This window comes from Propionigenium maris DSM 9537 (assembly GCF_027925155.1).
GTDB classification, from domain to species: domain Bacteria; phylum Fusobacteriota; class Fusobacteriia; order Fusobacteriales; family Fusobacteriaceae; genus Propionigenium; species Propionigenium maris.
The window spans coordinates 286,880-343,970 of the sequence record NZ_BSDY01000001.1 but is presented as its reverse complement, the minus strand read 5'-3'; the positions used below and the strand labels follow the sequence as shown (position 1 = coordinate 343,970).

Genomic DNA, 57,091 nt, shown 5'->3' with positions numbered 1-57,091 from the left:
TACCTACCAGCATATCTACTACAAGTTTTTTCAGCCAGGGGGAGGGGAGTACTACCTCTACTTTAAGCTGAATAATTCATACCTGAACAGGATATTAGCCAGGTCAACCTTTAAAGCTGATATCTTAAATGATGAATTCTATGTTGTGGCATCCAACAGGGAACTAGAGAGTACTGAGTATGTAATAAATGATGTAAGCAAGAAGATGCTGGATGGAAGGGTAGGAATAGACTCCTTCAAGGGAGAACTCTACTCCTATTCATTTATTGAACTGGATGAGACATCTGTCTACCTCCAGGTCTACGAGGATGAGGCGGTCTATAAGGCCCCCCTCACAAGATATAAAACAAAGATATCCCTCCTATGGATAATTGCCATGGCTGGTACCCTTACCGTTGTTGTTTTTATAAAACTCTCTGCAGAATCTTACTCTACTGGAGCTGCAAGGATAAGTGTGGAGAGGGAGGGGGATAAAAGGTATAAGTTTTTAAAGAGGGAACTCATCGACATCTTCGATGATCTGGAAGAGATAGAGGGGTCTCTGAATAAACTGGATGAGTTTACCAAGAACCTGGATACCATCAAGGGCAGGATCCTCCATCAGAATAAGCACTTTATAGAAAGGGTCAGAGAAGATGAGAGGATTATAGAGAGGGTTAGCTCCCATGAGGAGTTGAAGGAAAAGATAAAGGATAAGCTATAACAGGTGAGGTGGTTCTATGAAGAGATATACTAAAAAAATAAATGAACTGATATATACATATAGATACGACCTTTTTTCTGGAATTTTTATGCTCTCATTTATCCTTTGGACTTTTGAGCCTATATTTTCTAAGGGTCATATAGTATTTAGTGATATTGCCTTTGGATATGAGTCGAACCGGTATCTCACAGAGATCTTTGGACTATGGAATGAAAGGTGGTCTACCTCTACCCTTCTGAATATTCCGAGGTTACTCTATATCCTCCCCTTCTGGCTCCTGTCGATGGTCTTTGGGGGAAGCGGCCCGTTTTTAATAAAGAGTTTTATTCTGGGGCTTATTACAATATCTGCCGGAAGTATGTACCTATTCAGTAAAAGGGTGGTCAGCCTCTACTTTCACAAGGAGTTTGACTTCTACAAGGTCTTTGCCCTTGTTACAGGTTCCCTCTACTATGCTCTCAATCCATGGGTAATCTTCAGGATACAGCATATCTACCTCCTCTGTGGATACAGCTTATTTCCCCTCCTTTTAAGGCTCTTTTTTGATATATTTGACCCTAAGTTTCAGGCCCAGGTAATAGATAACTATGATATATCAAGAGTAGTTCCCTACAGGAAGAATATCAGGGAGATGGCTGTCTTCGCTCTACTCTACAGCATCAGTGCAGGGGCTATCCACTACTTCTTCTATGGGGCTATATACTTTTCTGTAATTGGAGGTCTTATTCTTATTAAAAATGGCATAAGGCTCCTGCCAGACCTGAGCAAGCTTGGAGGTTTTGTAAAGAATATGGCGATGAAGTTGGGGATACTTATCCTCTTCTTCTCCCTTACCTCCTTCTACTGGCTGGGTAACTATGTCCTCAGCATCCTTACAAGATCTCAGGCATCTCAGCACAATATCAACACCGTGGATACAATGTCACTCTTTAGCAGAAACAGCACCTTTACCAATATCCTCTACTTGGACAGCTACTGGTGGCCTATGTTTGATATGACCAAGCTTCCCCTCTCCTTCTATATAGGTGGAGGGATACTGCTGTTATTTATTCTTCACGCCATGATATTCAGATCCTATAGATACCACATAATACTTTTCTTTACTGTGTTATCGGTCATATTTATTGTGGCATCTACAGGTACCAAGGTGGAGACCCTGGCTCCCATCTTTGTTTTATTCGTGACCAAGACACCAGTAATAGGGTCTATCTTCAGAGACCCCAATAAGCTGGTGGGCCTTTTGGCAGTGGGGTTTTCCCTGCTTCTGACCTTCGGGGTAGAGCAGGTACTCATACGTTTCAGGGATTCATACAGGAGCTACCTCACCAAGGGGATAATTATTCTTACTACTCTCTTCTCCCTCTGGTACTATATCGAGCCCTTTAAGCTCCAATTTATCGACGGGTTCTACTCTCCGGTAGAGATCCCCCAAGAGATGAAGGAGGTACAGGATAAGTTCTACGACGGGGGAGAGTTTAGCAGGGTACTCTTCCTGCCAGTGGCAGACAATATGATACAGCCCCATACTGGGGTGGCTACCCCTAAATGGAATAAAAATCCCAACCTGGAGGGGTTTGTGAAGGCTACTGGAGATATTCATATCTATAGCAGTAGAAAGAATACAATATTTCACCACGAGGGGAATATCGTGGGTATAACCTACTTTCTTAACTATATACAGCATCTCATGGACAGGGGCCTCTCCAGAAATATGGGGAAACTTTTAAAGGCCTTTCCAGTGGATGAAGTAGCATACCACGATGAGTATCTGGGAAAGGAAAGAAGGCAAGACTTCAACCTTAAGCTCCTCTCGGAGCAGGGAGAGATGGAGAAGCACTATGAGAATGATATCTATCATCTATATAAACTGAAGGATCCCAGAGGTTATATGGAGGCCTATGGAAATAAGATCTACACTCCCTATGGATTCTCCAAGCTTGAAACCTACCTGAGCACAGACAGGATGGAGATCAGGGATATACCGGTAATATTTACCAACCAGAGGATTGACGGTGAGATGGTCTTTGAGGGAACCCGTGATGACTACGTGGAAACTGAGACCTTTAACGATCTCCTCCTATCCACCCTCCCTGAGGAGTACTATGCATTTCCCTTTGAAGCTATAGAGGGAGCCAATGTATTTATGAACTGGGGAAAGGTCCTCATAAAAAACAGTGACTGGACCTGGTACCTGAACTCCCAGGGGATCGATAACTTCCCCTTTGATTTTGATATGGAGAGAGGGATGGCAGCTACCTTTTCCACAAGCAGGCTGGATGTTCCCCCCTATAAGTTTAAGGATCTTAGGGGAAGGATAATCGCTGATTTTGACAGCTTCCTGAGAACAAATAAGTTCTTTAAAGCTGACAACCCCCACCTCTTTTCCGTTCAGGCAAACCCTAAAAAAGCTACAAATAAGATACCTGTACTGAGGGGGGAGATCATAAAGGGGGATCCTAAATCAATATGGCAGGTAGCTAAATCGGGACTGATAAAGGCCAAGGAAAATAATCCCTACCAGTTTAATCTCCTTATCTCTGGTAGGGGAACAAATAAGCTTCACGTGAAGGTGAGGTTTTTCGATAGGGATCTCAATGAGATAGGGGTCAGCTATGTGGTAGCCCCTAAGGATGAATTCTTTTTTGATGAGATGAACTTCTACGGAGAGTATATCTCTCCCCCTAAATCTGAGTATATGAGGCTGGATCTCCTCTCCTTTCAAAACAATAAACAGAAAAACTACTGGTGGATCCACGATCTCTATATCAAGGATTTAGAGGAGTATAAGGGGGAAAACTACTTCCACTTAGAACTCCCTGGAAGGGAGGGGGAGAGGGGAAGTCTATATATAAGAACCCTTATATCCAAAGCTGGTGGCGAGATACAGCTGGAAAACGGAGATGAGCTCATAGATGTAGATACATACAGTAAAGATCTCAATAGGCTTCAGTGGATAGATCTGGGGAGCACTACCCTTGATAGCGATAAGTTAACTATCTACAACAGAAAGGGGTTTAATGCAATAAACGCCCTGGTTTTCATTCCAGAGGGAGAGAAGCGAAGGGTGGAGTTTCCAGTAAGGAGGCTCATAAAGGACTCTACTCTCTTTATGAGCTTGGAAGCTGAGGATGCTTTTGATTACGAGGGGAATATCCAGTCTGAGAGACGCTATCCTCTTCTCAGCGGAGGAAGGGGGATCAGAAGCCAGGAGGGAAGACTCTCCAAGAGAGTGGAGATTTTAAAGGATACAGACTACGAGATCCTTCTGGGAATGGAGGCTGTTCCAGAGCATGATGGGACCCTCACAGTTACCCTGAGAGATTCAGAAAAGAAAATAGTAAAGAGGGAGATATTTACCCCTGAAGCTAGTGAAACTTCTATTGCAGAGGAAAAAGATGAGGAAGAAAGTGTGGAGAGCGTCGTCATTCCCGATTACCTCTATGAGAACTTTCCCAGAAGGTATCTAAAGCTCCCAGATACACTGAACCACTACTCCAGGAGAAGAAGGAATATTAGAGAGCTAAAGGTGGGAGAGTATGAACTTGAGATCAGCTTTAACTCCAAGGCGCCCTCTATGACCACTTTGGAGGATATGCATAAATTTGATCCAGCTGAGATCATGGAGCCTGAATTTTTCGAGGATATCTTCCAGGAGGACTGCAGCGAGTGTGAATTTATAGATGAGGCTATGATGGAGGATGAGATCATAGGGGTGCCAGATGATTCCAATGGAGATAAGCTCCAGAAGATCCTCAATATAAGATATGACCCTACCTGCTCCTGCGACTGGTATGTATATGCCTCTAAGATGATGCCTATAGAACCTATAAAGGAGTATCTCATAAGCTATGATGCCAGATCAGAAACAGTGGACAAGAGGCATGGGAAGGTTCTATTTTTAGATGAGAAGAGGGATGTAGTGGATGTTCAGTATATCTACGAGGTAGAGGAGGAGTTTAAAGGTAGATGGAACTCCTATGAACAGATCCTTTCACCTCCAGAAGGGGCCTCTTTCATGCAGCTGCAGATATGGTGCAGGGGTGACAAGGAGGAGGAGGGACTGTTTCAGATGAAAAACCTGAATATCCTTCCCTATGATCAGCTGATCCTCCTAGACAACATCACTCTGAGAGAGAAGAAGATAGACCAAGAGGAAAGCTACTTTTTTCCAGCAGATACAGGAGTAGAGGTCTCCTATAGAAGGATAGATTCTATGAAGAGGGAGTTTCAGGTTGTAAATCCTCTGAATAAGAGGGTGATGATCTCCTACGGCGAGTCTCCCAACCCCCTCTGGAGGGAAACCATCGGGGGAGAGAGGGTAGATAAGGTTATGAACGGGGTAGGAGCCTACTTTATAACCGAGGAGAGCGGCAGAGGAGAGGTTAGTATCCTACTAAGAAAAGTTTACTACCTGGGAATTCTTCTTCTCATAGTGAGCCTTCTCACCTACGGAGGATACAGAGTTCTTCTCCATAGGAGATCTCAGAAAGAAAAGTTCAGAAGGGAGGAAAAAGATGGATCAGATAGTTGTGGCAACAAGTAAAAAACGTAATATTAACTACAGTGAAATCCTGGGTTTTTTCTCTTTTAAGGAATATAGTATAGAGGAAGCAGTGGATACCCAGGAGGGACAGACACTGATAATCGATACCCTATCCAAGGAGAGGGCCATAGAACTGGCCACTGAGTATAGGAGAAGGTATCAAGGCCTTCCCATCCTAATACTTACAGACTATAACCAGATCTTCACCTCTGGTGACATCTCCAGAATAGAGGGGACTGGCCAGATAAGGATACACTCTGTTACAGCAGACAATGGGGATAAGATCGTAGAGCTCTTAAATACCCTTATAAATCCCGAGTATGCCAGCGAAGTATTTAAACTTTCCATCATAGTCCCCCTCTACAACGAGGAGGAGAGATTTGAACACGTTTTAAATTTTGCTGAAAAATTGAACCTCTTTCTGGAGGAGAGTTATAGAAACTCCAAGATCTACTTCATCAACGATGGAAGTGCTGACAGTACTGGAGAGCTTGCTGAAAAACTCGTAAAAAAACTCAGTGAAAGCAGCTCCTATATCAGTGACTTTGGATTCTTGGAGGTAAGGGAACTGGAGAAAAATACCAGGAAGGCGGGAACCTATATAGAGGGATTAAAGAGCGTTCACAGCAACATTATTGTCATAGTTGACGGAGATGACTCCTTCTATGTGGAGGATATTGCCAAGATAGTAAATATCCTCAGGGAGGGTTACTATGATCTGGTGGCAGGGACCAAGGACCTTACAGCTGAGAACAGGCCTCCTGTAAGGAGGCTCCTGAGCTTTATTAAGAGAACCCTTACAAAACCCCTCCTGCCAAAGGGAATATACGATGCCCAGACGGGACTTAAGGGGATGAGGGGGGAAGCTGCCAGGTATATCCTTCCCCACCTGAGTGTAGAGAGGGAGCTGGCTATAGATCTGGAGATGCTCTATATCTGCAAGAAACTTAAATTTAGAGCCATGCAGCTTCCTGTGAGGTGCATCGACAGGGATGGTTCCCATGTGGATATAGTGAGGGATTCCCTCCGTTATTTAAAGAGCATTGCCAGTATCCTGTGTAAGCAGGATCAGGCCCTCGAGGTGAGGGAGTGATGGGAGGAAGAGGAGTATTGGTCACCCTTCTGTTAACTGGAATCCTTACAGGGTGCATTATCTATAGGGAACCAGTTACCATTGGTATAGACGACCATGAAAATGCAATGTTATTTATAGTAGCCAAGGAACTGGGGTACTTAGATGACAAGTTTAAGATAATAGAGTTTGAGAGCAAGGGGGACAGTGTAGAGGCCTTCTATCTGGGAAGACTGGATGTTGTCTACTCTACCCTCTTCGACTCCCTCTACTTCTACGGTAAGGGAGATAGGGGGAAGATATTTCTTCTTACCAGCCACACCCTTAAGAGAAAGGGCCTCCTCGTGAGGCAGGGACTTAGTACTCTGGAGGGAAGCAAAATTGCAGTGGAGGTAAGTGCCAATGAGTACCTGGAGCTGGTCAGCTTCATAAGAGAGGAGGGAATCTCCCTAGATAAGCTTGAAATTTTCTTCCTCCCAGAGGAGGAGGGACACAGTGCATTTCTAAATGGAGAAGTGGACGCTATCTACTACTATGATGAGTACACCGATAGACTAATGGAGAGGGGGGAGATCTACAGAAACTCCCGGGGTCTTAAGAAGATAAAGGAGGTCCTCATTGCCAGCGAGGAAAGCTTTAAAAGAAAGAGAGAACTAAAGAGTATTGTAGATGCGTGGTATGCTGCTCTGGCTATTAAGCTGCAGGAGCCTGAGAAGTTCCACAGCATCTTGGAGGATCTGGGCCACCACAAGAGTGAGTATGCGGGACTCTACAGAAAGATGTATTATTTCCATAGTGATAATATGTCTATGCTAGGAGAGAGGGAGATTGAAAATATCATTAAAAAGGAGCTGGAGGATATGGAGTTAAAGGCAGATATTAAGGAACTATACAGTGGGGAGATAATACAGTGAAGGGGGAAACTTCAGCTCTCTACAAGATCCCCTTTAAGATGCTTCTCTATACTATGGCTATAGGTTTTTTTGTCTATATGGCAATAACAACCTTTGTTGAGGGGCTTTTTGAAAAGAGGGTAGAGGACAGGGTTGCCGCTCTTTCATCTACTCTCGACTGGGCACTTACCCCCCTAGTGGACGCAGAAGATGCCCAGGGAATAGAGAGGCTCTTTGAAAGGCTTATCTCAACTACCCAGGTAGATCTACTGAGGATCTACGACAGTGAGTGCGCTATTAAGTACTCCACTCTTCCCCTAGAAGTAGGTGAAACAACTGAAAAAAGATTTATAGAGCCCATTATAAAGCGGGGAAGGATTATAGTAAGAAACAGAAACTACAGTAACCACTTCTATGAACTGGCCATTCCTATAAAGGGGAAGTACCTTATAAGAAGTGAGATAGCAAAAAACAGACACATCCTCTATATGAGGTATGACTTAGAGGATGAGATGGAGTTTCACCAGTATATGAAGTTTGTACTTCTCCTTATAAGCTCCTTCTTTCTGCTTCTGCTCTTCCTTCTCAATGTCACCCTTATAAAGTTTCACATCCTTTCCCCCCTTCTCATTATGAAGGATGGCCTTGCCAAGGTATCTGAGGGGGATTATACCTACAAGGTAGAAACAGGTAGGGACAAGGAGGTAAATGAGCTCATCAGGGTATTTAATAAGATGTCCTCCAAGATAAGGGAGAGTTCGGAGACCCTTGAGAAGAACAAGTTTGAGGCTGAGAGACTGAACAGCTTAAAGGATATATTTCTGGCTAACATGACCCATGAGCTGAGAACCCCCTTAAACTCAATTATGGGGTATACGGAGCTGCTTTTGGAGGATGAAAGGGACAACTTTAAAAGGGAAAGGCTCTCCTCTGTTGTGGGAGCGGGTGATCATCTACTGGGAATTATAAACAGCATCCTGGACTTTTCCAAGATGGATGCAAAAAAATTAGAGCTAGCGACCACTCCCTTTAATGTAAGAAATCTCCTAAAGAGTGTAGAGGACCTATTCAGGTTAAAGGCCAATGAAAAAGATCTGGATTTCCAGATCATAAGAGTAGGGGAACTTCCTCAATATCTAGTGGGAGATGAGGGGAGGATAAGACAGATCCTCATAAACCTTATCTCAAATGCCTTTAAGTTCACAGACAGCGGTCATATCCACGTGAGGATAGAATACAACTATAGAACTCTAAAGGGTGAGGTAGAGGATACAGGAAGAGGAATCGAAAAGGAGTACCAGGAAAAGATCTTCAACTCCTTTGAGCAGGTGGACCTCAACCACAAGGGAACGGGGCTGGGACTATCTATCACCAAGGCACTGTGTAAGCTTATGAAGGGGGATATAGAGGTTAAAAGTACTCCTGGAGAGGGAACCACCTTCTCCTTCCACCTCACCCTCCCATCTACAGAGGAGGCAAGGGAGAGTACCCCAGACTACGAGACACTGGATAGTATTATGGAGGAGAGCCCAGTCGTATCTAATGGATCAATAGTTGAAGTAGAGCATGAAGGAAAAAATAAGGATTCCGAGTTTAATATCCTGGTTGCTGAAGATGTAAGGGATAATCAGCTGGTTCTTGAGATGATGTTAAAGAAATCCCAGGTAAATATAGATTTTGCTGATAATGGTAAAGAAGCTCTGGAGTTATTCAGGAGCGGTAAAAAATACGATCTTTTCCTGCTGGATATACAGATGCCTGTAATGAACGGATTTGAGGTCCTTGCCGAGCTCAAGAAGTCAGGGGAGATCAATATAATCCATGTGGTTGCTCTTACAGCCTATGCCCTTAAAAATGAAACCGATAAGATAAGGGAAGCTGGAAGTGACGATATCCTTACTAAACCCCTAGATAAGAAGAAGCTGAGGGCACTGATTGAGGATAGAAAGAAAAGGAAGAGGAGGCGGGAATAATATGGAGGTAAAGTCACTGATATTAAAGCACCAGGCAAAGGTTTTTCCCGTATTGGATATCGCCCTAAATGGAGTAAACTACTTCTTTCATATCTTTTGCAGCTGGTATCTGAGTCAGAGAAGCTATGGTACCCTCAATGCTATTTTGAGTATACTGGCTATTCTCCTGGTTACCGGGATATCCTTTCAGACCTTTACAGCTAAGGAGGTGGCCAAAAAGGGGGTCGGGGCCAAGAGGATATATAAGACGGCCTTTGTCTATGTTGTTATTATCTGCCTATTCTTTCTGAGCTTTTCAGGAAGGATAGCTACCTTTACCAGAGGGTCCCACCTGGCCCTGGGAATTACCCTGAGTATCTTCCTTCTAAATCTCTTTTTGAGTATATTGAGGGGGATCTTCCAGGGGGAGAAGCAGTTTTTAAATCTGAACATAAACTTCTATATAGAGGTTCTCTCCAAGATCCTCTTTCTGGTAGTTTTCCTCCCAAGGTTCAACAGGATAGAGGTTGTTCTTCTAAGTGTTGCCTTTGGTATGTGTACAGCTATGCTCCACGGTATCATAAAGCTAAAGATAAAGAGGGTGATTGTCAGGGGTGAGGGAAGTATCTCCCCTGTGGCAAAGCAGACAATACTGATATTTCTCTCCAACTTTTTTATCTATTACTTTACATCCATAGATATGATAATAATAAACTACAATCTTTCATCTATTTCCGGGATATACGCTGTGGTCTTAAGATACAGCCAGATTATACTCTTTGTCTCATTTAGTCTTATTACGGTTTTTATTCCAAACCTCAGTTCCCAGGTAGGAGACAAAAAGGTCTTCAAGGAGAGAGCCAGAAAATACTTTTTCATCCTTCTGGGAGTACAGTTTTTGATGCTTATAGCCTATGAGACTATTCTGCCCCTTTCGGTAGCCTATCTCTTTGGAGCAGAGTATATAAAAGCCTCAGAGTATCTTCTAAGGGGAGCATTTATGTATATAGCTCTGGTAGACAGCTTCTATCTGGTTAACTTAAATATTATCCTGGACAGAAGGAAGTATATCCTTCCCCTTGGAGGGACTGCGCTGCTATTTAGCTTCTTCCTTCTACACTATGGAAGGAGCATCGACTACTTTTTATATGGGGGAATAGGTTTCTATACACTGCTATTTTTAACTCTTTTTACTATATTTTATTTTGAGGGGGCGGTTAAGGATGAAGAAGGAATATGCTAAGAAGAAAAGGATTCTTTTTCTCTCCTGGAGAGATATAAAGGCTCCTAAGATGGGAGGAGCTGAGATATTTACCCATGAGATGATAAAGAGGCTGGACAGGGATCGCTATGAGATAACCCACTTTTCCCCCCTCTTTGAAGGAGCTGAAGGAGAGGAGATCATAGACGGAATAAGATATATCCGAAGAGGGGGCATGCTCTCAGTTATACTGGAGGCCAGAAACTACTACAGAGAGAACAGAGAGAGTATAGACTATGTAGTTGACCAGTGTAATACCCACCGATTCTTCAGTAGGTTTTGGGTGAAAGAGAAAAAGAGGATCTTCTTCATCCATCAGCTTACCAGGGAGATCTGGGATATGAACACTGCCTTCCCCATAAACCTGATAGGAAAATATACTGAAACACCCTTCCTGAGGTTTTCCAGGAGGGATCCCACAATTACAGTTTCCAACTCCACCAAGGAGGACCTGGTGAGGATCGGCTTCAAGCCTGAGAGGGTAACTATCCTTCCAGAGGGAATCGACTTCATCCCATGGAATAGGGACAACTTCCTTCCCAAGGAGGAGAAGCCTACCTTCATCTATGTGGGGAGGTATTCCAACTACAAGGGAATAGATAAAGCTCTAGAGGCCTTTGGGCAGATAAAAGGCCTCTATCCTGAGGCCAGGCTGTGGCTCGTAGGGAAGAAGAAGGAGGTGTATATAGAGGAGGTACTGAAGCCCATAGAGGAGAAGTACTCCCTTTCAAGGGAGGGGGACAATCCAGATGTCACCTATTGGGGATTTGTGTCAGAGGAGAAGAAGCTAGAACTCATGAGCAGAGCCCACTGCCTTCTCTTTCCTTCACTGAGGGAGGGATGGGGCCTTATTATAACAGAAGCTGCTGCTGTGGGAACACCGAGTATCGGATTTGATTCTGCAGGTATTAGAGATGCCCTCAACCTCGGGGAAGCTGGCTACCTGTGCAGGGAGAATAGTGTGGGAGAGCTCATCTACCAGATGAGGCAGGTTATAGAGGAAAGGGAGAAGTATAGCCTCATGAGGGAAGCGGCCTATGAGTTCTCACTGAATTTTCACTGGGGAAATACAAAAGACCACTTCGATAGATTTATCGAGGGACTGGAGGTAGAGAGATGAAGACCTTAGTTATACTGCTGTCAGCATACAACAATGAGGAGATTATAGAGAGCTGTGTCATGAGTTCCCTTAATCAGAGGGGAGCAAATATTCATGTGGTGGTAGCTGATGACGGATCTACCGATTCTACTCCTGCTATCCTTAAAAAGATCTCCAATGGACACACTAACTTTCACCCTATATTCCTTCCTCACGGGGAGAGGGGGATAGCCAGAAAGAAGGCTCTGAAAAGAGCCAGGGAGCTAAATCCCGACTACATCTATATTATAGACTCGGATATGATATTAGAGGAAGACCTCTGTGAAAAGTGCATCTCCTACCTCATGAACAACCCTCAGATAGGTTCCCTGGTTATACCGGAAAGGGCCTTTACAGATCACGATAACTTCTTTTCCAAGGTAAAGGTATTTGAGAGGAATGTTGTAAATAGAGCTGGAAGGTTTCTGGGAAAAACATCTATTGAAGCTGCCAGATTCTGGAGAACAGAGGAGTATGAGAGATCTGGAGGGATAAACTTTAATCAGATAGCCTTTGAGGAGACTCAGCCTACAATAAGATATCTGGAACAGGGAGGGATTATTGAGAGAGCTGAGTTCACTGGAGTAGCTCACAATGAGAAGAGGGTTACCCTTAAGAATATCCTCCAAAAGAAGAGGTACTACTTTTCAGTAATGGACAGGACCATAGAAAGTGAGGATGGAGGCTTCATGAAGACAGTGAGAAGATGGTATTTCTTCAGGGGAGTGCTCTACAGAGGGGAAAATCTCATTGAGTATATAAAACACCCCGTCCTCACCCTGGGAATGATCTATATGTATCTGGCTCTTACCCTGGTATGGATCCAGGAGCTCATAAAAAATAATGCAAAAAAAGAGAAGATAAATTAAACTTTTTAGAAGTTCTCTACGACTAAAAAATGCATAAGTAAGATAAAACATTTTCTTTTTCATGATTTTACCCGCCTGTTTAAAAGCAGGCGGGTCTCCCTTTTTTGACACCTTAAATGTTTCTCAAAAAAAAGGTTTCATCGGTTTTTTTAGAATACACTTATATGGAATTGATAAAAAAAGGGGGGAGCCAGATGTTAGCTGAAAGATATCTTGAGATTATAAATGAATTAAAGAAGGTTAACGAGAGGAATAGAGAGGTATTGGAGGTAGACCCTACAGATAAGTTTGAGGATGAAAAAGCATATTCAATTGTTGAGTATCTCACCGGGGAGATAGAGGAAGCTATCCACGAACTGGAGCACCTTACCCGGGAGGTTAAGGAGGGAGTTCTTCTCCTCAATAGTCAGGGCAGGTATAACTTAGATACTATGCCTGAGTTCTACTTTACCTGTGGAAATATAATCGAGGTTTCTATAGAGGGCAAGTGGTACAGAGGAAGGGTTGAACATGACAGTAAAGACTACTACTTCTGTAACTATGAGGGTAAAAACCTTCCCCTCACCGAGGGAATGAAGGCAAGGATAAGAGTAGACAGAGCATAATAAGAAGTGAGCCTGAACTATAAAGTTCAGGCTTTTTTTATTGTTAAGGAAAGTATAGAATTATAGATTAACTCCATTATAAAGAGCCATTACATAGGGTTCGAAAGGATGCAACGTCACGTTGCTTTTTCTTTCAAATTTAATATGCTATCCCGGGATTAAAATACAAAGAAGAGGTGTGGAAGATCAAAATTTGGTACTATCAAACAGCTACCCAAAAGCTCAAATAGGGGAGGCTATATCCAAATTTTAAAAAACTAATCGAAATAAATACCGAGTATACCGTTACTGTAGAATATTTTTCTCTTTTTATTGATAATGTCAATGGAAGGTCTCCAAAAAGTTGGTAAAATCACTTGAACAATTACTAGTGGAAAGAGGAGGCAGAACAATGGCTAAAAAAATGAAGAGAGAAGATATGGGGTACAATAAGGCAAAGTTAGTTTGCAGTAATTGTGACACAGGGAGAAGAGCAGAGGGACAAAGTATCTACATTTGCCAGCTAATGGAGGAGGAGAGCAACTGGGTTCAGCCCCACGGTTTCTGTGACTTTCACAGTACCAAGACATTTGAATCCATGTTGGAAAAAGCCAGAAATGGTTTTAGGAAACATGAATAAAGGAAAGTATGAAGGTAAGTAGATTATTTGTACTAGGTATATTAACGGTAGTCATGCTGAGCTGCAGCGAGGAGAGCAATAACAATGATTTAAAATCAGGAAAGTTCTTCAGCAGAGGATCAAAGGCGATATCTATAGAGGAGAATGAGAGATACGAGAGGGAGCAGAGACAGTGGTTTATTGGTGGATACACAACAGAAAATCTATACAGATCAAAGACATTATCCAGAGCATCTTATTCTGATTCAAGAGCTATAAAAGATCATAAGATTACTATGAGGGTTTTAGTTGATAGCAATGGTTTCTTATTTCAGATATATCCAGGAAAGGGGAATATCAATAAGATGCATACAGGGGGATATAGAATAACCGCAGTAAATGAGGCTGGAGATGAGATAGGGTTCAGAAGTAGAAGATTTGGAAAGACGGTAATCTCAAGAGAAGGGAACCCCGGTAGCTATGAGAGATTCCATGAATTTTTTAGAGAGGCAGAAAGGGTTGAAATAACAATAACAGACAATTATGCATCAACATATAGGGGGATTTTAGATACAAAATATTATTAGAGCGAGGTAGATGAAGGATGATTTTCAAACTTATAGAGGAGAGAAGGACAAGAATAGTCTCTTCCTACAACAACAGTCAAGCTATTGGATGGCTAAAGTTTAAAACTGGAGAGGGGGAGATTATTCAAAGACGACTATATCAGAAGAATAATACTAAGGAGATGTATTACAGATATAAGGGGCAGCTCCTACCACACTTTGAATACTAAGGAGTGAGATGAAGAAAGTTATTCTGTTTTTAATGATCACACTGAATGTTATTACTTATAGCAGGATGTCGGTCTATGTAGGGGACAGGGAGATACTACACTCAAGGAAATTCCATGAAGGGATCAGGCTCTACTCAGATTCAGTATCAACCAGGCAACTTGCAATAATCAGAAGGGAGGGGGAGGTCTTAAGACTGTATAAAGGGGACAGTAAAAAGAGGCCTGAGGCAAACATAAGAGGGAGCCGTGGATCGGTAAGAATCTTTTCAGGAAAAACCATGAACCCCCTCCTTTACAATGCAAGGGAACACAAGGGAGTCATCAGGGTCTACAGGGGGGCAAGCAAGGAGGAACAGGTTTTAAGTATCAGAAAGCATGGTAATGAGATGAAGGTTTACAAGGGGATGAGGCAGAGCCAGCCAGTGGCAGGAATAAGGATCAGAAGCGGAGAATATAGCATGGCTGAATTAATGGGTGTGCTCATACAGGCTGGAATTTTAAGGGTCTAAAGAGGGGCTTGGAAGTTTGGCAGCGAAAATTTAATTGTATGAAATACTAAACCCTTTATGAGGATTTGTATTGGGAAAGTTCTGTATATGATTCTGAAAAGACATATCACAGAGGAAGGGAATCAAGGAATAGTTAGATTATGTTTAAAGTTAGAGAGGAATGAAGACCTATGAGAACACAAAAAGAAATGAAGTTTATTAATTATAAGGATGGAGAAGCACTGTTTATAGATCCACAAGGGGAGGAGGTAAGGTACAGGGTACCAGATGACAATGAGTGCAGCTGGGGAAGAGAGTTAACAGAGGCAATTTCTAAGATGGAGCTGGGGAAGATCTATGACTTCCAGGTTGTAGAGTTAGTGATAATCGATGTACTGGGGGAAAACCTTAAGTATGAAAAGATGAAGCGAAGAGACGACAGAAGGAAATATTTAAAGAGTAAGATGGATAAGGGTACATTAACGGACCAAGAGTTTTCTGAAGCTTTAAGACTTGGGGTAAAAACATCTAACAGAAACTATACATGGGGAATTATAGCAACAGTAGGATTGCTCGCTAACTATATGTTTGATTTTACAATGGGAATCACGGTATTGGGAGGTCTTATAATATTTAGTATGTTGTGGGGGTATTTTGAATAACGGGTAGTGGATATAAGGGAAGGATAAATTGAATAAAATAAAAAACCTGAACTTTGGAGTTCAGGTTTTTTATTACTTTTCCACAGAGTAGAAGCATCTCTTCGGGGAGATCACTGTCTCCTCCTTCTTTAATGCTTTGATTGCTTTGTCTACATCCTTTTTTTCCACTCCAAGCTTCTCAGCTATCTCTCCACCCTTTAGGGGTTCAGATTTTTTTAACAGGTCAACGATCTGATCTTTAATCTCCACAACATCCTCCTCAAATTTGAAATCGATACAATAATAACATCTAAACAAGTATAATGCAAGGGTATTATTAAATTTTAGTTAAAGGTTTTATTCAGAGACAGAGTATATCACATATAGATGAAGGGGGGAGAAAGTATGGAGGAAAGGTTTAAAAGGATAAATGATATCCAAAAAGAGGAAGGAAAGTATGTGGCCTACTGGATGCAGGGAAACCAGAGGACCAGGTACAACCACTCCCTGGAGTATGGAGTAATGGAAGCAAACAGAATGGGAGTTCCCCTGGTGGTATTTTTTAATCTCATGGATGATTATCCTGAAGCTAACTACAGGCACTACTACTTTATGATGGAGGGGCTCATAGATGTCAGGAAGGAATTGAAGGGAAGGGGGATAGAGTTTTTTCTCCTCTATGGAGATATAGTTGAAAATATCTTGGAGATCTCCCGGAATGCCTTACTTCTTATATGTGATAAGGGATATATGAAGATGGATAAAATGTGGAGAGGAGAGATCGCTGATAGGATAAATTGTCCAATGATAGAGGTGGAGTCCAACCTTGTGGTACCAGTGGAGGTGGCCTCCAATAAGGAGGAGTATGGGGCAAGAACTATAAGGCCTAAGATAAAAAGGGTTTTAGATGACTTCCTCTATGATTTTCAGCAGGAGGAGTACAGAGTAGGTAAAAAGGTAGCAAGAAAGATTGTAGATGGGTGGAAGTCTATAATTCTCCCTGAAGAAGATTCTGAAGAGCTCTGTGGAAGGCTGAAGCTGGACAGGAGTGTAGACAGGTCTAAGGTCTTTGAAGGAGGAGAGAAAGCGGCTCAGAGGAGATTGGAGGAGTTTTTAGAGGAGGGCTTGGACACCTACAGTTCCCTGGGTAGTAATCCAGGAAAGGAGAGTGTCTCTAAGCTATCTCCCTACCTCCACTTTGGACAGATCTCCCCCCTGGAGATAGCCACAAGGGTACTGAAGGAAAGAAATCCTCAAAACGCCGGTGATGTAGAGGACTTTCTAGAGGAACTCATTATAAGGAGGGAGCTTGCCTTTAACTTCATCTACTACAATGAAAACTACGATAAGTGGGATAGAATCACCTATTCCTGGGCATACGATACCATGAGGATCCACACTTCAGATGAGAGGGAATACCTCTACACCCTGAAGGAGTTGGAGGAGGGGAGCACCCATGACCTCTACTGGAATACTGCCCAGAGGGAGATGGTGGGAACAGGTTATATGCATGGGTATATGAGGATGTACTGGTGCAAAAAGATCCTGGAGTGGTCGGAAACACCTGAAGCTGCCTATGAAAGAGCCATCTACCTGAACAATAAGTACTTTATAGACGGAAGGGATCCCAACTCCTATACTGGAGTGGCCTGGTGTTTTGGCAAGCATGACAGAGCCTGGAAGGAGAGAGCTATCTATGGAAAGGTAAGGTGCATGATGGCTTCGGGCCTAGAAAGGAAATTTCATATGGAGGAGTATATAGATAGAGTAGAAAAAGTATTGAGGGAGGGAGGATAATATGGAACACACTTTAACCGATAGAATGAAGATAGGAATCTCTGCTTGTATGTATGGAGCCAAGGTGAGGTATAATGCTAAGGGTTGGGATATGCTGGGATATCTAAAGAGGGAGAGGGCTAATTTCCTCTGGACACCAGTATGTCCAGAGGTGATGTCCGGTATGGGAGTTCCAAGACCACCTATAAAGCTTGTAGGAGGAAATGGTATAGACTTCTGGGATGGGGGTGCCCAGATTAAAAACCGTCACGGGCGAAACGTCAGCTCTATGATGAGGGCAGGGGCAAAGGCCTGTATGGAAACTCTCGAGAGGGCAGATGTGGACGCCTATATCTTTATGGAGGGGAGCCCCAGCTGCGGGGTATACAGAACTACTCTGAAGAATCAGCGTCTGGGTAAGCCCCCTGGAGTATTTGGTGCCCTTCTACTGAAGAAGGAGATATTTTTAATTCCTGCAGCAGATCTCCAGAGCCCAGTTAAGTGGTGGGACTGGAGAAGAAGGCTAACTGCCTTTACATGGCTCAAGAGAAGGGATATCGATACAGTGTCCGACCTCTTTGAGATATGGCATACCCTCAAGTTTCTCTGCCAGGAGATAGATGAGAAGAGTTCAAGGGAGCTGGGACATCGAATCGCTTCCTTTTCCAAGGTCACATCTCTCCAGGAGATCAACAGGATAAGGATAGAGATACTGGAACTCCTCAGGAGACCATCCGATGCCAAGAGGGTTAAACAGTGGCTGTGGAAGAACTATACCCACCTTAAAAAGATACACGGAGTAGAGGTAGAAAAGGTATGTCCTCCGGAAACCCTTAGAAATATGACACATATCGCTGAGGAGATGCTAGCTGTAGAACTGGAAGCCAGACGGGAAGAGAAGTTATTTGGAAGCTCACCTATAGATTACAGACCTTCAAGATAGCATAAGAGGTACAGGCAATCTTAAATACGTAATTTATTTGAAGGAATTATCCTCCTCTTACAGAAAAAAGTATTGAGAAGTAAGAATAAAGATAAAGAAGGTGATTTCTATGAAAAAACTCTTGATGCTCATATTTGCCCTCATGCTCGTTGTGGGATGTGCCAAAACCGAGCCAAAGCAGGAGGATAAACCAGAGGTAGTTAAAAGTACAATTATAGTTGAGGAAGAGGTAGTAGAGGAGATAGGGGAACCTCAGGTTGAAGAGGAGGTTCTTGTAGTGGAAGAAGAAGAAGAGCCTCAGGTTGAAGACAGTGTTCAAGAGGTTGCCCCAGTAGCTAAGCCTGTATACAAGAAACCAGCTCCAAGGAAGAAATCACCTCCAAAAACTATTACACCTGTCCCTGAGCCAGCTGATGAGGAGATCGATACTGCCATAGTTAAAGAGGTAGAGGAAAAGGTGAAGGTGGATGAGGAAACCACCAAGAAGGTAGAGGAGGTTGAGCCTCCTGTAGTTCCTGAGGAGAAGGTAGAGGAAAAAGATAATTCCAAGGGAATATTTGTTGCTTTAGGTGCTGTGGCAGCAGCAGTAGCAGCCTTTGTAGTTGCCAAGATGAAAAAGCCACCTACTAAGGAAGAGGAATAAAGTATATCCACTAAAGGCTATCTGAAAAGATAGCCTTTAATTTTTTTTGTAAAAAAGAACCTGTATCTTTTGTTTTAATTTAGAGGTCAAAAATCTAATATTTTCATATTTTAAAAGATACCGACGGACGTTATATAACACCTGTGCATAAAACATAGGTGTTATTTTATGTTTTTTATATATAGTTATAACCCTTTAAAAATATTGACTTAACAAAGAAAAGAGTGTTATATTATATTGCCTATGCATAACACCTAGGAGGTTAATTAATGCCTAAGAAAGCAGTTTATTCTCGAGAAGTTATTTTAAATTATGCTTATAAAATATTAGTTGAAAGGGGACTTCAGGATATTAGCGCCAGAAATCTAGCCAGGGAGATGAACTCTTCTACTATTCCTATCTATACCTTTTTTTCCTCTATGGATGAGGTAAAGGAGGAGTTACTTAAGCTCGCCAAAAATAAGTTTATGGAGTATATAAGGGAGGATTATACCGACCTTGTTCTCCTAAATGTAGGGATGGGAGTAGTTCTCTTTGCCAGGGAGGAGAAGGAACTCTTCAGATCTATCTTCTTAAGAGCAACGCCCTACAATGACTTAATACAGGAGATATTAGAGGACTTTAAAGCCCTTATAAAGGAGCAGTTTGCAAGGGATCCCAGGTTCCAGAACCTCAGCTGTGAGAGAGCCGACTGGCTTTTAAACAAGGGATGGATCTATGCCCAGGGACTAGCTACCCTTACCTGTACTGGTTATATAGAGGATCCTTCAGATGAGTATATAAAGAAAAATCTGCTGGAAACTGGAAGGTTTTTTATAAAGGAAGCTATTAATCCTGATGAGAGAGATTATGAAAATTCTTAAAAAGTTATTACTACTAAGTTGTATTGGCCATGTTTCCTACTCTGCAAGTGTTGACTACCTTATGAACCAGTCACCTGCATATCTTGGAAACCCGGCTCAAAATGCTATTATTTCTGTAGACGGAAGTAATTATAACCCTGCAGGTATTGTGCACCTGGAGGATGGTAGATATCTACAGATTGGAAACCAATTTGGATTTATCCACGAGGGGATGAAGTCTGAGGGAAAGGACTATGACTCAGATACCTTTGAACCGGTAATTCCAAACATAAACTTTGTCAACAAAAATGGGAGCACAGCCACCTACTTCTCCATAGGAGTAATTGGTGGGGGAGCTACTCTTGAGTATGATGACGGAGTACCTGGTTCAGGAAAGATCCCAGGTATCTTGAACCAACAGGGAGCGAAACTCATACCAAAATTAGGGTTTAATCCCTTTGAAAATGTATATATGAAAGATTCCAGCTTTGAGGGAAGCAACAAGTACTTTGGAGCTACCCTTGGTAGGGCTTGGGCTCTAAACGAAAAGTGGGCGCTTTCAGCAGCAGGTAGAGTAGTCTATGCTACCAGAGAGCTCAAGGGATATGCTAAATATGATGGGGTTACTGAACCAGTTGAGGGGATGATTGTACAGAAGAAAGACTTCACCATCGACTCTGAGAGGGAGGCCTGGGGAGTTGGAGGAATCTTTGGTGTAAACTATATGCCCAATGACAGGTGGAACTTTGCTGCCAGATATGAAACAAAGGTTAAGCTGAAGTTTGAGGCAGATGCTACAGATGACCCAGCAAAAATCCTTAATAAAGAGATTGGATTCCTAGATTTCTATCCTCAGTATGCAGACGGGGATAAGAGATACAGAGATCTCCCTGCAATGCTTGCCCTTGGAGCATCCCATAAGCTTACAGACAGGCTTGTTATTATGGCAGGGGGTAACTACTACTTTGTAAAGGATGCCGACCTTGACGGACAGAATGGTTATGACAATGGATACGAGCTGAATGTAGGTATGGAGTATCTGATAAATGAAAAGTGGTCGTGGACCCTGGGTTATAACTATGCTGATACGGGAGCTAATGAAGAGACATATTCAGATGTGGAGTATGCCCTAGATTCCCACATCATTGGTACAGGTATAAAGTACAGGCCCAATCCAAATCAGGAGTGGTTACTATCGGTAGCTCAGATCTCCTATGACACAGCTACAGCCTCTGGAGAGGAGAAGGACTTTAACGGAACGGAGGCAAGCTTCCCTTCAGTGAAGTATGAGAAAAGCTTCCTTGCCTTTGGTATCAGCTGTACTATGAAGTTCTAATAAGAATATAAATATAATGAAACTTTCCAGTTTATAAAATATCACTGGAAAGTTTTTGTTATATAAAAGGATTTAGCCAACATTGCTCCTAATTATAGGTAAATAGACCTGCTTCATTAGGAGGATACAATGAAAAAAATACTCTCTTTTCTCTTCCTTTCTCTTACAGTGATAACACCTTCGATAGATCTGTCTTTAGAGGGAGGATATTTAAACAGCACCAATGAAAAAACATATGACGGTTGGTATATACAGTCTGCCCTTCCCCTATATAACTTTTCTCCTACCTTCTACATAAGCGGGGAACCCTTCATCCATGTAGCTGACGGCACTCTGGATCCTGGGGTTATGATAAATCTCAACAAGGAGTTTATCCTCGCCCCCCAGTGGAAGTTTATTATTTTTGGAGGCCTTGGATTTATGTACCTGAATACCTACAACACCAGCCAGCACGACAACTTCAACTTCAAGGAGAATATCGGAGTGGGACTCAGCTATGCTCTCTGTGAGGACACTGAACTCATCCTTAAGGGGACAATCTGGCATATATCCAATGCAGGAATAACCGACAACAATCCGGGAATAGATGGAAATACCCTGGGAATAGCTATAAAAAAATCCTTTTAAAGGATCGTGACGCTCCACCCTTCTAATTTTATGCAGTGGGGCTTTATCGGTGAGAATAATCTATAACTTTATACCTTCCTTAACTATAAAAAATAAAGTGAAGTTACATTCCAATAACCAATTGGAACACTTATTATTTCATGTAGATTTATATAATTTCTATACTTTCCTTAATAACAAAAGACAGGCTGCTTAGGCAGCCTGTCTCTTTAATTTTCTATTGAAAACTTAGTTTGTAAAAGTATGGATAGTTTGCTGATGTCTGCACATATCCCTTTACAGATTTGTTTAATCCTGCATTGGATAACTGATAGTAGAGGGGAAGTACCGGTACATCCTCATTTATAATATCCTGAGCCTCAGCATAGAGGTCCCTTCTCCTGTCTACATCAAGCTCCTCCTTGGCCATGTCTAGCACTCTGTCCAGCTCCTTGTTCTCATAGAAGCTTCTGTTTCCTCCGCTTCCCTTGTTGGCACTGTGGGTATTGGGAACAAGTCCGTAATCCCCGTCACCTGTAGATGGAGACCAACCAAGCATATAGAGTTCAGCTTTACCAGAGGATGTAGCTGAAAGGAATGTTCCCCACTCTACAATCTCTATCTTAAGATCTACTCCGATCTCCTTGAGCTGTGCCTGAATTACCTCACATATCTGCGCTCTTGTGGTATTGTTACTTGTAAGTACAGTAAGCTCGATGTTTTCATATCCAGTTTCCTCTATAAGCTTCCTAGCTTCCTCTGGATTGTATTCATAAGTAGCTGCACTCTTGGAATATCCAAAAACACCTGGAGCAAGGAAGCTGTTGGCCTCCTTCATAGCTCCCATGAGAATAGTTTCAATGATTATATCCTTATCTATAGCCATTGCAATTGCCTTTCTCACTTTGATATCGTTCAGATATGGCTTTTCCACATTCATTCCTAGGTACTGAACACTGAAGGAACTGGTCTCAGCAAGGATAAGGTTATTATTTTCAAGGATTGTATTTCTGGACATAGACTCTAAATCAGCAGCAATGTCTATCTCTCCAGTCTCAAGGCCTATCACCTTACTGTTCTCCTCAGCTATACTCCTGATCTTGATATACTCGATAGCTGGTTCCCCTCTAAAGTACTGGGCATTTCTCTTTAGAACTATATTGTCCCCAGCTGTCCACGAATCCAGCATATAGGCCCCGGTACCGTCTGCTATCTGATCTATATTCCCCTCATTCTCCTCTACAAACTCCTTATTGAGGATGGAGGCAGATTTATGGGACAGGTGGTAGAGGAGGGCTCCAAAGGGCTTCTTCGTGGTTACAGATACAGTGTACTTATCCACAACTTCTATCCTATCAAAGAGGGTATACAGACTCCCCAGCTTGGGAGATCCCATTGCCCTTTCCAGTGAAAACTTTACATCCTCAGCAGTTGCCTCCTTTCCGCTGTGAAACTTTACTCCTTCCCTTAATTTGAATACCATTGTGGTATCACCATCATTCTTCCACTCTGTGGCAAAGCTGGGAATGATATTCATATCCTCATCCACTTCCACAAGCCTGTCATAGATATTGGCTATCACCCTCTGAGAATACTGGTCGGTACTTGCATGAGGATCCAAACTCTTAGCTTCCGTCAACTGAGCGTATACAAGGGTATCCTTCTTGGGAACCTCTGTCTCCTTCTTACCACACGATACAAGCCATACGCATACCATTAGCAGCAATAAAACTCTCTTCATATAACTCCCCCTTTTTAATTTTTGTTTTTCTATGCCCACTCTAAAAGCAGTTTAAATATCCTGCCCATCTCCCTTGAACCGCTGGAATACATCATCTCTGGATGCCACTGGACCCCTACTATAAACCTACTGCTATCTCTCCACTCGATGAGCTCCACAGCCATATCGCTGGCCCTCCCTGTAACTTTTAAGCCTTCACCTACCTCCTTTACAAGCTGGTGATGGTAGGAGTTCACCCATAACTCCTCCCCAAAGATCTCTGAAAGAACCGAGTCCTCCTCTATTGCTACCTTGTGTACGTGCTCTCCTGGAGAGCTCTCCTGAATATGCTTAAGGTAAACATTCTTATTGTACTTGAGGTCCTGGTAGAGGCTTCCTCCAAAATATACATTGAGAACCTGCATCCCCCGGCATATACCTAAGATAGGAATCCCCTTCTCCACTGCATACCTTATAAGAAGCATATCAAAGGCATCCCTATCCCTAAAGGGCATATCTCCCTCGGGAAGGACTTCCTCATTGTAGTAAACCGGATCCATATCATGCCCTCCAGAGAGAATAAGTACATCTACCATATCTATATAGCTTTTAATTGTCTCCTCTCTCGTGGTAATGGGAAGAATGAGAGGAACTGCCCCTGCCATCTCTATGGAATCTGTATAGTGGGTATTTACATAATCCCTTTCAAAATCACTCCAACTTCTTCTGTTTCCGCTGACTCCTACAACCTTCTTTTTCATAGACATCCCTCTGCTTTTTACGTTAATATGGTAATGGTATACTTTTAAAATAAACTTCTGTCAAGATTTCCCACACATTTTGTTGAGGTATTCAATTTTCGATACTTCGCCCTCCTCATATAAACATCACATTTATATGAGATAATTATAAAAAATACGATATAGGTGAAGATTAAATATGAAAAGAGTTATTGAGACAATAAAGAGACAAAAAAGAAAGCTTCTCATCCTCCTTGCAGCAGGATGTATAACCATGGGAGGAGTATCCATTGCAACCTACATAAGTGTTAAGGATTCGATAAATTCCTATACCCTCACAGAACCCATTACAGTTCTTGACAGGGATGAAAATATAATCGAGTATATCTCCAGACAGAAGGGGGAGAACGCCGATATCAGTGAGATCCCAGAGGACCTGCAAAATGCCTTTATAGCTGTGGAGGACAGGAGGTTTTACTCCCACTTTGGAATAGATGTGAGGAGACTTGGTAAAGCCGTACTGGTTAATCTTTCCAAGGGAAGGGTGTCCCAGGGAGGAAGTACAATCTCCCAGCAGCTTTCAAAGAACGCCTTCCTTAGCAATGAGAGAACCATCACAAGAAAGTTTAAGGAGCTTATTATTACCCTTGAGATAGAGAGAGTCTACACCAAGAAGGAGATCCTGGAAAAGTACCTCAACGAGATCTACTTTGGCTCGGGATCCTACGGTGTAAGGGAAGCTGCGAGAGATATCTTTAACAAGGATGTGTCTGAGATAAATCTCCCAGAGGCAGCCATGCTTGCAGGTATTCCCAACAGACCAAGCACATATAATCCCAGAACTAATCTGGACAATGCCCTGAAGAGAGCCCACCTTATACTGAAGCTTATGTATAATCAGGGAATCATCGATGAAGCTCAGTACAACCTGGCTCTCCAGCATAAATTTCTAAAGGAGCAGGACCTTCCAAGGGGATATCGTAGAAGGAAGAATGTCTCTGTCATAGTGAAGGACGGGAGAAGGAAGAGGGAGAGCGCCAAGGCTCCTGATTTTACAGATATAGTAGAGGATAAACTTACCGACCTTGTGGCTGTGGATATAGTAGCAAGGGGAGGGCTAAAGGTATATACCACCCTGGATACAGAGATGCAGAAAACTGCCCGTGAGGAGTTTAACTCCTACTCCTACCTGAGAAAGGATGCTAAGCTCCAGGGAGCCATGGTGACATTAGATGCTCACACTGGTGAGGTAAGGAGTATCATCGGTGGAAAGAACTACAGTGCAGGAAACTTTAACAGAGCAGTAAATACCAAGAAGCAGATCGGGTCTACCTTCAAGCCCTTTGTTTACTATACAGCCATGGAGAAGGGATATACAATGAACCAGGTTGTAGATGCCTCTACAGTTTCCTACGGGAAGTGGACTCCCAGAAACTACGGGAGGAAGGAATACGGTAAGATAACTCTTCTGGAATCTCTGGAAAAATCTGTAAACACAGTAGCTGTAAAGCTTTTAAAGGAAGTGGGACTAGAAAGTGTTAAGGGAAACTTTCAGGCTACAGGAGCTGGTATAACAATGGAGGATAACCTCACATCGGCCCTTGGATCTATGAGTGCATCTCCCCTTGATCTGGCAACTTCCTACCTTCCCTTTGCCAATGGAGGTTATGCTCACGAGCCTGTTCTCATTACAAAAATAGAGGATGACCACGGAAATGTCCTTTACAGAAGAGAGACTGAAGAAGGAAGCTGGATCTTCGATCCGGTAAATACAGCTCTTACAACTTATATGCTCCAGGATGTGGTAAAAAACGGTTCTGGTAGGGCAGCTAAGGTAACAACGAGGTTTGGTTCTGCTCTGGAACAGGGAGGTAAAACCGGAACATCCAACGATTTCAGAGCAGCCTGGTATGCTGGCTTCACTCCAGACTACGTAACCGTTATCTATATGGGATATGACGACAACTCCTCTATGCCAAATGGATCAACTGGAGGTAGAGTTGCAGCTCCCCTATGGAAAAACTTCTACATGTCCCTTATAGATAAGGGAATCTATGATCCTTCGGAATTTGAGTTTATAGATGATAATAAGAGAAATGGAGAGCTTGTAAAAAGAAACATAGATCTTCGTACTGGAGAGGTGGGAAGACCTCCTAAAACCTATAGAAGAGAAGTCCTCTTCAAGAAGGATCAGGTCCCTGAGGGAGAGATTAAAAAGTTCTTTAGAGGGGTTAGCGACGGTACCAAAGGCTTCTTCAGAAGGCTCTTTGATTGATAGAGTTACAGGTGTTTGTTTTCAATACAAATGCGATATTGATTTTTTTCCGGAAAAATGTTATGATATGTAATCAGTTCATTTAAAATATGTATTAAAATAGTTTTTTAATAACTTCAACTTTTATTTAAGTCGGGAGGGGTGGGTATGGTAATAGTAATGGAAGAGGAAAGATCTTTAAGTCAGATTCAGGAGAAGCTGCTTAAAGCCATGAGGGAAAATAGGATTGTTACCCTTGATTTTGCCGGGATGATGAATATAGAGGAGGAGTTCTTAAAGGACCTATTTGCCACTTATCCTAAATCTATGGATTTCCTAAAGAAGATAAGAATACAAAATGCCAATTCGATCATTGTCCACAGCCTTAAGATGGTTGTAAACTCCATAGACAGAAAAAAGAAATAAAATTATTATAGAGTTCCCAAGCTACAGCTTGGGAACTCTTTTTTTTTTAAAAAATAATTCTCTTCGACACTACATCTTTTTCCTCATCCTCTTATTTCGATTAAACCTTTCACTAAAATAAAAAACCTCTCTTAAAAAGAGAAGCTTTTTACTCAAATATAAAGGTGCGAATATTACTTTCCTCGTCTATTCTCTCTAGAACTGTAGCATTCATTTCTTTATCTACCTGCTTACTCTCCTTAGTTCTAGAAATCTCCTTCCTCTCTGTTTTAAAGGTGCTAATAATCTCAGCTTCTACTATTATCTCTGCTTTAACTATTTCTCCTTTATCCTGAGCCCCAGCAAAACTAGGATTGACGCTGAAAAAAATCAATAAAAAAGCTATGAAAACAAAACTTATCTTAATGGTAATCACCCCCAGAATAATACTAATTTTTATTACTTTATAAAGATTAACTGCTGCTTAACAATTCCTTAAATGTGAAGGTCCAGGAGTTCATCATCTAAACAAAAAAGACAGCACAAGCTGTCTTTTTCTACTTTATCTTCAATGGCTGTACAAGCTCCCTGGAGCTGTCCAGATACTTCTTTGCCTCGGTATAGTTTCTTCTTACCAGTCCAATGTAGAGCACATCTATAATGGATAGCTGAGCAATCCTCGATGAGATGGCTGTAGATCTGAAGGCTACATCTTCAGCCACAGTGTGCAATCTCACATCAGCCAGACTGCTTATGGGATTATCTGCTAGTCTTGTGAGGGAGATAACCTTAATCCCCCTGCTTTTAGCCATCTTTACTACATTATAGATGTCCGAAGAGTTTCCCTTATGGGAGATAACAAAGATTACATCATCCTCGGTCATAACAGATATATTGGTCATCTGTACATGGGTATCTGAATCATAGAAGGTAATCTTTCCGATCTCCATAAGTTTATAGTGAAAATCTCTTCCCACAAGACCGGAAAAGCCCGCTCCCAGTATAAGTATTTTTCCTGCATTGTCTAGAAGCTCCACAGCTTCCTCTATCTTCCCCTCATCTAAGATGCTAAATGTGTCCTTTATGGCTGCTGTATTTTCAAAGACAACCTTCTTGGCTATATCCCCATAGGTGTCATCTATACTTATCTCATTGTGGATAAGCCCCTCCCTCCTCTTATGGGATCTCTTCCCCAGATCCTCACTGAGGGCTATCTTAAAGGCCGGAAACCCTGAGTAACCCAGCTTCTTAGCAAACCTTATTATAGTTGCCTGGCTGGTGCCACTTCTCTCAGCTAACTCATAGGTATTGATCTCCTTGACCTCATTGAGGTTTTCCAATATATATTCAGCAAGTTTTTTTTCACTCTTTGTAAGTTTTTCCTTCATCTCTTTTAGCTTTACTATACTACTCATCCTATCCCCTCCTACTAATAGTATAGGAGATATAGAGCTACTTTTCAAGGGTATTTGTTTTTTTATTTCTTATAAATAGATTTTTAGAGAAATTATTTTTCATACCCCTGAAGAATCTCTCTCTCCTTGAGGGTCTTATCTATTGTGTTCAGGACCCTCCTCTTATTGAGGCTCCACACAGGACCCACGAGGGTGTCCTTAGAGCCATCTCCAGTAAGCCTGTGGATAACTATCTTGGGATTCAACCTCCCTATTATATCGCAAACAAGTTGGATATACTCTCCCTCCTCCATAAGAGGAAACCCCTCCCTCATATAGATCCGATGAAGGGCTGTATCCCTAATTACGTGGAGCAGGTGGATCTTCACTCCCCATACCTCTAACTCATTTATATAGTTAACAGTTTCCAGGATATCTTCCCTACTTTCATGGGGAAGTCCCACTATCATATGAACTACCACTCTGATCCCCTTTTCTATAAGGGTTCTCGCTGAGGTATCAAAGACCTGGAGGTTGTATCCTCTGTTTATAAACTCTGCTGTCTTGTCGTGCATAGTCTGTAGCCCCAGCTCTATCCAGATAAAATGCTCCCTATTTAACCTGTCTAAGAGCTCCATCACATCTTCTGGCAGGGCATCTGGTCTTGTGGCAATTGCCAGACCTGCTACCCTGGGATGGGAGAGGGCCTCCCTATAGATTCCTTCAAGGTACTCCACTTCACCGTAAGTATTGGTAAAGTTCTGAAAGTAAGCTATGACTTTCCCTTCTGGAAACTTCTTGGAGATGAGCTCCAGCTGGTCCTCTATCTGCTCGGTTATACTCTTCCTCCTGCTCCCTGCAAACTCGCCGCTTCCGCTGTCACTGCAGAATATGCATCCCCTTCTCCCTACCTTGCCGTCTCTGTTGGGACAGGTAAATCCCCCGTCTAAAGACACCTTATATATCTTCTCACCAAACTCCTTCTTAAGGGCATAGTTCAGTGAATGAAACCTCTTATTATTCCACATATTACTTCTCCTATTCTGTTGAACTAGCCTCTATTCTACTATAAAATTGATGTTTTGACTAGCTTTCCCCAATAGACCTTGCCTTCTCATCCCCATGCAATTCCCTCATATTGTACATATAGACGCTTTCACCTTTACCATCGAGATCTCTCCATATAGTTTTAAACAATCTATATATAATAGGTGAACATATGAATAATACTACAAGAGCAGCAAGCATATCACTTCTAGTGGGAGCATCTAAATTCAAATTGGGGAAATATAGGTAGTTTATTGGATCTCCTGTAAAAGCTATGAAGTTGCCTACAAGGTGAAAAAAGATAGATGCATAGAGAGATTTTGTCTTGTGATATATATAGGCATAGTAAAACGCCGATCCGGAGATAATAAAGACCATCCCCTTAGTGAAGCCGTGGAGGAAAGCAAATAACACACCTATAATAATAACAGATCTTTTCAGACTTAATCTTTCAGACAGCTTATTAAATAATACCCCCCTCATTATAAACTCCTCATAGATGGGAGTTAAGAGGATAGAGCTAGCCGAAAATAGAAGAATATATCTAAAGGGCTTGTCATCAAGCTCATAGTAATCATAGGGGGCTGTCAGACTAAAGTAATCTGCAACAATAAAAATTGATACCTCAACTATAACAAATAATATGCCGTAAAATAATATCTCTTTAATAGGTATCTTCCTCTTTCCCATTATTGCCCCTATATCCACTCCATCCAGCCTGAAGGCTCTGACAAAGTAGAGCAAAATCAGGATACTCCCTAAGTTAGTGACAGCCCATTCAAAATAAATATTATCATATATAGCTGATCCTGTAGCTAATTTAATAAATGAAGCTGGAAAGACCATAAAAATCCATAAAAAAAACGGTATAAAAAATATCACAGAAAATATCCACACCACTCCCACACCACTTAAATTTCCTTCCAATTGCCGCTTCCTTTCATCCTCGTAAACCTTCACTTCCATATTCCTCTCCTTTATCTGTAAATTTGTTTTCATTAATGAGTTCTCTTTTCATAAGATACCATATATATTAAAAAGTGATCGGTGTCAAATTATTGTTTTTTAATAAAATAGAGAATGACAATCTATCCCTTTTAATCCTGATATAAGGAGGTTTATTGTGGAATTAATTTATACTCTAAGTGTTATTTTAATAATAAAGGTGACGTAACGTCACACCCTGACATCAGATCGAATAATAATTGCTTCACGCAATTTTTTAACACTTCATAACTTTCCTCAAAAATAAAAAAGAGCCGTTTAAACCGGCTCTTTATCTTCTCTTTATCAGGAAGCTTCCTGCAAATAATATGGAGTTTATGACCACTATAGTAGCTCCGCTGGGAATGTCTATTGCATAGGATATGATTATCCCGCTCACTATGGAGATTACCCCCACAGCAAGGGAGTAGAAGATCATCCCCTTGAAGCTACGGGCAAGGTGTATAGATGTGGCACTGGGAAAGACTATGAGGCTTGATATTAGCATAGTCCCCACAAGCCTTATTCCGATACTTATTGCCACAGCTGTTATTATAAGGGTAAGGTTGTTTAAAAAAGCCGCCTTGATCCCCATAACTTTTGAAAAATCCTCATCATAGGTCAGTGAGAGAAGATCGTTATAGAAAAACACCATTATTACAATAAGGGTCACACACACTCCCACTGAGATATAGAGCTCGCTGGTGGTAATAAGAAGGATACTCCCAAAAAGGTAGGAGAAGAGATCTATATTAAAACCGTTGGCCAGGCTGCTTATTATGACCCCCAGAGCCACAGAAAAGGATGATACCAGAGCTATAGCCGTGTCCCCCTCAAGCTTCTTAGAGGAGTTCAACTTATAGATCATAAAGGAGGCTCCCACTGTGAGGGGGATGGAAAACATCAGGGGTGAAAAACCAAGAAGGAGTGCGATGGCTATAGTGGCAAAGTTAATATGAGCCAGCCCGTCTCCTATGAGGGAATAGTTTCTCAGAACCAGAAAGACCCCAAGAAAGGAACAGGTTACAGATATGAGGACCCCTCCCAAGAGAGCCCTCTGTATAAAGTTGTATGATAGTGCTTCTAGTATAATCTCCATTTCCTTCTCCTCCTTAGTGCTTCAAGCTTCCAGTATATTTTTTTATCTCCTCGGATCTTTCAAACTCCAGAGGAGTTCCGTAGAACACAAGTTTCTTGTCCAGATACATAACCTTATCCACATATTTTTCTATGGTTCCTACATCATGAGATATAAAGAGCACTGTAAGACCCTTATTTCTGTTTAACTCCGAGATAAGCTTGTAGAGCTTATCCCTGAGCTTGGGATCCAGTGCACTTGTAGGTTCATCTAAGATAAGTATCTTAGGTTCTGAAACTATGGCTCTTGCCAAGAGCACCCTCTGCTTCTGACCACCGCTGAGCTCCCCAATTAGGCTGTCCCTCTTATCGTACATCTGCAGCTCCTTCAATACCTCATCTACCTTCTCATGGTCCCTTCTTGTCATAAACTTAGGAAAGCTCTTATTCTTAAGGAGACCTGTAGCTACAATCTCCCTTACCTTAGCGGGAAAGAATTTACTCTTACTTCCTGTAAGCTGGGGAAGATAGGCTATATTCCTTCTATCCCCTACCACAATCTCTCCCCTGACCTCTCCTCCAAGTCCCAGGATAGACCTCACAAGGGTGGTCTTTCCAGAACCATTTGGGCCAATGATTCCAATATAGTCTCCCTCCTCTATATTAAATGTAAGATCCGACAGGACCTTATACTCCTTAAAGTAAACATCCACCTCATTTAACTGGATAATATTCTTCATAATCAATCCTTCCACAAAACAATTTATTTTGTAATTCAAAATATAAGCTTTACGAGTATATCATTTTTTAAAGAACTTTTCAACCATTACTTATTAAAAAAGATCAATCTATCCACTTCATAGCCCAACTCCCTGGCTTTTTCTGTATACTCCTCCACTAGGTCCTCTGGAATCTCCTCCTCCCTGGAAAGGATCCACAGGTAGTTCCTCCTGCTCCCTCCCACCAGAGCGTAACGATAATCTTCTTCCACCTGAAGAACTCTGTAATCTGAATAGAAGGGCCTGAAGAAGGATACCCTCAGCCTTCCTGAAACCTCTGTAGTCCTTATCCAGCCCCTAGCCTCCTTCCACTTGTTTTTTTCAGCATTCCAGCCCCTGTTCACAACTCTTATCCTTCCCTCACTGTCTCTATAGTATCTGGCTGTGACCCTGGTAAGGCCCCTCTCAAATCTATTATCTATCCTGGCAACCTCATGCCACTCTCCCATATATCTTTCCACCTTAAAATCTTTTATTCCCTTATCTGCCACTCCTATCTTTTCCCCAGAATCACAGGCTGTAAACAGCAGGAGCAGTATCAGTAAATATCTATACACAAAACCACCTCCATATTAAGAAACTATACCTCTATACCCTGGGACTTCCTTTTTAAGAGCCACCTCCAGTCCATTTATGGACAAAATAAAAACAGCCGACCTGAGCCTGGCTGCTTTCTAAAAACTATTTTATCTCCTCATTATCCCTCTCCTGGGCCTTCATTCTGGCGTGCTCCTCCCTCTCTGCCTTGGAGAAGGCACACCCGCAGTAATCCTGTCTGTAGAGGTTCTGCTCCTTGGAGATCTCTGTGGACCTCTTATATCCATTCTTCTTCTTAAAGTCACTATGAAGAAACTTTACTCCATACTTCTCCTCTAAATCTGCCCCTATCTCATTTATCTTTCTAGCATTCTTCATGGGGCTTATGGAAAGGGCCGTGCAGAAGTAGTCAAACCCCAGATCTTTTGCCTTTATAGCTGCTTCCTCTAGACGGAGCTCATAGCACCTGAAGCACCTCTTCCCCCCCTCACGGATCTTCTCATACCCCTTTATCTTGTTATAGAACTCCTCAGTTTCATACCTTCCCTCTATATACTTGATGGGGTGCTTAGGGTTCATTCTATCTATAAACTCCTGCTGCTCTACAGCCCTCTTTCTGTACTCCTCCTCAAATGTTATGTTTGGGTTATAGAAATATATGGTTATGTTAAAGTAGTTGGAAAGATACTCCATTACATAGGAGCTGCACGGGGCGCAGCATGAATGCAGGAGCAGGCTTGGAACCCCTTCTTCCCTCTCTATCTTCTTCAGTTCTTCCTCTAAAATACTCTGATAATTAATTTTCATATCCTACCTCCTGAAGGTTAATTATACCACACTCCCTCCAGGAGGTTTAAATAAAATTTTATTTCTATCTCCCACAATAAAAAAATAAAGCCATACCCTTCAGCCCTTTAAGGTTGAGTGGTATGGCTTCTCTATAGGTGTATGGGTCTTTAGGTAAAGGATATCTTTTCAGAGATATTGAAGGCCAGCTTCAACTCCATGAGAAGATCCTTTTTACTTAGATGCTTACAGCTTCTGTTTAGGTTTTCAAGATCCTCCCCAACAACATGCAGAGGACAATCCAAACATCCCTGTGTACACCTGTACCCCTTAATATATAGGAAATCTTTTCGCTTTGTAACAGCTATCTTGAGGTTCTTCCCCGATCCAACATGAACAGCTACTGATTCCATATTCACCCCCTCGCGATGTAAAAACTTTGTATAATTTAAATACGGTATTAAGTATATATACCTCTTAACTTTATTTCCTTTTAAATATTCAAATAAGTTTTTATCCTACCCCCTCTCCTTCTGCCATATAAAAATCTGTTATCAAAAACTACAAATTGAATATTATTCTCTTTTGGTGAATAAGGCTGTTGAGGAAGATTATTCCATTAAAAGAAATTTTACTTTATTCAGTATATTAACTCTAAATAGACTTTTTAAGGAGGGAAGCTATGAATATACTGGGAGTTATGGGAGGAATGGGACCTATGGCCACCGTTGATTTTTTGAGGAAGGTAGTTGTTAATACAGAGGCTGCCTCGGACAGGGATCACATCCATACACTTACAGAAAGTCGTTGCACAATCCCTGATAGGACTGAATTCCTTACCGGTAGTGGGGAAAGTCCTCTGGAGGATCTAGTGGACACAGCTCTGCAGCTTGAGAGGATGGGGGCTGAGGTGATAGTGATGCCTTGTAATACAGCTCACTACTTCTATGATGAGATCAAGGGAAACTTAAAAGTGGAGTTCCTCAATATGGTGGAGGAGACAGCTAAAACAGTTATGGGAAGGGAGAGAGTTGGTCTTCTGGCCACCAGGGGGACATACCATGCCAGGCTCTATGAGAAGGCATTCAAAAAATACGATATCCCTGTTGTCCAGCCATCGGAGGAGATAAAGGAAGTTACCAATAACCTTATATACAGGGTCAAGGGAGGAAGATACAAGCCTGAGGAGCATAGGGGAGAGGTAGAGGAGATCCTGGCTTGGTTCAGGGAGAAGGGAATAGACACAGTGATCCTGGGATGCAGTGAGCTTCCATTAGTCTTTAACGGAACCTTTAAAGGAGACATCTCCCTGGTAGACCCCACAGAGATCCTGGCACTGGCTGTAATAAGAATTATGGGAAGGAAAAGAAGGAGGCCCTAAGGTCTCCTTCTTTATTCATCTATTTACTTATTCCTACTTCTCATAGTCCACTACAGCTGATTCAGCACAAACCCTAGCTGCAAACTCCTTTATTGCCACGTGAGGCGGATAGTTTTGATATGCATCCAGAGCAGCCTGATCCTCAAACTCAGTAATAAGGGAAAGATCCCATGCTCTCTCACTCTCGTTGTAGTTTACCCCGACCTCCAGCTTTAAAATCTCATCCATCTCCAGAGCTTCAAGGTCCCTCTTCATCTTTTTCATATTAGCTTCCTTATCCTCATCCTTGAATTTAAAGAATACCAGGTGTAAAATCATCTTAACTCCCCCTTAAACACTTTTTATAGTAAGAGTATATTCCTATTCCTCGGAATTTTCAAATGTATTCTTAAAATAGTCATCTAGGGGCAGCTTCTCCTCTACAAAACCCTCTCCCAGCTCCTGTATCCTGTGATCCCTCTTGACGGTCTTGAGTTCCTCCAAGACCTCCTCCTCTACCTCCATGCCTAACCCCTGCATATAGCCAATAGACCACTCCTGCATAGCTGAAAGTACAGGCCACAGACTTCTTCCCACACTGGTAATGTGGTACTCCACCCTTGGGGGTATCTCTGGATAGCTTATCCTCTGAATGAAGCCATCCCTCTCCAGTTCCCTTAGCTGCTCTGCCAGTAGCTCCCTGGAGGGACAGAAGCTTGCCTCCTCGATCTCATCCAGCTCTAAAAAATCGTGGATATTCAGCCTCCACAGGATATGCATCTTCCACTTCCCCCCTATGACATCTGTAAGAGCCTCAAAGGGACATCTATACCTCTTCTCCATAGCTTCTACCTCCAATCCTTCCTTTCTTATCTACACTATACCAAGGAAAGTTTCCATTTCTTTTCAATTAATTTGACTATTACAGAAATTTTATTAGGAGAGAAATATGGCAGAAAAAGTTTATTTCAGCAGCTCTTGAGGCTATCCTCTCCTTTTCATCCTCGCGTTTATCCTCTTGAGCTTGGCTACATAGGTGAGGATCTCTTCCCTTGCAGCTCTCCCCTCCTTAGTTCTGGGAGTAAGAGCTGCTATCTTCCATCTTATAAGGAGTTTTTCCAGTACCTGGTCCAGATACTCATCTGCTCCATACCCTGCCCCCTCTATTATCTTCATCCTCTCATCGAAGTCCTTCAATACAGCCCCGGGCATCTTAAAGGATTTTATCACTGGGGCAATATATACTATGAGGTCTGGATCCAGCTCCAGGTGAGCCTCTATAGCCTGGTTGTAGAAGGCGTAGTGAAGGGACTCATCGTTGGCAAGCCTTATTAGAAGTCTCTCCAGGGTAGGGTCGTAACCTCTGGCAGTGACTGCAATATTTCTGTAGAAGACCACAGTTGCCAGCTCCTGTATGGAGGTATAGGCCATAACTGCTACCGGATGAGCCAGGGTTGAATCCCATCCTGAAACCAGCATCTCCTTCTTAAGGCTTGCCAGCTTGTTGTTTTCCACACTTCCATTTAAAACCAGATAGGTTTCAAGGGCAGTGGAGTGCTGCTCCTCCTCGCTCACCCAGTCGTGTATAAACTCCTGCAGGGGGTTCAGTCCCTCCCTGAACATATCTGAAAGGTATGTGGTGTACCAGGGAAGGTTAAGCTCCGTAAGCATAGAGGTCTCTATAGCCGTTACAAGGGGCTGGGGAAGGGCTATCCTCTTCTCCCTATCTCCCCCCCTCTCCCAGGGCATATAGTCGTAGAAGTTCCATATGTGCTTCTCCACCTGACTTCTGTGTCTCTCATGTATCTCTCTAATCCTCTTTTCCAGGGATATTTCATTTCCAATCTTAATCACAATATCTCCTCCTTTGTTTACCTTTTTACTAAGGAATAAAGATATTATATTACAGGCGTTATATAGAAATCAAACTTTTTTTGTATTCATTACACCTGACCTAAGGAAGGGGAGTGGCTCCACTGCCCTTAATAGTAGCAGTAGAAGGCCTCTCCCCTCTGAATAAATTACCCCTTCTTTATTTTTCTCCTTATCTTCTCCAGACACTCCTCCCTGTACTCCTCAAAGTAGGAGGGATCAACAAAGTACTCACACTCATTGCACTCAACCCCTGCTCTGAGACACCTTTTGTTTTGGGCCTCCTTCTTATGACAGATATTACAGAAAAGAGTAATATCCTCCCATTCTGCTAGGTCGAGGTTTTCACAGTGGTAGCAAACCATATCAAACAGACAATTCTTCATAACACTCTCCTTCAATCAATTACCCACACAACAATCCCACCAAAATTTTATACTATATTAATCAACTTTTACCTATAAAACAATTGATTTTGTCGGTAATTGTGGAAAAAAATAAAAAATCCTTGCCTTAAACCATGGTTTAAGGTGTATAACTATATTAGTTAAAAGCGAGGTGAAGAGATGAATATAGATGAGGTGGCTAAATACTTTAGAATTACCAAGTCAAAGTTGAGGTACTATGAGAAGAATGGTGTAATCAGAGAGATTGCCCGGGATGAAAAGGGAAACAGGGTTTATACTCAGGAGGATCTCATGTGGATCGAGTTCTTCTTAAACCTTAAGGATACCGGTATGTCCCTAAAGGAGATAAAGTACTATATCTCGCTGAAGAAGGGGGGGACCAATACTATAGAGGAGAGAAAAAATATCCTTCTGGATCATGTGGATACAATAGATGAGAAGATCCAGGAACTCCTTCTTACGAAAGAAGATATCCTAAAGCAGGTTCGTATATATGAGGAGGAGAGGGGCAATTGTATAATCAAGGGCTCCGATACAGAGAGCTGCAATAAGTGCTAGATGAGCATTCGCAAATTCAGTCTACAGGAAAGTAAAAGATTTAAATTAAAATTTCAGGAGGTAGAGATGTTAAACTTTAATTTTTATAACCCCACAAATATATTATTTGGTAAGGATCAGCTGAGGAAGCTTGACAGCGTAGTTCCCAAGGATGCCAGAGTGCTGATCACCTATGGGGGAGGAAGCGTTAAGAGGTTTGGTACCCTTGACAGGGTAAAGGAGGAGCTGGCCAAGTCTGCAAGAGAAATCTTTGAGTTTGGAGGAATAGAACCAAACCCTCAGTTTGCAACTCTTATGAAGGCTGTAGAGGTAGTAAGAGAGAAGAAGGTCGACTTCCTTCTGGCTGTGGGAGGGGGATCTGTAATGGATGGTACTAAGTTTATTGCAGTGGCATCCAATACAAGGGAGTTTATAGGTAAGGAGGAAAAGATCCTTGCTTTTGGTTTTAAAGGTGTTCCCACAACCAGAGAGGAAAACCTTCCCCTGGGGACGGTAGTTACCCTTCCAGCTACAGGTTCCGAGATGAACAACGGGGCTGTAATCAGTAACGGGGAGGATAAGCTCACTGTATTTACTCCATTTAACTTCCCGGTCTTCTCCATATTGGACCCTGAGCTTACATATACCCTTCCAGCTACCCAGGTAGCCAACGGTATAGTGGATACCTTTATCCACACTGTGGAGCAGTATATCACCTACCCTGTGGATGCCAGGTTCCAGGATAGAACTGCCGAGGGAATACTTCAGACTCTTATAGAGATAGGAAAGAAGACCCTGGACAATCCAACAGACTATGATGCAAGAGCAAACCTTGTATGGTGTGCTACAATGGCCCTCAACGGTCTTATTGGAGCTGGTGTTCCCCAGGACTGGGCTACTCATATGATAGGACACGAGATCACAGGTCTCTATGGTATCGACCATGCCAAGACCCTTGCTGTGATTCAGCCTGCCAACTGGAAGGTTAGAAGGGAGCAGAAGAGGGAGAAACTTGTACAGTATGCTCAGAGAGTTTGGAATATAAGGGATGGCAGTGAAGATCAGAAGATAGATGCCGCTATCATGAGAACCGAGGAGTTCTTCCACTCTTTAGGAATAAAGACCAGGTTATCCGATCACAACTTAGAAGAGAGGGATATAGAGGCTATTGTGTCATCCCTCACTAAGCACGGGATGACAAAGCTCTCTGAGAGGGGAGATGTTACCCCTGAGGTGGTTACAGAGATCCTTAAAGCAGCCCTATAGAGTTTTCTATGTTTTAATAATAAAAAGAGAGGTGTCCCCGTTGGGGATACCTCTCTTTTTATTAAACAAGCTTTGCATCCTTAGCTTTCTTGCCATCTGTTCTTTCCATGGTTATTCCCAGGTACCCATAGATTACCGACACAATGGGGTTTATAAGGTTTAAAAATGCAAAGGGCAGATAGGCAAAGGGATGAACTGCCAGAGTTGCATACATAAAGGCCCCGCATGTACTCCACGGAACAAGGGAGGAGGTCAGGGTTCCAGTGTCCTCCAATACCCTTGAGAGGTTCTTCAGATGGAGGCCCTCCTCCTCATACTTCTCCTTAAACATCCTTCCTGGTACAACAATTGCCAGATACTGATCGGACATGGTGAAGTTGCAGAAGATACAGGTAGCAGCTGTGGTAGCCACAAGGGATCCTGTACTCTTGGCAAACCTGAGTAGTCTCTCTCCTATAACCTCAAGAACACATATCCTTTCTACAATACCTCCAAAACTCATGGCAACCAGGATGAGGGACACGGTAAACATCATGGAATCCAGACCTCCCCTTGTGAGAAGTTTATCCACAGCCCCAAAACCTGTCTCTGAGAGGTAACCATAGTGAGCAGCCTCTATTATCTCTCCAATTCCCGCCCCCTGATAGATCACTGCAAATACAGCTCCCAGGATGCTTCCCCCCAGAAGTCCCGGTATAGCCGGCATCTTAAGGGACACCATGAGGATAACCAGGAGGGGCGGCAGAAGGAGCATAGGTGTAATGGTAAACTGCCCCTGAAGAGCTGTAAGAAGGGCCTCTATCCCCTCTACATTCAGTGTTCTTCCTGCATACCTCATCCCGATCACACTATAGAGAATAAGTGCTATAACAAAACTCACACTGGTTGTCTTGATCATATGAGATATATGATCAAAGAGCTTAACCCCTGTCACTGCCGGTGCCAGATTGGTGGAATCTGAAAGGGGAGACATCTTATCCCCAAAGTATGCCCCGGAGATTATAGCTCCGGCTACCAGGGGCATATCTATATTCAGACCCTGTCCTACTCCCAGGAGGGCTATCCCCACCGTTCCAGCTGTTGTCCATGCACTTCCCGTTGCCAGAGACACTACTGCACAGATGAGAGCTGTGGCCGGGAGAAATATCCCAGGTGACAGTATCTGAAGACCGTAGTAGATCATTGTGGGAACTATTCCCCCGAGAATCCATGTTCCTATAATAACTCCTATTATCATCTGTATAAGGATAGCCTGCATAGCCGGAAGTATGGTATCTATTATTCCCCTCTCCATATACTCCCAGGTGTACCCCAGACACTTACCTAAAATTGCTGCAACCACTGTTGTTGCCAGAAGCGGTATATGCGGATCAGCCCCGTAGATGAGCACCCCGCAGGATAGAGACACTATCAGAAATACAATTGGTATCATTGCCAGCCCAAAGCTTGGTCTTCTTCTTACTCTCATAACCCTTCCCCCTTTTTTTCAGTCTTTTTCATTAAACTAATATTCACTTTTATAGCTAAATTAAATATATACTACTTTTTTTTCATTTGTACAATTTTTTAAGTGTAGTACCTGCCCTTCCTTAAAGAAGAGGAAAAGAGGTTTTTTCTCCTCCTACCAGTAAAGTTTTTTAGACAGATCTATTAAAGGGGGAATGACCATGCCTAGAAATATCCCTGTGGGGAATGGAAATATGCTTGTGGCCTTTGATGAAAACTACCATATGAGGGAACTCTACTACCCCTATGTGGGGGAGGAGAACCATACCAATGGAAACTCCTCTATGATGGGTGTATGGATAGACGGGACCTTTCACTGGGTGGATAAAAAGTGGAGTGTGGATATGAAGTACCTTCCAGAATCCCTTGTAACAGATGTATCCCTCTCAAGGGAAGGAGTTCCAATAGAACTCAAGATAAACGACTGTGTGGATTTCCATGAGAATATCCTTATAAAAAGGATAGGGGTAAGAAACACCTCCTCGGTTAACCACGATATAAGGCTCTTCCTTACCCTGGATCTGGATATCCTGGGAAATGAGATAGGGGATACTGCCATGTACAGACCCGACAAGAGGGTTGTAGTCCACTATAAGAGGGACAGGTGGTTTCTTGTAAACATGGTTTATGAGGGACAGCATGGAGTAGAGAGGTTTGCCATAGGGAGCAAGGGTAAGAACGGTCTCGAGGGAACCTATATGGATGCTGTGGACGGGGTACTGGAGTGCAATCCCATAGAGCAGGGAAGTGTGGATTCCGTTACAGGTATAGAGCTGGATATAGAGGGAGGGGGTGAGAGGGAGTTCTTCTACTATATATGTGTGGGGAAGAGCTGGGAGGAGGTATATACCCTGGATTCCATTATCAGGGATAAGACACCTCAGGAGCTCCTTAAGAGGACTGAGAACTACTGGAAGCTATGGTCCACAAAGGAGGATTTACCTCTAAATAAACTTCCTGAAAAATTAGCCTGGCTCTACAACAAGAGCCTCCTCATCCTCAGGACCCAGATAGACAACCACGGAGGGATTATTGCTGCCAACGATTCAGATGTAATGCAGTACAACAGGGATACCTACAGCTATATATGGCCAAGGGACGGGGCTCTGGTAGCCCATGCCCTGGACAGGGCTGGATATTTAGTTCTCAGCAGCCGTTTCTATGACTTTGCCGGAAGGGTTATCTGTATCAGGGGATTCCTTGCCCACAAGTATACCCCCTCAGAAGATGTGGGTAGCTCGTGGCACCCCTGGGTGGCCAAGGGAAGAAGGCAGTTTCCCATCCAGGAGGATGAAACTGCCCTTACAGTGTGGACCCTCTGTGAGCACTTTAAGAGGTACAGAGATATAGAGTTTATCAAACCCCTCTATAAGAAGATAGTAAAGAATGGAGCTGACTTTATGTGCCGCTTCACAGATAAGTTTACTGGCCTTCCCCTTGAGAGCTATGATCTCTGGGAGGAGAGGCTTGGAGTCCATGCCTTTACAGTGGCATCTGTATACGGAGGCCTCATAGGGGCCTCAGACCTGGCCAGCTCCTTTGGAGAGATAGAACAGTCAGAAAGGTACAGGGAGGCTGCTGAGAGGATGAAGGAGGCTTTTATAGAGCATATGTATCTGGAGGAGGGATACTTTGCCAGGATGGTCAGAGTAGAGGAGGGGAAGGTTACCTACACCGACAGAAATATAGATGCCAGCCTCTACTCCATCTTTGCCTTTGGTATGTTCAAGGCTTCCCACCCCATGGTACGAAGCTCCATGGAGAGGGTGGAGAGGGCTCTCTGGGTAGATACATCCATAGGGGGAGTAGCCAGGTATATAGATGATCCCTACTACCGGACTTCTCCAGATATTCCAGGGAATCCGTGGATTATAACCACCCTGTGGCTGACCATCTACTACATCGAAATAGGAGATCAGGGGAGGGCCCTGGAGCTTCTTCACTGGGTAGGGGAGAGGGCTCTTCCCAGCGGAGTTCTCTCGGAGCAGGTAAACCCCTATACAGGGGCTCCCCTTTCCGTTTCCCCTCTCACATGGAGTCACGCAACCTATATAGAGGCTCTTCAGAGGTATATGGATAGGTTCCTCTAGCTACCTATCCGCTACCTTTGTTAAAATATAGTTTACAGATATTAAAAAAAGTGTTGTATTTTCCCGGGAAAATACAACACTTTTTTATTTTTTTGTACAGTATAACTAAAACTAAGCTCTTAAACCCTGTTTACAAGAAGGATAGCCACACTGGTGACCATGAAAAACATACAGGTCATCATACTTATACCGTTAAAGGATGGGGAGTACCTTCTGCTGAATATGATACTGCTCCTTCCTACGCTATCCCCCCTCCACCTGAAATAAATCCAGCAGAGGAGAAGGGTAGCAAAGTAGATGAGGGCCTTTTGGATATAGAGGCCTGGGTCTATAGGGTGATCAAATCCAAAGACCACCACCATTATCCTCTGGGCAAAGATTCCTCCCACCAAGGAGAGGGTTCCCAGGATAGCAACTGCTCCCCCCTTAAATGGACATCCTGCCTCCACAGACTTGGATTCCTCTCTCTTCCCCCACATCATCCTGAAGAACCTGAAGAAGTAGACGATGGTTCCCGTATTTATAAGGAGGATAATATACTCTGCCACTGTACCCTTAGCCCCATACTGTATGAAGTACTTTGACACACTCCCATTGAAGAAAGGTGCACCTGTTACCCCAAGAAGGGCAAATATACAGGCGGTGGATACCAGGGGCAGGCTCCTGAAGGCCCCGGACATCCTTCTAATATCCTTGTGCCCATAGTGCTTTATATAGATCCCGGCACAGAGGAAGAGGGTGGATTTAAAGATTATGTGGTTTATAAGGTGGTAGAGAGCACCTGCCTCACTTACATATCCTCCTAAGAGTATCCCCGACATAATAAGACCTATCTGGGAGATGGTAGAGTAAGCCAGGATCAGCTTAATATTATTCTGCTTCACAGCCAGGATCACTCCCAGGAGAGAGGTAGCCAGGGTTATCCACAGAAGGTAACCATCTATATCTATGAGGGGAAGAAATATACTCCTCAGCCTTATAAATACAAAGATCCCCGTCTTGATATAGAGGCTGGACAGGATAGCCGAGACCACTGTGGGAACACCGCTGGCAGCATGGGCTCTCGGAAGCCATGAAAACATGGGCATCAAAGCACACTTAAAGCATATCCCCGTAAGGAGGAGGGCATAGGCTGCCACATAGGACCCCGAAAGCTGGGCCTCGGTCATCCTAACTGCCAGCTGATACAGGTTAAGGGTATGCAGATTCTTATAGAGTACAGCTATCCCAAAGACGAAAAATATCATGGCTACGGTGTTGTTCATGAGGTAGATTAAGCTGTCATAGAGGGATCTTTCATTCTTATACATTATGAGGATGGCGATTATTATGGTACACACCTCAACTATTACAAAGATATTGAAGAGATCCCTTGTGAGAAAGAGAGCCGTCATACACGACTGAAGTACCAGGTAGAGGAAGAAGAAGTGGCTCTCCAGCTTCCTGTTCCCCATGGAGTAGAATATACACAGCAGAAAGATAAAGGTTGTAATAAGGATCATCACCGAGCTCAGAAGATCTGCTGTGAGGGTTATTCCCGCTACCTCGCTGTAATTTCCCAACACAAGGGAGTAGCTCCCTCCACCTAAAACTTCCATAAAGTTATAGAGGGCTATTCCCACAGAGACACTCTGAATGGCAATGGTAGAGGCCTTTCCCCTGATATTTGGCAGCAGGTAGGCTATAAGTCCCCCTAAGATTGGCAGTATAATCAATATTAATAGTCTCATATCTCCTCCTCCAGATGCTTTTTATGTATTGTGTCCCACCTGGCTGTTCCATACTTCTGATACAGCTTTATAAAGATTCCCAGTGCCACTGCAGTGGAGGCCACCCCTATGATAATATTGGTTATCATAAGGGCCTGGGGAAGGGGGTCTGCAACGACACCTGTTACTTTACCTATAGGGGGATGAAGATACTCCTCCCCTGAGGTAAGAAAGTAGAGGACCACTCCCCCCGTCATAAGCCCCGTACCTATAGTGGTTCTGACAATATCTCTTCTGGCCATTATTGTATAGCAGCCTATCATAAATATAATCACAGCTACTGCTTCACCGGATATCATAGATCATCCCCCCTCAAGAACTCCATGCTGGGAATAAGATCCTTCTCCTCCAGGGTCCTTATCTCAAATCCGTCCACTATCTCCCCCCTGGCCATCTCATGGGCACAGAGAATTGTCAGTATATCCCCCTCCTTGTAAACACAGGAGGTTTTGGGAGTAAGGGTTATGGAGTTGGCTATTAGAGAGCCTACACTCCCCCTTCCCTTTGTCCTTACCTTAACCAGAGTGGGATCCAGCCTTCCCTTAATAAGAAGCAGGATAAGGCTGAATGTATTCATATAGATATCCACTATAAGTCTCAGAATATAGAGGGTCAGAGAAAAGTTTTTGTTATTTCCCTCACCTACTCCATGATCTTCCAGAAATCTCTCAGAGATCTTTAGAAAAAGCCTTCCCAGAAGCACTCCCAGAGCTATATTGAACCCCGAGAAACTTTCATTGAAGGTGCACCAAACTACAGCTGAAAAAATACTGTACTCTATCTTCATAATATTGTTCCTATTCATAGTAACCTCCCCTTATACTATTTCTCCCTATCATTTTTTAACCTGGAAAACCTGTAGAAGATAATTCCCAGTCCTGCACAGACCTTTACCCCTATAAGGGTATTTATGAGGATGAGATAGGTTCTCCTTATCCCCAGAGGCATCTCCTTAAAGTTAAAGTACAGAAATGCAGCTATAATAAGGGTCAGGGAGATAAAGGCAAACTTCTCAATAAGGGTAAATATATTCAGATCCATCTCCCTGGATTTTTCAATGAGAAAGCCTGCAACAAATATAACTACCAGTATTGCCCCACCCTGGAATCCTCCTCCAGGAGTTCTGTCTCCGTTTAATATTAGGGCTATCCCAAACAACATAATGAAGGGAAGGATAAAGACCAGCAGATCCCTCAGAGGCTCTAAAACCTCGCCACTCCTTCTTTTCACTCTCTTACTTCCTCCCTTTACAGGATAGATAAAGAGGGTAGCAGTAACTGCCACAAGAAGAAGCAGGGCCTCAAACACCGTATCAAATACCCTGTAGTTCAGGTAGATAGCTGTAACAACATTAACAGCTGTTGTCTCCTCTGTTGCATATTGCATATAGTAGTTCATAACTTCATTCACAGGGACTGCTGTGGGCCTATCCATTACCAGGGCAAGGCACAGCCCCCCCATTAACAGGGTCAGAAGGCCGATTATATGTTTTCTATACCTTACTATAAATTTCATCTCTACTCACCAACTTTATATTGTAGTCTGACTCCAGGTTATGGAGCTTAGCGGATATCTCCTCTTTGAACTTCTTTATATGCTTCCCCTCTCCGTAAAAGTAGAAGATCACATCCCTTCCATGGTGGGTTATTATCACGTCGCATATCCCTCTGTCCCTCTTAATGTGCTTTTTCATATTCATCTTATGCAGGTTTACAAAGAGGGGAAGAAGGGAGGTCTGCTTGCAGCTTCTCTCTATAAACTGGTGTATAAAGGTCTTCTTGTTGTCATACTCAAGGTTGATATAAAATATCCTCACCTTCTTATATTGCTGAATTGTAACAAAGGTTATAGTTGTAGCTATTACAGCCTCAGCTATGGCAACATCTGGTGCCCCCTCGATGATGAAGATCACAGCACTTATGAGGGAAAAAACCTCCAGATAGATCACAGCCTTTATTAGCCTCTGGGAAAAGGAAGCTGCCAGGGCAAATAGTATGAGCATTATAAGCAGTATATCCTTATACATCTTCATCCTCCTCCTGTTTCAGGGGTTTAAATCCACTCCTGTATGCACTTCCCCCTATGGCACAGCTCATAATGGGGTTTATGACAAAGCACAGAATCAGGATAATAAGAACCTTGAGAGAGAAGTAGGAGAGTCCCATATAGATCATTATCCCTATGAGTATTAGACTAAATCCTGCTGTGTCGACTATACTTCCTATGAGGAGTTCGGTAAAGAATTCCTTATGGTAGAAGTAGGCAATATTTCCGATGATACTTATAATAAGACCTATTCCAAGGACTGTCATTCCTATTATCTCATTCATATTAATCCCCTCCTGGACTGGATGTGTTTTGTAAATAGTACCGTTCCTACAAAGTTTAAAAGCAGATAGGTGATTATAAGGTCGAGATACATACTTTCCCTAACGACCATTGAGAAAACAATCACAAGTATAGTTATGTTTGAAGAAAAGATATTGGCTGCCAGGAGCTTCCCCCATACAGTGTTCATTTGAAAGATCTTTACAGCTGATAGAGTGATCAAGATAAAAAGAATAAATACTATGTAGTTCATTGCTTCCCCCTTTTGGTTCCGTATTTTATATTAAAGATAATTTTTTGGATAAAGTTTCCCCTATTTTAGTGGATGAAAGCTAAGATAATGGTATGCCCTCATTTTAATAAAAAATGCCACCTCCCCTTTAAAATCAATAATTTCTTTGATAGTTTTTTTGTGGTACTAAGTATATAGTACTCTTGATCATCTTTCAATGCTATTTAGGTAGATATAAGGTTACTATAAAAAACGATTCTAATTAGACATCCAGTAAGCTTAATTTTTTAGGGACTTAAATCCCATATCATTTTCAAACTAATTAATATTCAAAGGTAAATTTAAGATAACCATTTTAAAACTATTTAAAATCAAGGAAGTGTTATAGTAAGCATAAAAATATTACTATCTCCCTTCTAGAAAGAATAATACCTTAACCGGCCAATAAATAATGACTTTTAGTTAGAAGGAGTTATTCTTTCCTAATAGTAAATATTAATTAAGTGTACATTTAGAAAAAAGGAAATAACTTTTTAAGAGACAAGAGGACAATGGAACTAAAGAGATTGGTAAGTTTATAAAAAGACCTCATAAACATTGAGACTATAGAATAATTCTTAGTACTTTAACTATAGTTTTGTCTTTTTATTTTTTTATAAATTTCTTTGCCCTACTCTAATATTCAGGTTAAAAAATTTTTATTTTAGCTTAGAGCTGTTGGCTATTTAGTGGATGGGAGGTAGAGATGTATAAGAGTTTATTCATTCCTGGACCAGTTAATGTTTTATCTGATGTACTGGAAAAGATGGCAACACCTATGATCGGGCACAGAACAAAAGAGGCATCGGAATTACAAAGAAGCATTTCCGATAAGTTAAGAAAGCTGATGTATACAAAAGAGGAGATCCTTTTGTCTACCTCTTCAGGTAGCGGTTTGATGGAAGCTGCTGTTAGATCATGTACGAAGAAAAAAGTCGCAGTTTTTGCAGCAGGTGCTTTTGGTGAAAGGTGGCATAAAATGGCCGTTGCAAATGACATTCCTGCAGACCGTTTTGACTCTCAGTGGGGACAACCGACAACACCTGAAATGGTAGACAAGGTACTTGCCACTGGTGAGTATGATGTAGTAACTATTACCCACAATGAAACATCTACTGGTGTCATGAATCCATTGGAAGAAATTTCAAAGGTAATCAAGAAGTACCCAAGTGTTATCTTCTGCCTGGATACAGTAAGCTCCTTGGGAGGAGCTAAAGTTGAGGTGGACAAGTGGGGTGTTGATATCTGTATTGCTTCTACTCAAAAATGCTTGGGACTACCTCCAGGAATGGCTATATGTTCGTTCTCAAGGAAGGCGCTGGAAAAAGCTAGAACAGTTGAAAAGAGAGGTTTTTACTTCGACTTGGTCTCTATCTATGACACTATCCAAAAGAAAGACTATCAATATCCGTCAACCCCTTCCCTGCCACATATGTTTGCATTGGACTATCAATTAGACAGAATAATGGAGGAAGGCATAGAAAATAGATTTGATAGACATTTAGAGCAAGCTAAAGTGGTTAGAACTTGGGCTAAGAAACACTTCGCGATGCTGGCTGAAGAAGAATATGCTTCAAATACGTTGACTACGGTAAAGAATACAAGAGGGATTTCAGTGGCAGACCTTAATAAAGAACTGTCAAAGAGAGGTTTTATGATTTCAAACGGTTATGGTGTCCTGAAGGAAAAGACTTTTAGAATTGCACATATGGCCGATACAACCATTGAAGAAGTTAAAGAAATCTTAAGTGTTATCGAAGACATTCTCAGATTATAGAGGGAGGGAAGCATGTTAAAAATACTAGCAAATGACGGTATGGATAAAAGCGCAGTTCAACACTTACAGGAACTGGGTCATGAAGTGGTGTTAAATTCATACTCAGTGGAGGAATTAAAGACCCAATTAAGAAACTTTGACTGTATTGTAGTGAGATCGGCAACTAAGATCAGAAAAGAACTGATCGATACTATTGTAGGCTCTAAATTAAAGCTAATCGTTAGAGCTGGTGTTGGTACTGACAATATTGATGTGGAATATGCCGAGGCCAATGGGATTAGAGTAAGAAATACACCTAATTCCAGCTCAGCTTCAGTGGCCGAGCTGACTATCGGACATATTTTAGCATTAGTAAGGTTCATCAATATTTCAAATGTTACCCTGAGAAAGGGGGAATGGAACAAAAAAGCATATAAAGGAAGTGAGATTGTTGGTAAAACTTTAGGTCTCATCGGTTTTGGTCGTATTGGTAAAGAGGTGGCCAAGAAAGCGCTGGCATTAGGGATAAAGGTAAAGTATACAGATATTTTAGGTGAGAGTAATGAAATACCAGAATGCCAGTATTTAAGTGAGGAGGAACTGCTTAAAACATCAGACTTTATTTCACTCCATATTCCTTTTAAAAAAGAACTTGGACCTACAATCTGCAGAGATAAGATTGCTATGATGAAGGATGGGGTATACATCATTAACTGTGCTAGAGGCGGTGTAGTTTGTGAAGATAGTCTTTTGGAAGCACTCAACTCAGGTAAGGTTGCCGGTGCAGGTATTGATGTATTTGCAGAAGAACCTTCCCAGAATATGGAACTCATAAACCATCCGAGAGTTTCTGCCACACCACATATTGGAGGTTCCACTGCTGAAGCACAGCAGAGAATTGGTGTTGAGACTCTCTCAGTTATTTTAGAAGAGTTGGCTAAGTAAGTATTACAGATGATACCTTGATCAATAAAGTGGGGGAGGGGATAGATGGCTATAGTAAGAGGATTTACAGGTTTAAGACCTAGCAAGGACTTAGTTGAAAGGGTAGCGTCATTACCATATGACGTTATGAACAGAACCGAGGCAAGAGAAATGGCAAAGGACAATGACAAGTCTTTCCTACACATTGTAAGATCAGATATAGACGTGCCTGAAGAAGTTGATCAGTATGATGAACTGGTATATAAGATGGCGAAAAGGAACCTGGATAAGTTTCAGGAGGAGGGTATTCTAGTTCAAGACGAAAAGCCTAGGATGTATATCTACCGCCAGCTAATGAATGGAAGAGTTCAGACTGGTATCGTTGGTTGTACTTCAATTGATGATTACATTAATGACATCATCAAGAAACATGAATTTACCCGTCCTGAAAAGGAGCGAGACAGAATCAATAACTTCGAATACTGTGATGCAAATACTGCACCGATTTTCTTGACTTACAGAAAAAATAATGAGATAAACTCCATTATCAAGAAGTGGATAAAGTTCCACATGCCAGTTTACAATTATATTTCAGAGGACAACATCACGCACATTGTTTGGGTAATTGACACTGATGAAGTTGTAGAAAAACTGACGGAAATTTTTGCAGGTATAAACTCCCTGTATATCGCAGACGGTCACCACAGGTCAGCCTCTTCCGTAGCTGTGGGCATGAAAAAAAGAAAAGAGAATCCAAACTACACAGGTGACGAGGAATTCAATTTCTTTATGTCCGTCATCTTCCCAGATGAAGATGTCTTTATCATGGACTATAACAGACTGGTCAAAGACCTAAATGGTAACAGCAAGGAGGTATTTTTCCAGAAGATTGAGAAATGCTTTGCAATTACTGAGATCGGTAAAGAAGTTTATAAGCCAATGTCAAAGAAAACATTCGGTATGTTTATCGATGACAAATGGTATGAATTAAAAGCTCGTGAAGGCATTTTCGATGAAAATGATCCTGTAGACTCTCTGGACGTATCCATTCTCCAAAAAAACTTGTTAGATCCGATCCTGGGCATCAGTGATCCGAGAACAAATAAAAGAATCGATTTCGTGGGCGGCATTAGAGGTCTTAAGGAGCTAGAAAGAAGAGTAAAAACCGATATGGCAGTGGCTTTTAGCATGTTTCCCACAACAATGGATGATCTACTTTCAATTGCAGATGCTGGAAAGGTCATGCCTCCAAAATCTACATGGTTTGAACCGAAATTGAGAAGTGGATTATTTATTCATAAATTAAGTGACTGATTAATAATGTAACATCTTTTATTTATCCTAGCAGGCTCTTTGAAATAAGTCTAAGAGCCTGTTTTTATATTTAATCGATAATTATACAAGAGCTTAATACCAGGTTCTCCTGCGATACCTCCTCAGATTTATCTTTTTCTTGTGGAAGTTTAAGTTCCTCTCCCAGTCTCTCTTCTATTTTTAAGTCACCCTTCTTTCCTGTCTAGTTTAACCTCACCATATGCCTCCAAAGGGTGAGCTCATACCTAGAAGATGTTTAAGGGGAGCACTTTCGAATAAAAAGAAAAGCCGACTCCATCCTAGGTGACTTCAAATCACCTAGGATAGGTCGGGCTCTGCTCACATAACTATAAAATTATCTCTGTAAAATCTCTATGCTCCGCTTTTCCTTCTTTAAAAAAGATATCTACTTCAACATGCCACCCAAAGCCTCTCTTTTTTTCAAGATCCTCTATAGGATTGAGAGGTTAAAGAAAAAAGTTTCACCATAAATCGTAAAGCTTTTTCAAAGTAATAAAAAATGGTAGAACCCCTTTATCTAAACAGCAAAGATAGAGAGATCTTCCCTCCTTTTGGCTTCTGCATAATCTGTAGAGGAGAAGAGCTCCTCTAAATAGGCATCCAGACCCCTGGGGGACTGAACCACCATATTCTGCTTCCCGTAACTCATCTTTAAGAGGGTATAGGTATATACATTGGCCTGATTCATTATCTTCCACGCCTTAGGTGGAAGGGGCATATAGCAATAGTTGTGAACCCTGTCTGCATCCTCCCTCTTCTCTACCTTTCCCTCCTCTATAAGATAGTTGGAGTTGTTTATCTGGAGCACCTCTACCTTCCTCTCCCCAGTAGCTATCTCCTCTGTAATGGCAGTCCCCAACATCATAATCTTTCTATTCCCCAAAACAAGTTCCAGATTGATCAGCTTCTTACCTTCCAGACGAAACTGCTTCCCTAGACAATGGATAACATCCGCCATCAGCTGCTTATCTCCGTTTAACCTGTCGTTGATCGTTTTACTCTGTTCCTTTGAAGTACCTGTGAGAAAAAATATCAGGAACCCTATAATCACTATAAACGCTATCATTCAAACTCCCCCCTTCTTCCTTTCTCTAAGTATAATATTAAAAATATGAATAAACAAATCGTTTTTGTTAAATGTCATATATATGTCAGCAGTTTTTTACTGTTTTTAGATCCAAAGACATCATTAATACACTCTTAATCAAGACACAATGTATTCATTTAAGAAGAGTTGTTGTTTTTATAAATGATAATTCTATACTTAAATATATTACCTTAAACTTTTTTGAGGTTTGTCCTGTAACTGGGGAAAGTTCTTGATATCTTTAAAAAACTCCTCTTCTAAGAATATAAAAGTAGCTGCCTGTCATAATTTTGTCACAATAAAGTATTATACTCTTTTTATAGTTATAGGAGGTGAATCAATGAAAAACTTTCTTCTTTTTATTGTGTTCTTGCTATCTGTAATAAATTTAAGTGCAAGTTCAATGAATCACAGACACTCTGGAAAAAGCTATATACACATCAATCCCCACCACACCTCTGCTCTAACTCCAGAACAGTCAAAAAAGCTAGATCATTTAAGGATGAGGTTTCTCAAAAAAGAAAAGGTTCTGAACAGAAAGATAAGAACCCTCAGAAGAGAGATGAACTCCTGTATAATACATGAGGATGATCCCCAAAAGTATGAGCGGTTACAAAGGGAACTCCACTCCTTGAGAATAGAAAGATCCTTATTGAAGTATGAGTTCAAGGCTTCATATGCTGACATTCTTGAAGAGTGATCTGTATAAAAAGGAGTGCAACACTACGCTCCTTTTAACCCTATCCAATGGATTTTTATAATGACAGTAATCTAAAATTTTATACTTTCCTTGATAATAAAAAGCAACGTGACGTTGCATCCCTACAAACAATAAAAGTTCTTATTTCTTCATGGAATTTTTCAATCCTATACTTTCCTTAATAATGAAAAGAAGCAGCTGACTACCGGTCAGCTGCTTCTTTATCTAATTAACCATGCATGGAGTGATCTGCTTCATTTTTAGTCGCCATCTTTTCACACTCTTTATCCTTTACCGCCATTTTTTCACACCTTTTATTATTCATCATCTGGCTTTTTTCACTATTATTCAAACTCGTACTGCTGTGATTAGCGTGGTTGGAATGATCCATTGCAAAAGCCCCTGTTGATATTATCATTGTTAATACTAAGATCCCTTTTTTCATTTTATATCCTCCTTATAACCTTTAAATAACCAATGTTATATTAGGAGTATAGGATGCTTATGTGTCAGTTAAGTGACACCATAGCCCCTTATAAGTTTATTTTAAGAAAGATATAAAGAGGGAACCAAGATCAGACTTTTATTTGAAGTTGGTGTAGGTATCCCCTGAGACATCTGTATGGGACTTGGAGTTCACCGTTCCCATAGTGTGGATAACCCCAAAAACATCTGTGTGGCTCTGAGTGTTATACGTCCTTCCCCCTATGGAACCATTTGTGTGGGTATAGCCAAAACTATCTGTATGACTCTTCAGGCTTACAATCTCCCCGTGGGCACTTCCGCTAATATGAGTATACCCTGAACCGTCGGCATAGCTCTGAGTATTATAGGGCTGATCCCCTACAGTACCGGTAGCATGGGTATAGCCAAAGCTGTCTGTATGACTCTTTATATCTACTTTATCTCCATTAGCATCCGTTCCTGTAATATAGGTGTATCCGGAACTATCGGTGTGTGTCCTTATATCCGCCAGTGCCTGAGTGCCAACTACTGCAATCAACCCTATTGTTACTACTAGTTTTTTCATAATTCCCTCCCTCACAAGCTCATCCTTCATCAGTCCAACTATAAAATTTCATTTTTATTACGAGGTAGTATACCCTATACCTTATGTGGATTGCAAATAAAAAAGACCCTGTTTACAGGATCACCAAAATGATATTAAGTACAGCCCCACTACAAAAAAGATAACTACAGTAATTTCTATGGCTCCCAGGTAGATGGTGAGGAAGTTGTTGATATCTGGCCACCTTCCCTTTATCAGCCTGTACCCCGTTACTGCTACCAACAGCAAGACCAAGGTAATATAGATCCAGTTCATTTCTATCCCCCCTGTTCAACTATACCTGAACTTTTGAAAAAATACAAGAGCCGGTAGAGTTCTGCAGGATTTTAAATACTAGTAAAGGAAATTCATAAAAAGCAACGTGATGCTGGATCCTTTCTAACCTTATGTAATGGCTTTTTATAATGGTGTCAATCTATTATTTTATACTTTCCTTAACAATAAAAAGGCACTTTATAAAAGTGCCTTCTAAATATCCTGCCCATATAATATTAAGTATTCCCAGGGCACATCGATGGTATTATCAGAAACGACCCTTGATCACATCTTTTTCATCTATAATTCCAGCCTCAACCAGGGCAAGCATATAAGAGGTATTTTCACGGGACATACGAACTGTAGATCCCCCTATGCCATCCACTGAATCCTGAGCAGTTCTAGTTGCCCCTGCAGTACTGTCTAGCCCAAAATAATTATTGTCATCTATAGACCTGGAGTACTTTTTTGAAGACCAGTCGATCAGGGATCTCACATCCTTGGCATCTTTACCTATTAAATATTCCTCAAGGTCATCGTAATTACCTTCCCATCCCCCATTTGAGTGGAAGCCGTATCTCACTTCCATCTTCTGAGGAACTCCATCCTTAAATTCCACTCCTAAGGCAGTTAACATCTCCATTATATTTGAGTCCTCATCTATTCCCTTTAGAGCTCCCCTGTCCTTTATTACATGGTTATATGGATGTAGCGAGTATAAGTTCTCCCCCTCTACCTCCGACCAGTCCTTAACCTTTACAAGACCACTCTTAGATGTCCTCTTGGTGGGGATCAGCTCTTCATTAATCGTCAACTCCTTCACCTTTGAGTGGTAGTTGTATCCTGGTTCAAACTTAGCCTCTAACTGATAACGGATCACCGCATCAACTATAGCTAATGCCACGGTTCCATCCTCATCCACTGCCACAGCATAAAACCCCATCATGTCATTGGTCTTAATATCAAACATGGATCTTCCCTTTTTATAATGGGTACCCACAGTGGCTGCTCCTGGATCAGCTGAAAAATCCACTGAAACACTTGCTTCAGAATCATTTCTGGCTATCCACTTCCCCTTTTTTAGTACCAGGAAATCAACCTCTGCATCCAGGATCGTCCCGTCCCTGTCTAAGGTCAATACAGTCTCAATTCTCTTTTTACTCTTCTCCAGACTTACTCCCTTAGCGTGTCCGCTCCAGTAGATCCCCCTATAAGTCCCCCCGTAATCCCTTTCTTCGTGAGAACCCAGTGCTGTTGAAGAGACAATCATTGCCCCAGCTGCCAGTAACGCTATTGTTGTTTTCAAAATAAACCCCTCCCAATTAGTTTGATTGCTAAAATATATTATCAAAAAAAAGTATAATAGTAAATGTAAAAGTTAGATTTTAATTCTTTTTATACGAAATACAGACCATTATATAGAGATATTATTAATCGATTATTCCCTTTTTTCCCCTTGAACCTCTTGGTTAAATACATCTCATCCTTACCTAAAGGGACAATAAAACTGCCGAAAAAAAAGACACCTATAAAAAGTGTCTTTTCACTATACTATCCATACAACTTGGAAATTTCTGAAGGGGAGGGGACAAAGTTATAGTCATAGATCTGCCTTTTGAACCTCAAGCCCTTCCTTCTGCAGCTGCAGTGTTTTTTTCCACAAGTGACGGGAACCTCACTTCCAACAATAATCCAGTTTGCTTCATCTTTTTTTATGTTTATTCCACACTGTGTTTTTGTAAATGACTTTAATAAGTGTACTTCTCCAGTTCTTACATCTTTGATCTTTATTTCAGCCATAATCAACTCCAACTTTTAGTAAAAGTTGTCCCGCAAAATATCACTCTGGTTTACAAACCTTACAAGAAGAAAATCCTAGGTTTTTAGCTTCATCCACGTTAATTGGCATTTCTTCATCTAATATAAAATGACATCCTTGGCGATGATACTTTTTACTAGCATGAGATATATAAACAACTTTATCATCTGAAAAACAATGACTATTTACTCCGACACAGGAAACAGTCGTCTCTAAAGCAGCTTCCTTGGCCAGCAATGCCCTTTTGATACACAGCGATATAAACAGCAGTACTACCAGCCCGGTTAAAAAAACAGTCATTTGCATACCTCTTTTAAAAAACATAAAACAAGACCTTAAAATAGAACCAACTATATCATATGTATGCTCCAGGTCTCATCTTTCCTCCTTTAAAGGGTCTTTCTATTTAAATCCTTCCTTTTATATACTCCATCACAATATGATTTATGGAGTTTCTTATCTTTGGAACAGCGTTCCTAAAACTCAGCTTATCTTTAATTTCATGGTACTTCACACTATTTAATATCCTTATAAGCATAGACTCAAGTACTGTGAAATCAATGTTGATGATGTCTTTGAAGTCCAGTACCACCCTTTCTCCCACATTGAGCGTGTCGGATACATCCATGCATAACTCCCTCGAATCTAGATCGTCGAAGGAGCTCAATAATACTACTTTTTTCATAAAACCATCTCCCCTTTGCTAATTAGCTCTATTAATTCTTTAGCCCATTTTTTTTGAAAAATCAACACTTGTAAATAAAAAGGATACTTGTAATATTTAGAGTATCCTTTCATCTAAAACATTACTTTTTTACTTCTCTTTTATCCCCTGAAGTAACCTTAAACAATATTATCCTTTCCCCACGGACACTGTCTTTCCTTCACCGCTTCTATATACCTGATAGTTTCTGCCCCACAGCCAATCCATCCTTGCAGCCCCTCTGTTTAATATAAAAGGCAAACCCCGCATTGAGGTTTGCCCGGAGGACGAAACACCCTAGAACCTTGTTGTTTTATAAGGGTATTTATCGCCCTCCCTATTCCATACTAGCACCTTCATCTAATCGGATGCAATACCTGGAAATGAAAAAGTGCAACCAGCCATTGGGGAGCCAGTTGCACTTTTTGAGAGGTATTACTATGTTTCATATATAAGAATTAAGGGAAGGTCCTTCCCTTGTTATCTGGGAGGGGTATCCATCTATAGTGGATACCCTATGAAAAAAATCTAATGGTCTGTTAACAACAGATTCTCTTTTTAGTCGTCATCTCTGCTAAAAAAGTTAATTAATTTTATTTAAGTTTTGAA

61 protein-coding genes (1 of these 61 only partly in view) are annotated in these 57,091 nt (G+C 41.8%); 30 read left to right on the top strand and 31 right to left on the bottom strand.

The window, feature by feature from the left end; translation table 11 throughout:
- The 14 genes from QMG11_RS01795 to QMG11_RS01730 all read left to right on the top strand — a co-directional run.
- Positions 1 to 703, top strand: partial view of a hypothetical protein gene (locus QMG11_RS01795; RefSeq protein ID WP_281832924.1) — the 3' portion only. The gene continues 515 nt to the left of window position 1, outside the view; 703 of the gene's 1,218 nt are visible here — the last part of the coding sequence; its start codon lies off the left edge, out of view; the stop codon is at positions 701 to 703.
- Positions 704 to 719: 16 nt separating this feature from the next.
- The gene (locus QMG11_RS01790; RefSeq protein ID WP_281832922.1) at positions 720 to 5,246 is read left to right on the top strand and encodes a hypothetical protein; all 4,527 of its coding nucleotides are present in this window, start codon (positions 720 to 722) and stop codon (positions 5,244 to 5,246) included.
- A complete protein-coding gene (locus QMG11_RS01785; protein ID WP_281832921.1) occupies positions 5,218 to 6,339 on the top strand; it encodes a glycosyltransferase in 1,122 nt (373 codons plus the stop codon). The genes QMG11_RS01790 and QMG11_RS01785 overlap by 29 nt, the downstream gene beginning before the upstream one ends.
- The gene (locus tag QMG11_RS01780; protein WP_281832919.1) at positions 6,339 to 7,232 is read left to right on the top strand and encodes an ABC transporter substrate-binding protein; all 894 of its coding nucleotides are present in this window, start codon (positions 6,339 to 6,341) and stop codon (positions 7,230 to 7,232) included. Before QMG11_RS01785 ends, QMG11_RS01780 begins: the two co-directional genes overlap by 1 nt.
- Entirely contained in the window at positions 7,229 to 9,184 is a 1,956-nt protein-coding gene (locus QMG11_RS01775; RefSeq protein WP_281832917.1) for an ATP-binding protein, read from the top strand. Before QMG11_RS01780 ends, QMG11_RS01775 begins: the two co-directional genes overlap by 4 nt.
- Before the next feature lies 1 nt (position 9,185).
- Positions 9,186 to 10,406: an MATE family efflux transporter gene (locus tag QMG11_RS01770; protein WP_281832915.1), complete on the top strand. Its 1,221-nt coding sequence runs from the start codon at positions 9,186 to 9,188 to the stop codon at positions 10,404 to 10,406.
- The gene (locus QMG11_RS01765) at positions 10,387 to 11,544 is read left to right on the top strand and encodes a glycosyltransferase family 4 protein (RefSeq protein ID WP_281832913.1); all 1,158 of its coding nucleotides are present in this window, start codon (positions 10,387 to 10,389) and stop codon (positions 11,542 to 11,544) included. Before QMG11_RS01770 ends, QMG11_RS01765 begins: the two co-directional genes overlap by 20 nt.
- The gene (locus QMG11_RS01760; RefSeq protein ID WP_281832912.1) at positions 11,541 to 12,431 is read left to right on the top strand and encodes a glycosyltransferase family 2 protein; all 891 of its coding nucleotides are present in this window, start codon (positions 11,541 to 11,543) and stop codon (positions 12,429 to 12,431) included. Before QMG11_RS01765 ends, QMG11_RS01760 begins: the two co-directional genes overlap by 4 nt.
- Positions 12,432 to 12,625: 194 nt before the next feature.
- A complete protein-coding gene (locus QMG11_RS01755; RefSeq protein WP_281832911.1) occupies positions 12,626 to 13,036 on the top strand; it encodes a DUF5348 domain-containing protein in 411 nt (136 codons plus the stop codon).
- Between the two features lie 391 nt (positions 13,037 to 13,427).
- Entirely contained in the window at positions 13,428 to 13,655 is a 228-nt protein-coding gene (locus QMG11_RS01750) for a hypothetical protein (protein WP_281832910.1), read from the top strand.
- 8 nt (positions 13,656 to 13,663) lie between these two features.
- A complete protein-coding gene (locus QMG11_RS01745; protein WP_281832908.1) occupies positions 13,664 to 14,221 on the top strand; it encodes a hypothetical protein in 558 nt (185 codons plus the stop codon).
- Between the two features lie 17 nt (positions 14,222 to 14,238).
- Positions 14,239 to 14,430, top strand: coding sequence for a hypothetical protein (locus QMG11_RS01740; RefSeq protein ID WP_281832906.1), 192 nt, complete (start codon positions 14,239 to 14,241; stop codon positions 14,428 to 14,430).
- Between the two features lie 8 nt (positions 14,431 to 14,438).
- Positions 14,439 to 14,939 carry a hypothetical protein gene (locus QMG11_RS01735; RefSeq protein ID WP_281832904.1) on the top strand — a complete coding sequence of 167 codons (501 nt, stop codon included), beginning with the start codon at positions 14,439 to 14,441 and terminating at the stop codon, positions 14,937 to 14,939.
- A 170-nt stretch (positions 14,940 to 15,109) separates the two neighbouring features.
- Positions 15,110 to 15,580 carry a hypothetical protein gene (locus tag QMG11_RS01730; RefSeq protein WP_281832902.1) on the top strand — a complete coding sequence of 157 codons (471 nt, stop codon included), beginning with the start codon at positions 15,110 to 15,112 and terminating at the stop codon, positions 15,578 to 15,580.
- A gap of 72 nt (positions 15,581 to 15,652) precedes the next feature.
- Here QMG11_RS01730 and QMG11_RS01725 read toward each other — a convergent pair whose 3' ends face one another.
- Entirely contained in the window at positions 15,653 to 15,829 is a 177-nt protein-coding gene (locus tag QMG11_RS01725; RefSeq protein WP_281832900.1) for an HTH domain-containing protein, read from the bottom strand.
- Between the two features lie 135 nt (positions 15,830 to 15,964).
- Between QMG11_RS01725 and QMG11_RS01720 the strand changes: the two genes are divergently transcribed.
- From QMG11_RS01720 to QMG11_RS01695, 6 genes are all read left to right on the top strand, one after another.
- Complete coding sequence (locus QMG11_RS01720; RefSeq protein ID WP_281832897.1) at positions 15,965 to 17,356, top strand: deoxyribodipyrimidine photo-lyase; 1,392 nt, start codon at positions 15,965 to 15,967, stop codon at positions 17,354 to 17,356.
- A 1-nt stretch (position 17,357) separates the two neighbouring features.
- Positions 17,358 to 18,278 carry a 2-thiouracil desulfurase family protein gene (locus tag QMG11_RS01715; RefSeq protein ID WP_281832895.1) on the top strand — a complete coding sequence of 307 codons (921 nt, stop codon included), beginning with the start codon at positions 17,358 to 17,360 and terminating at the stop codon, positions 18,276 to 18,278.
- A 109-nt stretch (positions 18,279 to 18,387) separates the two neighbouring features.
- On the top strand, positions 18,388 to 18,921 hold the full coding sequence (locus tag QMG11_RS01710; RefSeq protein WP_281832892.1) for a hypothetical protein: 534 nt from the start codon (positions 18,388 to 18,390) through the stop codon (positions 18,919 to 18,921).
- A 269-nt stretch (positions 18,922 to 19,190) separates the two neighbouring features.
- Entirely contained in the window at positions 19,191 to 19,784 is a 594-nt protein-coding gene (locus QMG11_RS01705) for a TetR/AcrR family transcriptional regulator (protein WP_281832890.1), read from the top strand.
- Positions 19,771 to 21,099: an OmpP1/FadL family transporter gene (locus QMG11_RS01700; RefSeq protein WP_281832888.1), complete on the top strand. Its 1,329-nt coding sequence runs from the start codon at positions 19,771 to 19,773 to the stop codon at positions 21,097 to 21,099. Before QMG11_RS01705 ends, QMG11_RS01700 begins: the two co-directional genes overlap by 14 nt.
- A gap of 129 nt (positions 21,100 to 21,228) precedes the next feature.
- Entirely contained in the window at positions 21,229 to 21,726 is a 498-nt protein-coding gene (locus QMG11_RS01695) for an acyloxyacyl hydrolase (protein WP_281832886.1), read from the top strand.
- A gap of 217 nt (positions 21,727 to 21,943) precedes the next feature.
- Here QMG11_RS01695 and QMG11_RS01690 read toward each other — a convergent pair whose 3' ends face one another.
- Positions 21,944 to 23,446: an ABC transporter substrate-binding protein gene (locus QMG11_RS01690; RefSeq protein WP_281832884.1), complete on the bottom strand. Its 1,503-nt coding sequence runs from the start codon at positions 23,444 to 23,446 to the stop codon at positions 21,944 to 21,946.
- A 29-nt stretch (positions 23,447 to 23,475) separates the two neighbouring features.
- A complete protein-coding gene (locus QMG11_RS01685; protein ID WP_281832882.1) occupies positions 23,476 to 24,186 on the bottom strand; it encodes a gamma-glutamyl-gamma-aminobutyrate hydrolase family protein in 711 nt (236 codons plus the stop codon).
- 178 nt (positions 24,187 to 24,364) lie between these two features.
- On the opposite strand from QMG11_RS01685, the gene QMG11_RS01680 reads away from it, so the two are divergent.
- Positions 24,365 to 26,440 carry a transglycosylase domain-containing protein gene (locus tag QMG11_RS01680; RefSeq protein ID WP_281832880.1) on the top strand — a complete coding sequence of 692 codons (2,076 nt, stop codon included), beginning with the start codon at positions 24,365 to 24,367 and terminating at the stop codon, positions 26,438 to 26,440.
- A gap of 147 nt (positions 26,441 to 26,587) precedes the next feature.
- Positions 26,588 to 26,845, top strand: a complete 258-nt coding sequence (locus QMG11_RS01675) for an STAS-like domain-containing protein (RefSeq protein WP_281832878.1) — start codon at positions 26,588 to 26,590, stop codon at positions 26,843 to 26,845.
- 536 nt (positions 26,846 to 27,381) lie between these two features.
- Here the strand turns inward: QMG11_RS01675 and QMG11_RS01670 are convergent.
- From QMG11_RS01670 to QMG11_RS01635, 8 genes are all read right to left on the bottom strand, one after another.
- Positions 27,382 to 28,239, bottom strand: coding sequence for a MurR/RpiR family transcriptional regulator (locus tag QMG11_RS01670; protein WP_281832876.1), 858 nt, complete (start codon positions 28,237 to 28,239; stop codon positions 27,382 to 27,384).
- Positions 28,240 to 28,331: 92 nt separating this feature from the next.
- A complete protein-coding gene (gene mnmL / locus QMG11_RS01665; protein ID WP_281832874.1) occupies positions 28,332 to 29,246 on the bottom strand; it encodes a tRNA modification radical SAM protein MnmL/YtqA in 915 nt (304 codons plus the stop codon).
- A 58-nt stretch (positions 29,247 to 29,304) separates the two neighbouring features.
- Complete coding sequence (locus tag QMG11_RS01660) at positions 29,305 to 30,231, bottom strand: CPBP family intramembrane glutamic endopeptidase (protein WP_281832871.1); 927 nt, start codon at positions 30,229 to 30,231, stop codon at positions 29,305 to 29,307.
- Between the two features lie 310 nt (positions 30,232 to 30,541).
- Complete coding sequence (locus tag QMG11_RS01655; RefSeq protein ID WP_281832869.1) at positions 30,542 to 31,348, bottom strand: metal ABC transporter permease; 807 nt, start codon at positions 31,346 to 31,348, stop codon at positions 30,542 to 30,544.
- A gap of 13 nt (positions 31,349 to 31,361) precedes the next feature.
- The gene (locus tag QMG11_RS01650) at positions 31,362 to 32,066 is read right to left on the bottom strand and encodes a metal ABC transporter ATP-binding protein (RefSeq protein ID WP_281832868.1); all 705 of its coding nucleotides are present in this window, start codon (positions 32,064 to 32,066) and stop codon (positions 31,362 to 31,364) included.
- Positions 32,067 to 32,152: 86 nt separating this feature from the next.
- Positions 32,153 to 32,662 carry a lipocalin family protein gene (locus QMG11_RS01645; RefSeq protein WP_281832867.1) on the bottom strand — a complete coding sequence of 170 codons (510 nt, stop codon included), beginning with the start codon at positions 32,660 to 32,662 and terminating at the stop codon, positions 32,153 to 32,155.
- Between the two features lie 124 nt (positions 32,663 to 32,786).
- Positions 32,787 to 33,449 carry an epoxyqueuosine reductase QueH gene (locus tag QMG11_RS01640; protein WP_281832864.1) on the bottom strand — a complete coding sequence of 221 codons (663 nt, stop codon included), beginning with the start codon at positions 33,447 to 33,449 and terminating at the stop codon, positions 32,787 to 32,789.
- Between the two features lie 149 nt (positions 33,450 to 33,598).
- Positions 33,599 to 33,841 carry a hypothetical protein gene (locus QMG11_RS01635; RefSeq protein WP_281832862.1) on the bottom strand — a complete coding sequence of 81 codons (243 nt, stop codon included), beginning with the start codon at positions 33,839 to 33,841 and terminating at the stop codon, positions 33,599 to 33,601.
- A 269-nt stretch (positions 33,842 to 34,110) separates the two neighbouring features.
- Between QMG11_RS01635 and cuyB the strand changes: the two genes are divergently transcribed.
- Positions 34,111 to 34,809 carry a cysteate racemase gene (cuyB, locus tag QMG11_RS01630; RefSeq protein WP_281832859.1) on the top strand — a complete coding sequence of 233 codons (699 nt, stop codon included), beginning with the start codon at positions 34,111 to 34,113 and terminating at the stop codon, positions 34,807 to 34,809.
- Positions 34,810 to 34,842: 33 nt separating this feature from the next.
- On the opposite strand, the gene QMG11_RS01625 is transcribed toward cuyB, so the two are convergent.
- From QMG11_RS01625 to QMG11_RS01610, 4 genes are all read right to left on the bottom strand, one after another.
- Complete coding sequence (locus QMG11_RS01625) at positions 34,843 to 35,127, bottom strand: Dabb family protein (protein WP_281832857.1); 285 nt, start codon at positions 35,125 to 35,127, stop codon at positions 34,843 to 34,845.
- 42 nt (positions 35,128 to 35,169) lie between these two features.
- Positions 35,170 to 35,631: a winged helix-turn-helix transcriptional regulator gene (locus QMG11_RS01620; RefSeq protein ID WP_281832856.1), complete on the bottom strand. Its 462-nt coding sequence runs from the start codon at positions 35,629 to 35,631 to the stop codon at positions 35,170 to 35,172.
- Between the two features lie 141 nt (positions 35,632 to 35,772).
- On the bottom strand, positions 35,773 to 36,642 hold the full coding sequence (locus tag QMG11_RS01615; RefSeq protein ID WP_281832854.1) for an acyl-ACP desaturase: 870 nt from the start codon (positions 36,640 to 36,642) through the stop codon (positions 35,773 to 35,775).
- Positions 36,643 to 36,809: 167 nt separating this feature from the next.
- A complete protein-coding gene (locus QMG11_RS01610) occupies positions 36,810 to 37,046 on the bottom strand; it encodes a hypothetical protein (RefSeq protein ID WP_281832851.1) in 237 nt (78 codons plus the stop codon).
- 180 nt (positions 37,047 to 37,226) lie between these two features.
- Here QMG11_RS01610 and QMG11_RS01605 point away from each other — a divergent pair, with 180 nt between their 5' ends.
- Together QMG11_RS01605 and QMG11_RS01600 are read left to right on the top strand one after the other, a co-directional pair.
- A complete protein-coding gene (locus QMG11_RS01605) occupies positions 37,227 to 37,625 on the top strand; it encodes a MerR family transcriptional regulator (protein WP_281832849.1) in 399 nt (132 codons plus the stop codon).
- 66 nt (positions 37,626 to 37,691) lie between these two features.
- Positions 37,692 to 38,870, top strand: coding sequence for an iron-containing alcohol dehydrogenase (locus QMG11_RS01600; RefSeq protein WP_281832846.1), 1,179 nt, complete (start codon positions 37,692 to 37,694; stop codon positions 38,868 to 38,870).
- Positions 38,871 to 38,931: 61 nt separating this feature from the next.
- Here the strand turns inward: QMG11_RS01600 and nhaC are convergent, their stop codons facing one another.
- Entirely contained in the window at positions 38,932 to 40,338 is a 1,407-nt protein-coding gene (gene nhaC / locus QMG11_RS01595; protein ID WP_281832843.1) for a Na+/H+ antiporter NhaC, read from the bottom strand.
- A gap of 199 nt (positions 40,339 to 40,537) precedes the next feature.
- Here nhaC and QMG11_RS01590 point away from each other — a divergent pair, with 199 nt between their 5' ends.
- On the top strand, positions 40,538 to 42,466 hold the full coding sequence (locus QMG11_RS01590; protein WP_281832840.1) for a glycoside hydrolase family 15 protein: 1,929 nt from the start codon (positions 40,538 to 40,540) through the stop codon (positions 42,464 to 42,466).
- A gap of 119 nt (positions 42,467 to 42,585) precedes the next feature.
- On the opposite strand, the gene QMG11_RS01585 is transcribed toward QMG11_RS01590, so the two are convergent.
- From QMG11_RS01585 to QMG11_RS01555, 7 genes are read right to left on the bottom strand one after another with little or no spacing between them, the layout of a single operon-like run.
- Entirely contained in the window at positions 42,586 to 44,196 is a 1,611-nt protein-coding gene (locus QMG11_RS01585) for a complex I subunit 5 family protein (RefSeq protein WP_281832837.1), read from the bottom strand.
- The gene (locus tag QMG11_RS01580; RefSeq protein ID WP_281832835.1) at positions 44,193 to 44,534 is read right to left on the bottom strand and encodes a sodium:proton antiporter; all 342 of its coding nucleotides are present in this window, start codon (positions 44,532 to 44,534) and stop codon (positions 44,193 to 44,195) included. Before QMG11_RS01580 ends, QMG11_RS01585 begins: the two co-directional genes overlap by 4 nt.
- Complete coding sequence (locus QMG11_RS01575) at positions 44,531 to 45,040, bottom strand: Na+/H+ antiporter subunit E (protein WP_281832833.1); 510 nt, start codon at positions 45,038 to 45,040, stop codon at positions 44,531 to 44,533. Before QMG11_RS01575 ends, QMG11_RS01580 begins: the two co-directional genes overlap by 4 nt.
- Positions 45,041 to 45,057: 17 nt before the next feature.
- On the bottom strand, positions 45,058 to 45,750 hold the full coding sequence (locus QMG11_RS01570; RefSeq protein ID WP_281832831.1) for an MnhB domain-containing protein: 693 nt from the start codon (positions 45,748 to 45,750) through the stop codon (positions 45,058 to 45,060).
- A complete protein-coding gene (locus QMG11_RS01565; protein ID WP_281832830.1) occupies positions 45,728 to 46,261 on the bottom strand; it encodes a Na(+)/H(+) antiporter subunit B in 534 nt (177 codons plus the stop codon). Before QMG11_RS01565 ends, QMG11_RS01570 begins: the two co-directional genes overlap by 23 nt.
- A complete protein-coding gene (locus QMG11_RS01560; protein WP_281832829.1) occupies positions 46,254 to 46,565 on the bottom strand; it encodes a cation:proton antiporter in 312 nt (103 codons plus the stop codon). The genes QMG11_RS01565 and QMG11_RS01560 overlap by 8 nt, the downstream gene beginning before the upstream one ends.
- The gene (locus QMG11_RS01555) at positions 46,562 to 46,816 is read right to left on the bottom strand and encodes an MrpF/PhaF family protein (RefSeq protein WP_281832828.1); all 255 of its coding nucleotides are present in this window, start codon (positions 46,814 to 46,816) and stop codon (positions 46,562 to 46,564) included. Before QMG11_RS01555 ends, QMG11_RS01560 begins: the two co-directional genes overlap by 4 nt.
- Positions 46,817 to 47,540: 724 nt before the next feature.
- Between QMG11_RS01555 and QMG11_RS01550 the strand changes: the two genes are divergently transcribed.
- The 3 genes from QMG11_RS01550 to QMG11_RS01540 are packed head-to-tail and all read left to right on the top strand — an operon-like array spanning position 47,541 to position 50,828.
- On the top strand, positions 47,541 to 48,611 hold the full coding sequence (locus QMG11_RS01550; protein WP_281832827.1) for a pyridoxal-phosphate-dependent aminotransferase family protein: 1,071 nt from the start codon (positions 47,541 to 47,543) through the stop codon (positions 48,609 to 48,611).
- Between the two features lie 12 nt (positions 48,612 to 48,623).
- On the top strand, positions 48,624 to 49,535 hold the full coding sequence (locus tag QMG11_RS01545; RefSeq protein WP_281832825.1) for a D-2-hydroxyacid dehydrogenase: 912 nt from the start codon (positions 48,624 to 48,626) through the stop codon (positions 49,533 to 49,535).
- 45 nt (positions 49,536 to 49,580) lie between these two features.
- Entirely contained in the window at positions 49,581 to 50,828 is a 1,248-nt protein-coding gene (locus QMG11_RS01540) for a DUF1015 domain-containing protein (protein WP_281832824.1), read from the top strand.
- Between the two features lie 538 nt (positions 50,829 to 51,366).
- Here QMG11_RS01540 and QMG11_RS01535 read toward each other — a convergent pair.
- Entirely contained in the window at positions 51,367 to 51,915 is a 549-nt protein-coding gene (locus tag QMG11_RS01535) for a hypothetical protein (RefSeq protein ID WP_281832822.1), read from the bottom strand.
- A gap of 361 nt (positions 51,916 to 52,276) precedes the next feature.
- Between QMG11_RS01535 and QMG11_RS01530 the strand changes: the two genes are divergently transcribed.
- A complete protein-coding gene (locus QMG11_RS01530) occupies positions 52,277 to 52,636 on the top strand; it encodes a hypothetical protein (RefSeq protein ID WP_281832820.1) in 360 nt (119 codons plus the stop codon).
- 229 nt (positions 52,637 to 52,865) lie between these two features.
- Here QMG11_RS01530 and QMG11_RS01525 read toward each other — a convergent pair whose 3' ends face one another.
- From QMG11_RS01525 to QMG11_RS01495, 7 genes are all read right to left on the bottom strand, one after another.
- The gene (locus QMG11_RS01525; RefSeq protein ID WP_281832819.1) at positions 52,866 to 53,081 is read right to left on the bottom strand and encodes a hypothetical protein; all 216 of its coding nucleotides are present in this window, start codon (positions 53,079 to 53,081) and stop codon (positions 52,866 to 52,868) included.
- A 138-nt stretch (positions 53,082 to 53,219) separates the two neighbouring features.
- A complete protein-coding gene (locus tag QMG11_RS01520) occupies positions 53,220 to 53,666 on the bottom strand; it encodes a hypothetical protein (protein WP_281832817.1) in 447 nt (148 codons plus the stop codon).
- Positions 53,667 to 53,786: 120 nt separating this feature from the next.
- Complete coding sequence (locus QMG11_RS01515) at positions 53,787 to 53,960, bottom strand: hypothetical protein (protein ID WP_281832815.1); 174 nt, start codon at positions 53,958 to 53,960, stop codon at positions 53,787 to 53,789.
- Between the two features lie 268 nt (positions 53,961 to 54,228).
- A complete protein-coding gene (locus QMG11_RS01510; RefSeq protein ID WP_281832814.1) occupies positions 54,229 to 55,266 on the bottom strand; it encodes a hypothetical protein in 1,038 nt (345 codons plus the stop codon).
- Between the two features lie 245 nt (positions 55,267 to 55,511).
- Complete coding sequence (locus QMG11_RS01505; RefSeq protein WP_281832813.1) at positions 55,512 to 55,760, bottom strand: hypothetical protein; 249 nt, start codon at positions 55,758 to 55,760, stop codon at positions 55,512 to 55,514.
- 40 nt (positions 55,761 to 55,800) lie between these two features.
- Positions 55,801 to 56,079: a hypothetical protein gene (locus QMG11_RS01500; RefSeq protein ID WP_281832811.1), complete on the bottom strand. Its 279-nt coding sequence runs from the start codon at positions 56,077 to 56,079 to the stop codon at positions 55,801 to 55,803.
- Between the two features lie 106 nt (positions 56,080 to 56,185).
- The gene (locus tag QMG11_RS01495) at positions 56,186 to 56,464 is read right to left on the bottom strand and encodes a hypothetical protein (protein WP_281832809.1); all 279 of its coding nucleotides are present in this window, start codon (positions 56,462 to 56,464) and stop codon (positions 56,186 to 56,188) included.
- Between the last annotated feature and the right edge of the window lie 627 nt (positions 56,465 to 57,091).

Coding starts and splice junctions, on each gene's coding strand:
- QMG11_RS01790 (WP_281832922.1), top strand. CDS start 720: ATGAAGAGATATACTAAAAAAATAAATGAACTGATATATACATATAGA.
- QMG11_RS01785 (WP_281832921.1), top strand. CDS start 5,218: ATGGATCAGATAGTTGTGGCAACAAGTAAAAAACGTAATATTAACTAC.
- QMG11_RS01780 (WP_281832919.1), top strand. CDS start 6,339: ATGGGAGGAAGAGGAGTATTGGTCACCCTTCTGTTAACTGGAATCCTT.
- QMG11_RS01770 (WP_281832915.1), top strand. CDS start 9,186: ATGGAGGTAAAGTCACTGATATTAAAGCACCAGGCAAAGGTTTTTCCC.
- QMG11_RS01765 (WP_281832913.1), top strand. CDS start 10,387: ATGAAGAAGGAATATGCTAAGAAGAAAAGGATTCTTTTTCTCTCCTGG.
- QMG11_RS01760 (WP_281832912.1), top strand. CDS start 11,541: ATGAAGACCTTAGTTATACTGCTGTCAGCATACAACAATGAGGAGATT.
- QMG11_RS01755 (WP_281832911.1), top strand. CDS start 12,626: ATGTTAGCTGAAAGATATCTTGAGATTATAAATGAATTAAAGAAGGTT.
- QMG11_RS01750 (WP_281832910.1), top strand. CDS start 13,428: ATGGCTAAAAAAATGAAGAGAGAAGATATGGGGTACAATAAGGCAAAG.
- QMG11_RS01745 (WP_281832908.1), top strand. CDS start 13,664: ATGAAGGTAAGTAGATTATTTGTACTAGGTATATTAACGGTAGTCATG.
- QMG11_RS01740 (WP_281832906.1), top strand. CDS start 14,239: ATGATTTTCAAACTTATAGAGGAGAGAAGGACAAGAATAGTCTCTTCC.
- QMG11_RS01735 (WP_281832904.1), top strand. CDS start 14,439: ATGAAGAAAGTTATTCTGTTTTTAATGATCACACTGAATGTTATTACT.
- QMG11_RS01730 (WP_281832902.1), top strand. CDS start 15,110: ATGAGAACACAAAAAGAAATGAAGTTTATTAATTATAAGGATGGAGAA.
- QMG11_RS01720 (WP_281832897.1), top strand. CDS start 15,965: ATGGAGGAAAGGTTTAAAAGGATAAATGATATCCAAAAAGAGGAAGGA.
- QMG11_RS01715 (WP_281832895.1), top strand. CDS start 17,358: ATGGAACACACTTTAACCGATAGAATGAAGATAGGAATCTCTGCTTGT.
- QMG11_RS01710 (WP_281832892.1), top strand. CDS start 18,388: ATGAAAAAACTCTTGATGCTCATATTTGCCCTCATGCTCGTTGTGGGA.
- QMG11_RS01705 (WP_281832890.1), top strand. CDS start 19,191: ATGCCTAAGAAAGCAGTTTATTCTCGAGAAGTTATTTTAAATTATGCT.
- QMG11_RS01700 (WP_281832888.1), top strand. CDS start 19,771: ATGAAAATTCTTAAAAAGTTATTACTACTAAGTTGTATTGGCCATGTT.
- QMG11_RS01695 (WP_281832886.1), top strand. CDS start 21,229: ATGAAAAAAATACTCTCTTTTCTCTTCCTTTCTCTTACAGTGATAACA.
- QMG11_RS01690 (WP_281832884.1), bottom strand. CDS start 23,446: ATGAAGAGAGTTTTATTGCTGCTAATGGTATGCGTATGGCTTGTATCG.
- QMG11_RS01685 (WP_281832882.1), bottom strand. CDS start 24,186: ATGAAAAAGAAGGTTGTAGGAGTCAGCGGAAACAGAAGAAGTTGGAGT.
- QMG11_RS01680 (WP_281832880.1), top strand. CDS start 24,365: ATGAAAAGAGTTATTGAGACAATAAAGAGACAAAAAAGAAAGCTTCTC.
- QMG11_RS01675 (WP_281832878.1), top strand. CDS start 26,588: ATGGTAATAGTAATGGAAGAGGAAAGATCTTTAAGTCAGATTCAGGAG.
- QMG11_RS01670 (WP_281832876.1), bottom strand. CDS start 28,239: ATGAGTAGTATAGTAAAGCTAAAAGAGATGAAGGAAAAACTTACAAAG.
- mnmL (WP_281832874.1), bottom strand. CDS start 29,246: ATGTGGAATAATAAGAGGTTTCATTCACTGAACTATGCCCTTAAGAAG.
- QMG11_RS01660 (WP_281832871.1), bottom strand. CDS start 30,231: ATGGAAGTGAAGGTTTACGAGGATGAAAGGAAGCGGCAATTGGAAGGA.
- QMG11_RS01655 (WP_281832869.1), bottom strand. CDS start 31,348: ATGGAGATTATACTAGAAGCACTATCATACAACTTTATACAGAGGGCT.
- QMG11_RS01650 (WP_281832868.1), bottom strand. CDS start 32,066: ATGAAGAATATTATCCAGTTAAATGAGGTGGATGTTTACTTTAAGGAG.
- QMG11_RS01640 (WP_281832864.1), bottom strand. CDS start 33,449: ATGAAAATTAATTATCAGAGTATTTTAGAGGAAGAACTGAAGAAGATA.
- QMG11_RS01635 (WP_281832862.1), bottom strand. CDS start 33,841: ATGGAATCAGTAGCTGTTCATGTTGGATCGGGGAAGAACCTCAAGATA.
- cuyB (WP_281832859.1), top strand. CDS start 34,111: ATGAATATACTGGGAGTTATGGGAGGAATGGGACCTATGGCCACCGTT.
- QMG11_RS01625 (WP_281832857.1), bottom strand. CDS start 35,127: ATGATTTTACACCTGGTATTCTTTAAATTCAAGGATGAGGATAAGGAA.
- QMG11_RS01620 (WP_281832856.1), bottom strand. CDS start 35,631: ATGGAGAAGAGGTATAGATGTCCCTTTGAGGCTCTTACAGATGTCATA.
- QMG11_RS01610 (WP_281832851.1), bottom strand. CDS start 37,046: ATGAAGAATTGTCTGTTTGATATGGTTTGCTACCACTGTGAAAACCTC.
- QMG11_RS01605 (WP_281832849.1), top strand. CDS start 37,227: ATGAATATAGATGAGGTGGCTAAATACTTTAGAATTACCAAGTCAAAG.
- QMG11_RS01600 (WP_281832846.1), top strand. CDS start 37,692: ATGTTAAACTTTAATTTTTATAACCCCACAAATATATTATTTGGTAAG.
- nhaC (WP_281832843.1), bottom strand. CDS start 40,338: ATGAGAGTAAGAAGAAGACCAAGCTTTGGGCTGGCAATGATACCAATT.
- QMG11_RS01590 (WP_281832840.1), top strand. CDS start 40,538: ATGCCTAGAAATATCCCTGTGGGGAATGGAAATATGCTTGTGGCCTTT.
- QMG11_RS01585 (WP_281832837.1), bottom strand. CDS start 44,196: ATGAGACTATTAATATTGATTATACTGCCAATCTTAGGGGGACTTATA.
- QMG11_RS01580 (WP_281832835.1), bottom strand. CDS start 44,534: ATGATATCCGGTGAAGCAGTAGCTGTGATTATATTTATGATAGGCTGC.
- QMG11_RS01575 (WP_281832833.1), bottom strand. CDS start 45,040: ATGAATAGGAACAATATTATGAAGATAGAGTACAGTATTTTTTCAGCT.
- QMG11_RS01570 (WP_281832831.1), bottom strand. CDS start 45,750: ATGAAATTTATAGTAAGGTATAGAAAACATATAATCGGCCTTCTGACC.
- QMG11_RS01565 (WP_281832830.1), bottom strand. CDS start 46,261: ATGTATAAGGATATACTGCTTATAATGCTCATACTATTTGCCCTGGCA.
- QMG11_RS01560 (WP_281832829.1), bottom strand. CDS start 46,565: ATGAATGAGATAATAGGAATGACAGTCCTTGGAATAGGTCTTATTATA.
- QMG11_RS01555 (WP_281832828.1), bottom strand. CDS start 46,816: ATGAACTACATAGTATTTATTCTTTTTATCTTGATCACTCTATCAGCT.
- QMG11_RS01550 (WP_281832827.1), top strand. CDS start 47,541: ATGTATAAGAGTTTATTCATTCCTGGACCAGTTAATGTTTTATCTGAT.
- QMG11_RS01545 (WP_281832825.1), top strand. CDS start 48,624: ATGTTAAAAATACTAGCAAATGACGGTATGGATAAAAGCGCAGTTCAA.
- QMG11_RS01540 (WP_281832824.1), top strand. CDS start 49,581: ATGGCTATAGTAAGAGGATTTACAGGTTTAAGACCTAGCAAGGACTTA.
- QMG11_RS01535 (WP_281832822.1), bottom strand. CDS start 51,915: ATGATAGCGTTTATAGTGATTATAGGGTTCCTGATATTTTTTCTCACA.
- QMG11_RS01530 (WP_281832820.1), top strand. CDS start 52,277: ATGAAAAACTTTCTTCTTTTTATTGTGTTCTTGCTATCTGTAATAAAT.
- QMG11_RS01525 (WP_281832819.1), bottom strand. CDS start 53,081: ATGAAAAAAGGGATCTTAGTATTAACAATGATAATATCAACAGGGGCT.
- QMG11_RS01520 (WP_281832817.1), bottom strand. CDS start 53,666: ATGAAAAAACTAGTAGTAACAATAGGGTTGATTGCAGTAGTTGGCACT.
- QMG11_RS01515 (WP_281832815.1), bottom strand. CDS start 53,960: ATGAACTGGATCTATATTACCTTGGTCTTGCTGTTGGTAGCAGTAACG.
- QMG11_RS01505 (WP_281832813.1), bottom strand. CDS start 55,760: ATGGCTGAAATAAAGATCAAAGATGTAAGAACTGGAGAAGTACACTTA.
- QMG11_RS01500 (WP_281832811.1), bottom strand. CDS start 56,079: ATGACTGTTTTTTTAACCGGGCTGGTAGTACTGCTGTTTATATCGCTG.
- QMG11_RS01495 (WP_281832809.1), bottom strand. CDS start 56,464: ATGAAAAAAGTAGTATTATTGAGCTCCTTCGACGATCTAGATTCGAGG.